Origin of the sequence: Microbacterium lacticum, from assembly GCF_006716815.1 — a bacterium.
Classification (GTDB): Bacteria; Actinomycetota; Actinomycetes; order Actinomycetales; family Microbacteriaceae; genus Microbacterium; species Microbacterium lacticum.
Genome location: NZ_VFPS01000002.1, coordinates 1 through 57,033, shown reverse-complemented (window position 1 = coordinate 57,033; position 57,033 = coordinate 1). Strand labels below are relative to the sequence as shown.

Below are 57,033 nucleotides of genomic sequence, written 5' to 3'. Positions count from 1 at the left end.
TCTACGGCGTCGCCTCCGTCGAGGAGACGGGCGACCCCGACGTCGTGAAGGTCACCGGCCTCGTAGAGAAGCCGAAGAAAGAGGACGCGCCCTCGAACTATGCGGTCATCGGCCGCTACGTGCTGGTGCCGGGCGTCTTCGACATCCTCGAGCGCACCGAGCCCGGCAAGGGCGGCGAGATCCAGCTGACCGACGCGCTCCAGGAGCTCGCGGTCACCGACGGCGTGCTCGGCGTCGTCTTCCGCGGTCGCCGCTACGACACCGGCGATAGGGTGGACTACATCAAGGCGATCGTTCAGCTGGCGTCCGACCGCGACGACCTCGGGCCGCAGCTGCGCCCGTGGCTCAAGGAGTTCGCCGCGCAGCTGTGACGCGTCACCGCGGCATCCGGCGAGGGCCCGGGGCCGGACGGGCCGGGGCCCGAGCATGAGGGAGAGTCGGTGGACCTGACGGTGCCGCGCCAGCACGGGCGCATCTCCATCCGCCTCGTCAAGCAGCGCGACGCCAAGACGCTGCAGAACGAGCTGCTGTCGAACCGGTCGTGGCTGCGTCCGTGGGAGGCGACGAGCCCCGACGGCGCCGTCTCGTTCGACATGCGCCTGGGCATCCGTCGCCTGCTGCAGCAGTACCGTGACGGCGACGGTGTGCCGCTCGTGATGGAGTACGACGGCGAGATCGCCGGGCAGCTGAACGTCTGGGGCATCGCGCGCGGGTCGCTCTCGTCGGCGACGATCGGCTACTGGGTGAGCGAACGGTTCGCCGGGCGCGGGATCACCCCCACGAGCGTCGCCCTCGCCACCGACCTGTGCTTCCGGGAGCTCGGCCTGCACCGGATGGAGATCTGCATCCGCCCGGAGAACACCGCGAGCCTCCGCGTCGTCCAGAAGCTCGGATTCCGCTACGAGGGGCTGCGTCGTCGGTTCATCCACATCGCGGGAGACTGGCGCGACCACCACGCCTTCGCGCTCGTCCGCGAAGAGGTGCCCGAGGGCGTGCTCCAGCGCTGGCTGAACGGCGACGTGCCGGAGGATGCCGCGGCGGTGCCGGGGCTCTGAGGATCGTCTCCCGGACGTCGCCGCAGCTTAAAGTTCGACTCGAAGGTCAGACACGCGGGACGGATGCCGGGTCTCGCGCCTCGGCGGCCCTACCGTGGAGCGCATGGGAGGCCAGGTTCTCGGCGGTGGTGTCATCGTCCTCGTCGCAGTCGTGCTGTGGCTCGTGTACCTGCTGCCCTCCTGGCAGGGGCGCCACCAGTTCTACGCCGCCGAGCGGAACGCCGTGCGGCTCAACCAGGCCCTCCGCATCCTCGCCGAGACGAGCGAGACGCCCCAGGAGGTGCGCCTCGAGCTCAACGCCCGCACCGCCCTCGCCCAGCAGCGCCTCGCGCGGCAGGCGCAGTCGGAGCGCGAAGGCGCCGAACTCGAGCGCGCTCGCGCCGAGCTCGCGCTGACGAAGCTGCAGGCCCGCGCCGACGCCGCTGCCGCCCGAGCGGACGCGGTCGCCGCCCGGGAGCTCGCTACGGCCCAGACGCGCGCCGCGATGGCCCGCCCCGAGCTGCGCCGCGCGCGGGCGCGGCGGCGCGCTCGGCTCTCGACGACGTTCGTCGGCGCGCTCGCGATCGGTCTCGGCGTGTGGGGCGGGATCGGCCTCGCCGCCGGCGGATCGGCCCTCCTCCTCTGGATCGCCGCGCCGGTCGCCCTCGCCTGCGTGCTCCTGCTCCGTCGGATGAGCGTCGTGACCCGCCGGGCCGTGGCACCGGAGGTCGCCGCACCGGTCGTGCGGACCGTGGCCGAGATGCAGGACGTCGCCCTGGCCTCCGACCGCGTCGCCTGGACGCCCCGCGAGCTTCCGCGGCCCCTCACCGCTTCGGCGGGATCGCGCGCCGCGACCGTGCTCGATGAGGCCGAGGCGCGGGCGGCGCTGCGCCGGGCCGCGACCGAGGAGCGCATGCGGGCGCGCGCCGAGCAGCTGCGCCCCGCGAGCCTCGACCGGGCGCGCGCCGCGCGCGACGAGGAGTTCGCCGGCGGCCCCGCCGCGGGCGACGAGGCCATCGAGGCGCACGTGCGATGGCTGCTCGAGCGTCGCGCCAGCGGGCAGTAAGTCGGCGCGGCTGGGCCGCCGTGGCTCAGCCGACGAGGAGCCTGCCGCCGGCGATCACCGCGTCGCGCGGGAGAGTGCGCACCAGGGCATCCATCGCGTTCTCCGCGTCGAGCAGCACGATGTCGGCCCGGGCGCCGACGACGAGGCGGCCCTCCGGCAGCCCGGCGAACGGCGTCGCGGCCCCCGTGGCGAGGTCGACGACGCGGCGCAGATCGTCGTCGCGCACGATGCCGGATGCGCGGGCGTACTGCCACGCGATGCCGAGCAGGTCACCGGTGCCGTACGGGCTCCACAGGTCGCGGATGCCGCCGGTGCCGAACCCGAGGCGCACGCCCGCGGCATCCAGCTCGGCGAGCGGCAGCTGCGGGAGGCGGAGCGGCGCCACCGTCGTCATCGTGACCCCGAGTTCGCCCATCTGCGCGAGCAGGTCGCGCCGCCGCGCCGGATCGAGCTGGCTGACAGCGAAGCCGTGCGCGATGCTCACGCGTCCGACGAGCCCCAGCGCCTCCGCGCGGTCGACGATCAGCTCGATCTGGAATGCGCCGAGCTCCGCCGGGTCGTGCAGGTGGATGTCGACGCCCACGCCGTGCTCGGCGGCGAGCGCGAGCACGGCGTCGATCTGCCCGACCGGGTCGCGATCGATCGTCGCCGGGTCGAGGCCGCCGAGGTGCGCGCCGGCGCGGGCCGCGTCGGCGAGCAGCTCGAGCACGCCGGGGCGGCGCAGCACGCCGTCCTGCGGGAACGCGACGACCTCGACGGTGAGCGCGTCGCCGTAGTCGGCGACCGCCTCGCGGACGACCTCCATGCCGCGCAGGCCGAGCCCCGGGTCGACGTCGACGTGCGTGCGGATCGCGGTCGTGCCGTGGCGCACGAGCTCGGCGAGCACGCGCTGCGTGATGCCGAGGGACGGAATGCCGAGCTCGTCGCGGCGGGCGCGCTCGTGGCGGATGCGACCCTCGGTGCCGCCCTCGCCGCCGTACGACTGCCAGGGGAGCCCCCACCACGACTTGTCGACGTGCGCGTGCGTGTTGACGAGCCCGGGGAGGGCGAGCAGGCACCGCCCGTCGACGGTGTCCTCCGCGCTGCCCGGCGCGCCGTCGCTCGCGCGTGCGGCAGGGTGGATGCCCGTGATCACGCCGTCGTCGAGGTGCAGATCGACCGCCGTCGCCTCGGCGTCGGCGGACGTGCCGAGGCGCACGTTGCGGACGATGCGGGGAGCCGGGAAGTGCGTTGTCATCCCTCCACCCGGGTGGTGCACGAGGGGCCGGAGAGGCGTGATAACCTAGTTCTCGGTTCACGGGCCTATGGCGCAGTTGGTAGCGCGCCTCGTTCGCATCGAGGAGGTCAGGAGTTCGAATCTCCTTAGGTCCACCAGTTCGAGAACAAAAGAAAACCCCCGCTCAGCGGGGGTTTTCTTTTGTCTCCGCCGGCGGGCCTCAGCCCGCCGCGGCGGCCGCCTCGCGGGCGCGCAGGTCTTTGCGGAGGATCTTTCCCGAGCTCGACTTCGGGATCGCCTCGATGAACTCCACGCGGCGCACCTTCTTGTACGGCGCGACGTTCTCGGCGACGAACGCCTTCACCTCGTCCTCGGTGAGACCGGAGTCGGGCGCCGCCACGATGAACGCCTTCGGGATCTCCTCCCGCTCGTCGTCGAGCACGCCGATCACCGCGGCATCCATCACCTTCGGGTGGCTGAGCAGCAGCGCCTCGAGCTCCGCGGGTGCGATCTGGTAGCCGTGGTACTTGATGAGCTCCTTGACCCGCTCGACGATCGAGAAGTACCCGCCCTCGTGGTAGACGGCGACGTCGCCGGTGTGCAGGTAGCCGTCGGCGTCGAGGGTCTCGGCCGTGGCATCCGGCTTGTTCAGGTAGCCGAGCATGACGTTCGGTCCCTTCACCCACAGCTCGCCCGCGCGCGTCTGACCGTCGTCGCCGATCTCGGTGATCTCCTCGCCCGTCTCGGTGTCGACGAGCTTGCAGGTGATGTTCGGCAGGATCGTGCCGACCGAGCTCACCGGGATGTCGTCGCGGCTGTACGGCATCGCGTGGGAGACCGGGCTCAGCTCGCTCATGCCGTAACCCTGCATCATGCGGGCGCCGAGGCGTCGGCCGGCGATCTCGGCCGTCTCGCCGTCGAGCGGGGCGGCGCCGGAGAAGATCGTGTGCACCGTCGAGATGTCGTACTGGTCGACGATCGGGTGCTTCGCGAGGGCGACCGCGATCGGCGGCGCGATGTAGAGGTACGTGCAGCCGAAGTTCTGGATGTTCTCCAGGAACTGCACCAGGTCGAAGCGCGGCATGGTCACGAGGGCGGCGCGCTGCTTGAGCGCCAGGTTCAGCAGCACCGTCATGCCGTAGATGTGGAAGAACGGCAGCACCGCGAGCACGCGGTCGGTGTTCTTCAGGTCGAGGTTGATGCGGCACTGCGCGACGTTCGCGACGAGGTTGCGGTGGCTCAGCATCACGCCCTTGGGGATGCCCGTGGTTCCCGACGAGTAGGGGAGCACGGCGACGTGCGTCGCCGGGTCGAAGCTCACGTCGGGGGCGGGCCGGCCCTCGGTCAGCAGACCGCGCAGGTTCGGGTGCTCCGGGGCCGTCTCGGCGGAGCCGTCGAGCACGATGAGGTGGTCGGCGGGGAGTCCGACCGCGTCGGCGGCGGCCTTCGCCTGGGGGAGCAGCGGGCTCACCGTGACGAGCCAGGTCGCCCCGGCGTCGCGCAGCTGCTTCTCGATCTCGCCCGGCGTATGGAGCGAGTTGATCGTCGTGACGGTCGCGCCGGCGCGCAGGATGCCGTGGAACACCGTCGCGAACGCGGGGACGTTCGGGCACAGCAGCCCGACGACCGTGTCGGTGCCGACCCCGCGCGCCGCGAGCGCGCCGGCGAACGCGTCGACCTGCGCCTTCAGCGCGCCGTAGGTGGTCTCGGCGCCGGTCGCGGGATCGATGAGCGCGATGCGGGCGGCGTCGTCGGCGGTGAGGTCGCCGAACAGATCGTCGTAGATGCTCGTCGCGGGGATCTCGACATCGGGGAAGGGGCTGGTGAACACGGGCGGTCTCCTTCGACGCGGGTTCCGGCGGCGGTGCCGGTGCCCCCATCCTGGCATCACCGGGGACGCGGTTCCACTGTCGGCGGAACCGCGTCCCCGGTGTGTTCGCTGTGCGTTGCGCGGTGCGGGCGGCTCAGGCGTGTGGGCGCGGTGGGGGCTCGGCGGCTCAGGCGCCGGCGGGCACGGCGGATGCCTCGCGCAGCCGCGCCGCGGCGCGCTGCTCGGCGGCGTCGAGCGGCGTGATGCCCTGCGCCGAGGCACCCTCGAACAGCGACCGCACGGCGTCGCCGATGCCGGCGACCCGGTCCATGATCTTGGCGCGGGAGCCGAGCCGCTTCGCCTCGAGGTCGAGGTAGACGACGCCGCCCGCGTTCACGACGAAGTCGGGCGCGTACAGGATGCCGCGGGCCGCGAGCCGGTCGGCGCCGGAACGGTCGGCGAGCGGGTTGTTGGCCGGGCCGCAGACCGCGCCGGCGGCGAGGGCGTCGATGACCTCGTCGTAGAGGACGCCGCCGATCCCCGCGGGCACGAAGAGGTCGGCCGGCACGAGGTGCTCGGTGCCGGGCTCGGTCCACTCGGCGCCCAGGTCGGCGGCGAGGGAGCGCTTCGCGGGGTTCACGTCGGTGACAGTCAGCACAGCGCCCTCGGCGGCGAGACGCACGGCGAGACGACCGCCGACCTGCCCGAGGCCCGAGATCGTGATGCGGCGCCCGGCGACGGCGGGGGACCCCGTGACCTGCTCGAGGGTCGCGCGCAGCGACTCGTAGACGCCGAGGCTCGTCGGGCCCGCCGGTTCGCCCGAGCCGCCCGCCGAATCGGGGAGGCCGACGACGTGCGCGGTGCGCTCGCTGACGGTGAGCATGTCGTCGGTCGTCGAGCCGACGTCTTCGGCGGTGCGGTAGAGGCCGTCGAAGCGCTCGACGGCGTCGCCGAGGTCGAGGAAGGCGGCGCGGCGCCGGTCGGCGTCGAACGTCACCCCGGGCGGCAGGCAGATGACGGACTTGCCGCCCCCCGCGTCGAGGCCTGCGGCGGCGTTCTTGAGGGTCATCGCGGCGGAGAGCCGCAGGGCGTCGCCGACGGCGTCGCTCCAGTGCGGATACGTCCACAGGCGGGCGCCGCCGAGGGCGGAGCCGAGAGCCGACGAGTGCAGCGCGACGGTGATGACGAGGCCGCTGCGCGGGCCCGTGGTCACCTCCACGCGTTCGTGGGTGAGATCGGGCAGGGGCAGGGTGTGCGTCATCGCGTCCTCTTTCGGCTGGCCTTGTGGGCTGTGCTCGGCGAGCGCCGCGGCTTTGCGGCGTCGGTCCCATTGTGCCACCGGCCTCGCCGGGTGTGGGGAGCGGCGCTGGCGGGCGGGTGGCCGGCGGGTGGCCGGCGGGTGGCCGGGGTTTGCGTGCCGGGCCGGTGCGCAATGCAGGAGATCTGTGCCCCGCGGGGCGCTGCGGGTCCGATTCGGCGGCTTCGCAGCCGGATCTCCTGCATTCGTCACGGCCGGCCTCCGCCATCGCCTCCTCCCCAGCCGGCGATTCCGGTGACCTGTCCACAATTCGGCCATCGGCCGCTCCCCGCGCCCCCGCACGGCGGGAGAGTCGGCCTGTGTTCGACATCAGCCACGCCCCGCTCGCCCGCTCCGCCGCACCGGTGCCCGTCAGCTGGCCGGTGTGGTCGCGCGCCGACCTCGTCGGCTCCGGATTGACGTGGCGGCACATCGGCGAAGCGGTGGCGGCGGGCGCCGTCCACCGGGCCCGCCGCAACGCCTACCTGCCCGGGGACGTGGACGCCGCGACGCTCGCCGCGTCCGAGATCGGTGGGCAGCTCGCGTGCGTCTCCGAGCTGGCGAGGCGAGGCGTGTTCGTCCTCGACTCAGCAGTGCTGCATGTGCGGGTCCCGGCCCGCGCCGGCCGCCTGCGCGGAGACCTCCGGAGGGTGCGGGTGCACTGGAACGGCGCGTGCCGGGCGCGGGTCGCGAACGTCGAGCTGCTCGACGCGCTGACCGACGCGGTGCAGTGTCAGGGAGCGACGGCGGCGATCGCCACGCTGGACTCCGCCTTGAATCGGGGGCTTCTCGACGAGAACGGCCTGGCGGAACTGGCGCGGCGCCTGCCGCAGCGGCAGCGCGTGCTGCTCCGCCTCGTGGATGCGGCGGCCGAGGCCGGCAGCGAGAGCATCCTGCGCCTCGTGCTCCGGAGACTCGGTTTCCACGTCGAGAGCCAGGTGTCGATCCCGGGCGTCGGGCGGGTCGACTTCCTCGTCGACGGGTGGCTGATCATCGAGTGCGACAGCGAGGCCCATCACGCGGACTGGGCGCAGCAGAAGCGGGACCGGCGGAGGGATCAGGCTGCGGCGGCGCTCGGCTATGCGACCTACCGGCCGATCGCCGAGGACATCTTCTGGCATCGGGAGGCGGTCGTCGCCGCGCTCGTCGGCCTGCGCGAGATGTGGGCGGCGACGGCGGCGCGGCGAGCCGTGACGACTGCAGGAGATCCTGCGCCGAGAACGCGGAAACGTCGCCCGACGCGGGTCGGCGCGCCGCTTCTCCTGCGTTAGTCACCGGGATCGGGCGGCGACGCGGATCGCGCTCGCCGGGCGGCCGCTAGGCTCGGGCCATGTCCGACACCCTGTCGCCCCGGAGCCTGCTCGTCCAAGACGCCCTGCGCCAGTCGGGGATATCGGGGGAGATCGTCGTGCTGCCGGATGCCGCGTCGACGGCCGCGCTCGCCGCGGCGGCGCTCGGGGTCGAGGTCGGCGCGATCGCGAACAGCCTCGTGTTCTGGTCGGACGGCGAGCCGCTCCTCGTGATGACGAGCGGCGCGCACCGCGTCGACACGACCGCCCTCGCGACGCGCCTCGGCCGGGAGAACATCGTCCGCGCGAGCGTCGACCAGGTGCGAGCGGCCACCGGCCAGGCCATCGGCGGCGTCGCGCCCACCGGTCACCCGGCTCCCGTCGTCACCGTCGTCGACGAGGCGCTCGCCGCCTACCCCGAGATCTGGGCGGCGGGCGGCACGCCGCACACCGTTTTCCCGCTGACCTTCGGCGAGCTCGTCCGCCTCACCGGCGGCACCGTCGTCGCCGTCGCCGGCGACTGACGGCGGAGCCCGCTACCGCCCGGCTCGGGCCGCGCGCCGAGCACGTCCCACGCGGTCACCGCGGCAGCCGCCGACCACGCCTGCGGGCGGCAGGCGGCGGGGTACGGCGCCGGGCGAGGCGTCTCGGATGCCGCGTCACCGGCGTGCAGCTCGGGCACGCGGTAGTCGAAAGCCTCCGCGGCGGCGAGCAGCCCCGCGACCACCTCACGGGCGGGACCGTCGAGACCTGCGCGGGCCATGCCGCGCGCGACGATCGCGGTGTCGCGCGTCCAGACGCTGCCGCCGTGATAGCTGAGCGGCCAGTAGCCGCCGGAGGTCGTGGCGAGCGTGCGCAGCCCGAAACCGGAGGAGACGTCGGGGCCGGTCAGCAGCGCGGCGACCTCGGCCTCTTCGTGCGGGTCGAGGATGCCCGTGCCGATCAGATGCCCGGCGTTGGTCGTCAGTGTGTCGACGGCGCGGCCGTCGCGGTCGAGCGCGATCGCGGGGTAGTGACCGTCGTGGGTTGTTGCGCACGAGGCGCACGTGCTCGTCGAACCCCGTCTCGTCGTGCGCTGAGTGCGCTGAGTCGGGGGCGTCGCCGCTGTGCGCGGATCAGCCGAGGCGCGCGTCAGCTGATGCGCCGTGCGAGCTCGGCCGCCGCGGGGGCGACGGCGGCTGCGAGACGCGCCGGGTCGACCTCGTCGCCCTGCCAGGTGACCGCGACCGCGGCGACGGGCCATCCGGCGTGGTCGCGCACGGCGACGCCGACGGAGCGGAACCCGAGCGTGACCTCGCCGTCCTCGGTCGCGTAGCCGGTGGTGCGCGCCTCGCGGAGGATCGCCCGGAGCGCCGACGGGTTCTGCGGACCCTGGCCGGTGCGATCGGCGAACACGGCCGCGTCGGGGTACAGCGCGCGCACCTGCTCGCGGGGGAGCGCGGCGAGCATCGCGCGCCCGGTCGCGGTGAGGTGGGCGGGAAGGCGCACGCCGACATCCGTCACGAGCGCCGGGCGGCGGGGTGCGCGCTCCTCGACGATGTAGACGACGTCGCGTCCGCTCATGACCGCGAGGTGGACGCTCTCGCCCGTGCGGTCGGCGAGGGATGCCACGAGGGGGCGGCCGAGCCGGGCGAGCGGCTGCTGGCGCGCGTAGCCGCCCGCGAGCTCGAACGCCGCGGTGCCGAGCCCCCAGCGGCGCTCCGCCTCGAGGTGCACGACGAACCCGTGGGCGGCCATCGCGTGCAGCAGATGGTAGACGGATGACCGCGGGATCCCGAGCTGGTCGGCGATCGTCCGCGCGGCGACCGGACCGCGCTGGCGCGAGAGGAACGCGAGGATCCGTAGCGTCTGATCGGCCGCGGGCACCTGCGGCGCCGGCTGGGTGTCTGGGATCACAGACACAGCATGCCAGGAAAGCCTGGTCCCCGCCCGCTTCCCGCGGTGGAATCGGTGCATGAGCTCTTCCACCCCGCCGGCGGCCGCCACGACCGACGCCGACACGATCACCGTGGGCGCACGTCCGCTCACCCCCGCCGAGGTCGTCGCCGTCGCCCGCAGCGGCGCGCGCGTCGAGATCGCCCCGGACGCCCGCGCCCGCGTCGCCGCCGCCCGAGACCTGATCGAGCGCCTCGCCGACGACCCCGAGCCGCACTACGGCATCTCGACCGGCTTCGGGGCGCTCGCGACCACGTTCATCGCGCCCGAGCGCCGTCGTCAGCTGCAGGCATCCCTCATCCGGTCGCACGCGGCGGGCACGGGCGCCGAGCTCGAACGCGAGGTCATCCGCGCCCTCATGCTGCTGCGCCTGCAGACCCTCGCGACCGGACACACGGGCGTGCGCCCCGTCGTCGTCGGCACCTACGCCGCGATGCTCGACGCGGGCATCACCCCGATCGTCCGCGAGTACGGGTCGCTCGGCTGCTCGGGCGATCTCGCGCCGCTGTCGCACGTCGCGCTCGCGGCGCTCGGCGAGGGGCGGGTGCGCACCGCGGACGGCGAAGAGACGGATGCCGCGAGCGCACTCTCCGCTGCCGGGATCGCTCCGCTCGTGCTCGAGGAGAAGGAGGGCCTCGCCCTCATCAACGGCACCGACGGCATGCTCGGCATGCTCCTCCTCGCCATCCACGACCTCGAGAACCTTCTCGATGTCGCCGACGTCGCCGCGGCCCTCTCGGTCGAGAGCCAGCTCGGCACCGACGCCGTGTTCGCCGCCGACCTCATGGCGCTCCGCCCGCAGGTGGGACAGGCCGACTCGGCGGCGCGGCTGCGCGCCCTCCTCGCCGGATCGGCGATCATGGCGAGCCACCGCGACCCCGCGGTGTGCACGCGGGTGCAGGACGCCTACTCGCTGCGCTGCTCGCCGCAGGTGCACGGCGCCGCGCGCGACACACTGACGCACGCGGCGCTGATCGCCGGCCGCGAGCTCGCCGCCGCGGTCGACAACCCGGTGGTGACCTCCGACGGGCGCGTCGAGTCGAACGGCAACTTCCACGGCGCACCCGTCGCGTATGTGCTCGACTTCCTCGCGATCGTGGCCGCCGACGTGGCATCCATCTCGGAACGCCGCATCGACCGGGCGCTCGACCGCACCCGCAGCAACGGGCTGCCGCCGTTCCTCGCCGACGAGGTCGGCGTGGACTCGGGCCTCATGATCGCGCAGTACGCCGCGGCCGGGATCGTCTCCGAGCTCAAGCGCCTCGCGGTGCCGGCCTCGGTCGACTCGATCCCGTCGTCTGCGATGCAGGAGGACCACGTCTCGATGGGCTGGGCCGCGGCGCGCAAGCTGCGCCGTGCGGTCGACGGCCTCGCGCGCGTGCTCGCCATCGAGATCGTGACCGGATGCCGCGCCCTGGACCTCCGCGCCCCGCTCGAACCGGCCCCCGCCACCGGCGCGGTGCGCGACCTCGTGCGCGGGGCCGGGGTCGCCGGGCCGGGTCCGGACGCCTTCGTCAGCCCCGACATCGAGGCCGTGACGCAGCTCGTGCTCTCGGGCGCGGTCGCGCGCGCCGCGGGTGACGCCGTGGCCGCGTTCACAACGTCGGATTTCTCGGCCTGAAAGGATCCGAACAGCCATGATCACGCCCGCTGACGACCGAAACTCCGACGTTGTGAACACGCCCGCCCGGCCACCCGTCCGCGCGCCGCGAGGCGCCGAGCGCACCGCGAAGAGCTGGGGCGCCGAGGCGGCCAAGCGGATGCTGATGAACAACCTCGACCCCGAGGTCGCCGAGCACCCCGAAGACCTCGTCGTCTACGGCGGCACCGGCCGTGCCGCGCGGTCGTGGGCGGCGTACGACGCGATCGTGCGCACCCTCGACGAGCTCGAGCCCGACGAGACCCTGCTCGTGCAGTCGGGAAAGCCCGTCGGCGTCTTCCGCACGCATGAGTGGGCGCCGCGGGTGCTCATCGCGAACTCGAACCTCGTCGGCGACTGGGCGACCTGGCCCGAGTTCCGTCGGCTCGAAGAGCTGGGACTCACGATGTACGGCCAGATGACGGCCGGATCGTGGATCTACATCGGCACGCAGGGCATCCTGCAGGGCACGTACGAGACCTTCGCCGCGGTCGCCCGCTCGCTCGGGCGCGAGAGCCTCGCCGGCACCCTGACCCTCACGGCGGGCGCCGGCGGCATGGGCGGCGCGCAGCCGCTGGCGGTGACGCTCAACGACGGTGCGGTGCTGATCGTCGACGTCGACGAGTCGCGCCTGCGCCGCCGCGTCGAGCACGGCTACCTCGACGAGTACACGACCGACCTGGAGACCGCGGTCGCGCGCGTGTCGGCGGCGAAGGCCGCCGGCGAGGCGCGCAGCGTCGGCGTCGTCGGCAACGCGGCCGAGGTCTTCCCCGAGCTGCTGGGCCGTCAGGTGGCGGGCGAGATCGCGATCGACATCGTCACCGACCAGACGAGCGCGCACGACCCGCTCGCCTACCTGCCGATCGGCATTCCGGTCGCGGAATGGAAGGATGCCGCCGCGTCCGACCCGGCGGCGTTCACCGACCGGGCACGCGCGTCGATGGCGGCGCACGTCGCCGCGATGGTCGGCTTCCAGGACGCGGGCGCGGCGGTCTTCGACTACGGCAACTCGATCCGCCGCGAGGCGGAGCTCGGCGGCTTCGAGCGCGCCTTCGCGTTCCCCGGCTTCGTGCCGGCGTACATCCGGCCGCAGTTCGAGGAGGGCCGCGGCCCGTTCCGCTGGGTCGCGCTGTCGGGCGATCCGGCCGACATCGCGAAGACCGATCGCGCCGTCATGGAGCTCTTCCCGGCCGACGCCGGGCTCCGCCGCTGGCTGACTCGGGCGGGGGAGACCGTGCACTTCGAGGGCCTGCCGGCGCGGATCTGCTGGCTCGGCTACAAGGAGCGCCACCTCGCCGGGCTGCGGTTCAACGAGATGGTCGCGTCGGGCGAGCTCGCCGGCCCCATCGTGATCGGCCGCGACCACCTCGACGCCGGATCGGTCGCGAGCCCCTACCGAGAGACCGAAGCGATGGCCGACGGCTCCGACGCGATCGCCGACTGGCCGCTGCTGAACGCGCTGCTGAACACGGCGTCCGGGGCATCCTGGGTGTCGATCCACCACGGCGGCGGCGTCGGCATCGGCCGCTCGATCCACGCCGGGCAGGTGACCGTCGCGGACGGCACGGACCTCGCCGCCGAGAAGATCGAGCGCGTGCTCACGAACGACCCCGGCACGGGCGTCATGCGGCACGTGGATGCCGGATACGAGCGTGCCCGCGAGGTCGCGCGCGAGCGCCGGCTCACGATCCCGATGCTGGACACGCCGTGACCGACCTGCTCATCACGAACATCGGCGAGCTGACGACGAACGTCGACGTGCCGGGTAACCCGTGCGGCACGATCACCGACGGGGCGCTGCTGATCCGCGACGGGCGCGTCGCCTGGGTCGGGCGCGCGGACGACGCCCCCGGCGTGGAGGATACAGCGACGGAGGTCGTGGATGCCGGGGGCCGGGCGGCCCTGCCGGGCTTCGTCGACAGCCACACGCACCTCGTGTTCGGCGGCGACCGCGCCGACGAGTTCGAGGCGCGGATGGCGGGGGTGCCGTATGCCGCCGGCGGCATCCGTCGGACGGTGGCGGCGACGCGCGCCGCGAGCGACGAGGAGCTCCGCGCGCGTCTTACCGGTCTCGTCGCCGAGCTGCACGCCCAGGGCACGACGACCTTCGAGGTGAAGACGGGCTACGACCTGACCGTCGACGGCGAGGCGCGGCTCGCGCGGCTCGCGGCGGAGGTCACGCCCGAGGTCACGTTCCTCGGCGCGCACGTCGTGCCCGCCGAGTTCGAGGACGACCGCGACGCCTACGTCGACCTCGTCGTAGGTCCGATGCTCGACGCGGTCCGCCCGCACGCCCGCTGGATCGACGCCTTCTGCGAGACCGGGGCCTTCACGCCCGCCGAGACCGCGCGGATCCTCCGCGCCGGTACGTCGGCGGGACTGACCCCGCGCGTGCACGGCAATCAGCTCGGCCCGGGCGAGGGCGTCCGCCTCGCCGTCGAGCTCGGTGCGGCATCCGTCGATCACTGCACGTACCTGTCGGCGGACGACATCGCCGCCCTCGCCGACAGCGACACGGTCGCGACGCTGCTGCCGGGGGTCGAGTTCTCGACGCGGCATCCGTACCCCGACGCGCGTCGCCTGATCGACGCGGGCGTGACGGTCGCGCTCGCGAGCGACTGCAATCCCGGAACGAGCTTCACGAGCTCGATGCCGCTCATGATCGCCCTCGCCGTGCGTGAGATGGGGATGACCGTCGCCGAAGCGGTGTGGGCGGCGACCGCCGGCGGCGCCCGGGCGCTCCGCCGCACCGACGTCGGACACCTCGGCGTCGGCGCGCGGGCCGACGCTCTGATCCTGAACGCCCCGACCCGCACGCACCTCGCGTACCGGCCCGGCGTTCCCCTCGTCCACGAGGTGTATCGCGGCGGCGTGCGGCAGAGCTGACGCCGCCGGTGCCGCTTGACCCTCTCACTGTGTCAAGGTCGAGCATGGACTCCACCATGTACACCATCGGAGAGTTCGCGGCCTTCGGGCACGTCAGCGCCCGCATGCTGCGCCACTACGACGCGATCGGCCTGCTGCGGCCGGCCGACGTCGACGAGCGGTCTGGATACCGCCGTTACGCGCCCGAGCAGATCGGCGATCTCGTGCGGATCGTCGAGCGGGCCCGACAACGTGACCCCCGTCATCGACCGCATCCTGCCGCCGCTCATCGACGCGCTGAAGGACTCGGGCGTCGAGTTCCGCGAGCCCGGCATCTTCTGGTACGAACCGGTGGAAGGCAGCGACGACCTGCGGGTGTGGGTCTCGTGGATCGCCGGCGACGACCCGGTGGAAGGCGACGCGTGGCAGATCGTCACGCTTCCCGCCGTCGAGCGCGCGGTCTCGCACACGTACCACGGCGACATGGCCGGCATCGGCCTCGCCTGGCACGAGGTCATGAAGACCGCCGCCGACGCGGGCGACGTGTTCACGGGCCCGTGCCGGGAGGTGTACCTCTACTCCGACGGCCCGCAGTCGGAGTGGATCACCGAGTTGCAGCAACCGGTGGTCTGAGCGGCACGCTCACCCGCGGCGTCAGCCGCCGTGTCCGGGAGCGTCGAAGCTCCAGGCATCCGGATCGACCGCCGTCGCCACGTCCCAGTCGGAGCTCTCCCACCGGAACGTGGCGACGGCGCACGTCGGCATGTGACCGATCGCGCCGCTTGAGAGGCGCTCGGCGAGCACTGTCATCCCGGGATCGTGTGCGACGACCATCACGGCGTCGACACCGCGCTCCGCGGCGGCGGCCAGCAGGCGCGACGCCGGTGCGCCGTACAGGTCGGGGTCGAGCTCGGGTTCGAGACCGAGCGCCGCGCCGAAGAACGCCGCGGTGGTGCGGGCGCGGAGCGCGGTCGACGACAGCAGCACGTCGAGGCGGACGTCGGATGCCTCGAGCGCCGCCGCCAGGCGCCGGGCCTGTGCCGGCGCGTCGCGCATCCCGCGGGCGTTCAGCGGCCGGTCGTGGTCGTCGAGCGACGGGCTGCCCCAATCGCTCTTCGCGTGGCGCACGAGCACGAGCGTCGTCATCGAGTGGCTCCCTTCCGGGCGTGCAGGCCCGCGAGAAGTTCCAAAACGCACAGGGCGGCGAGGCGCACGGTGCGTCCGTCCGGCGCATCCGCCGTCGCGTCGACCTCGACGAGGTCGGCGCTGCGCACCCGCGGGTCTGCGGCGATGCCGCGCACGAGAGCCCGCAGCTCCCACGCCTGCAGCCCGCCGGGAACCGAGGCGGGACAGCCCGGCGCGACCGAGCGATCGCAGACGTCGACGTCGATGTCGAGATGGATGCCCCCGCCGGCCGTCGCACCGGCCGCCCCGCCGCCGGCGATCTCGCGCGCCTCCGCGACGGCGTCATCGATGCCGCGGCGACGCAGCTCGTCGAGGGTGATCACCCGTATGCCCACGTCGGCGGCGCGCCGCGCGTAGGCGGCGGAGTTCGCGAAGTCGGCGATGCCGAGCTGCACGATGCGGCGCGGGTCGAGTCCGTCCTCGACGAGGCGGCGCACGGGGGAGCCGTTGGACACCCCGTCGCGGAGGTCGAAGTGCGCGTCGAGGGTGATGAGCCCGGCCGCCCCGGCGCCCTGCGCCGCCGCGTAGGTCACGGAGTTGTCGCCGCCGAGCACGGCGACGAGGTCGGATGCCTCGGCGAGCGCCTCCACTCGCGTACGCAGGCGGGCCTCGCCCTCGGGTCCATCGGGATCGCCGACGTCGCCGGCATCGGCGATCTGAAGCTCCTCGGCGAGGTCGATCGGCGGCGGACCGAGCAGCGTCGGGCTGAAGCGGCGGAGCGCCTCGCGGACGGCGCCGGGCGTGGCGTCGGCGCCGGTGGGCGACAGCGAGGTGCGGTGCGCGGGCGCGCCGAGCAGCACCGCGTCGACCCGGTCACCCGGCGCTGGGGCCGGCCACCCGCCCGCGCGCGGCCAGAGCGGATCGTACGAGGGTGGACCGGGCGAGGGCTCGCCGTGCGAGGGCGTGCCGTGCGGGGGCGCGCTCATCCGACGTACACCCAGGCATCTCGCCCGTTCGCGAGGCGCACCCGCGCGCGGCGGTACAGCGCCGCCTCGAACTCGTCGGCGGCGTCGAGCTCTTCGCTCGTGACGTGCACGACCGTGCCGACGACCTTGTCGAGGGCGTTGCCGGTGTGCCGGAGCACGGGATGCACCGACGGTCCCGCCACGTCGGAGAGGCGCGCGTCGTCGATCTCGATGTAGTCGATCGTGTACCCGGGCAGCGTCGCGGGCTGCGACACGACGAGGCGCCCGAACGTGTCGAGCTGCACCTCGGCATCCTGCAGGCTGCCGTAGGTGAACAGCAGCTGGTCCGGCTGTTCGCTCACGCCCCCACGGTACTCCCGGTGCTCCGGCGGGGCGAGGACGGCGCTCACGTGAGCACGGCCTGCGCGATCGCATAGATCGCGAGGCCCGCGAGCGCACCCACGATCGTGCCGTTCAGGCGGATGTACTGCAGGTCGCGGCCGACCATCAGCTCGATCTTCTCGGTGGTCTCGGCCGGGTCCCACTTCTCGACGGTGTCGGTGATGATCGAGGCGATGTCGTGGCGGTAGCGGTCGACGAGGAAGACGGCGGCGTCGGCGACCCGGTTGTCGACCCGCTCCTGCAGCGCCGTGTCGGAGGCGAGCCGGTCGCCGACCTCGACGAGGGCCGCGCTCATGCGGCGCCGCAACGCGCTCTCCGGGTCGGCGAGGCTCCGCAGGAGCCCCGCCTTCGCGGTGTTCCACGCCTCGGCGGCGAGCTCGCGCACGCGCGGGCTGTCGAACACCGCGCTCTTGGCGTCTTCGAGCCGGGCGATCGTCGCCGGATCGTGCTGCAGGTTCTCGGCCAGGCGCGTCAGGTAGCGGTCGATGGCGTGGCGGGCGGGATGCTCGGGATCGGCCTGCACGGCCGCCGCGAACTTCACCGCCTCGTGATAGACGGTGTCGTCGACGAGCCGCATCGCCACCGACGGCACCCACGACGGCAGGCGGCGCGAGACGAGCCCGGTGAACGAGTCGCGGTTGGCCTGCAGCCAGGTCGAGATGCTGTCGACGGCGAGGTCGACGGCGCCGTGGTGCGCCCCGGCATCCACCACCCGTTCGAGCCACCCGCCCATCGTCGGCGCCCACTCCGGCTGGAGCAGGTGCTCGCGGGCGAGATCGCCGATGAGGTCCTGCACCTCGTCGTCGCTGAGCGCATTGAGGATGCCGGTGGCCATCGCCGAGGCCTCGCGAGAGACCAGCTCGGCGTTCTCGGGCCGGCGCAGCCACGCGCCGGCGGTCGCGGCGATGTTCGTCGATTCGAGCTTCGCGCGCACGACGTCGCCCTCGAGGAAGTTCGTCTCGATGAACTCGCCCAGGCTCCGGCCGATCTCGTCCTTGCGCTTCGGGATGATCGCGGTGTGCGGGATCGGGATGCCGAGGGGGTGGCGGAAAAGCGCCGTGACGGCGAACCAGTCGGCCAGGGCACCGACCATGCCGCCCTCCGCCGCGGCGCGCACGTAGCCGAGCCACGGGTAGCGGTCCTGCAGCGTGAACGCGATGACGAAGACGACCGCCATGAACACCAGCGCGCCGAGGGCGACGCCCTTCATGAACCGCAGCGATCGGCGCCGCTCCTGATCGGCAGGGCTGAGGAGTTCGGTCGGGGTGCGGGCCATGCCGTCAGTTTCGCACGATGGTCAGGCCGCGGCGTATCCTTGCGGCGTGATCGACGACATCAAGAAGCGTGCCCTGCACCGCACGAGCATCCTCGAAGGTCAGGTGCGAGGCCTCGCCAAGATGATCGAGAACGAGGACTACTGCATGGACATCATCGCCCAGTCGCGTGCCGTGCAGAAGGCGCTCGCGTCGCTCGACAAGCTGCTCATCGAGAACCACCTGCGCACCCACGTGGCGCACATGTTCGCCGAGGGCGGCGCCGAGCGCGAGCAGGCCGTCGCCGAACTCCTGAAGGCCTACGACCTCGAGAGCCGCTGACCTGCGGCGGCGCTCGGGCGCCTGTCGCTCGGGCGCCTGGTCGCCGGACCCCGGCCGGCGTCGTGCACACGGGCATCCGCGTCGCCGCAACTGCAAGGGATCGTGCGCGACACGCCGGATGGATGCCCGTGACGGCGGCGTGTCGGGTCGAAACCCTTGCAGTTGGGGTTTGGGGTTTGGGGTTTGGGGTTTGGGGTTTGCGCCGGGTCAGCTGGAGACGGGCCCGAGCCAGGCGGCCGCGACGGTTGCGTGCGCCGACTCGGGGTCGGAGGGGTGGAACATGCCGGCCAGCACGTCGCGGTAGAGACGGCTGAGCTCGTTGCGGGTGAAGTAGCTCGATCCGCCCGCGACGAGCATCGCCTCGTCGACGATCTGCTTCGCGGCGACGACCGCACGGTGCTTGAGCCCCGACAGCTTCGCGAACCACAGCGCGCCGTGGTCGGCCCGCTGGTCGACGTCGGTCGCGAGCGAGGAGATCTGGGGGAGGAGCCCGTCGTACGCGAGGGCCATCTCCGCGATACGCCAGCGGATGTCGGGGTCATCCGCGTAGGCGAGGCCGGTCTTCTTCGAGGTGCGCTTCTTCGCGGTGAGCACCGCGAGGTCGAGCGCCCGTCGCGCGATGCCGGTGTACACGGATGCCAGGAGCACCTCGAACACGCTGAAGATGCCGAACACGATCGGGTCGGGGTTCGGCCCCGGGGCGACGCGGCGGACCACGCGGTCGGCGGGAGCCACGGCCCCGTGCAGCTCGGTCGTGCGCGACTGCGTGCCGCGCATGCCGACGGTGTCCCAGTCGTCGCGCGTCGTGACGGCATCGGTCCGCGGGACGAAGGCGTAGACCATCTGCGGGCCGTCCGGCGAGGTGATGTCGAGTCCGTGGAGGCCGAGCTGGGTCCACACCGGGCCGAGCGAAGTGAAGATCTTCGCACCGGTGAACGCGTAGGAGCCGTCGGGCTGGGGCTCGGCGACGGTGTCGCTGCCGAAGAGCACGAGGTCGTTGCCCGCCTCGCTGATGCCGAACGCGAACACCTCGCCGGCCGCCGCGCCCTCCTGCACGAACTCCAGCCCCGAAATGCCGCGGTCGCTGAACACCTTCGCGACCCCCGTCCAGACGAGGTGCATGTTGATCGCGAGCGCCGTCGCCGGCGCCGCCGTGGCGAGTCGCTGCTGCAGAATGGATGCCTCGGCGAGCCCGAGGCCCGCGCCGCCGAGCGCCTTCGGCACGAGGATCGCGAGATACCCGGCATCCGTCAACTCGGCGAGGTCCTCGTCGGGGAAGCGGTTCTCGGCGTCGACGGCAGCGGCGCGGGAGCGGATGCGCTCCAACAGCTCGTCGGACAGATACGCGGCGGGGTCGAAATCGGTCACCCCTCTATCCTGGCCCCGCCGCGCCGGCCCGGCGCGGCCGGCGCGGCCACCACGGTCGGCGCGGCCCTGGCACCGCCCGCGGGCGGGCAGGATGGACGCATGATCTCGACCGACCTCGCCGCGGCGCTGCGCGACGCCGGGCTCGCGTGGCATCCGGCCTCGGGGGACCGGTTCCAGCTCGACGAGCCCGAGTTCGACGCCGACGTGTTCACGGTGAGCGAGATGACGATCGAGCCGCGCCGCTACCCGACCGGCACGATCCTCGCGTTCAACGGCACGACGGAGTGGGCGCTCGATTCGGTCGCGCTCGACGACGCGCTGTGGCTGCCGCGCGAGGACCAGCTGCGCGAGCTGCTGCGCGGTGCGTTCCGCTCACTCGTGCGCCTCGCCGACACGTACCGCGTCGAGATCGTGTTCGCGGGGGAGGCGGCGGCGTTCGAGCATCCGCAGCCCGAGGATGCCTACGCGCTCGCGCTCCTCCACGTGCTCCGCCGCATCGCCTGAACCGCGCGTCGGCGCCACGCAGCGCGCTCAGCCGAGCGCGGCGGCGAGGTGACGCATCGTGTCGTCGGGCTTGTCGCGATGCGGCGAGTGGCCGGCGCCGGTGACGACCGACATCGTGACGACGGGGTTTCGCGACACCTCCTCCGCGAGGGCGCCCTTGAAGATGGAGTACACCTTCGGGTCGCTCGCGATGATGTGCGTCGGCACGGTCAGCCGCGCCGCGGCGGCGCGGACGTCCCACGGGGTGTTCTGGGCGCTCGTCTGCTCGACCGCCCAGCGGCTCGCCTGCGCGGCGGAGAGCGCCTTCAGCTCGATGTCGTTCGGATGCCACGTGGGGTGCTCCGCCCGCACCGCCGCCTCCGACGGATCGGCGAACGCGCGCTCCTGACTCGTGCGGACGACCTCGCGGTCGTGGTCGGCGAGGTGGATGGCCGGGTCGACGAGCACGAGGCGCCGCGTCCACGCGGGCGTCGCCGCGCTCGCGCTGGTGGCCGCCGCGCCGCCGAGCGAGTGGCCCACGACGAGATCCCACGGCTCGCCGTCGGGAGCCGCCGTGTGCACGAGGTCGGCGGCGTACGCGGCGATCGAGTAGTCGACCGCCCGCGGGGCCGTGCCGTGGCCGCGCAGGTCGACGGCGGTGGCGTGCCACCCGGCATCCGCCAGCGCGACGCCGTAGAGCCACATCAGCGCGCCGTTCGAGCCGAGGCCGTGGACGAGCAGCGCGTGTGTGGTGGCGTGCGGGTCGCCCCACGACAGACGGGGGAGGGTGAGAGGTGCCGGCATGCGGTCAGGATATCGACACGCTCAGGTGATGACCGGCACCGGCTCGGTGTCGGGGATCGGGCTCGCGTCGCGGCCGCGCAGGTCGGGGAAGCCGCGCACGAACGCCGTCGCGACGAGCGCGCCGAGGATCGCGAACGCGGCCGCCGCGGCGTAGGCCCCGGCGGGGCCGACGCCGTCGATGAGGAAGCCCGCGACGGCCGAGCCGAGGGCGGCGCCGATCAGCTGGCCGGTGCCGATCCAGCCGTACGCCTCGGCGGTCTCGCTGAACTTCACGGATGCCGAGGTCATCGCGAACATCACGGCGAGGGCGGGCGCGACACCGGCGCCCGCGACGAGCAGGCAGGCGCTCACCCACCACGGAGTGGCGGGCGTGATGTCGCTGACGAAGAACGAGGCGGCGACGAGCCCGACCGCGACGGCGGTGAGGCGGCGTGCCATCGCCCACGGACCCATCGGGATGTGGCCGAACGCGAGCCCGCCGATGAGGCTGCCGACGGAGAAGACCGCGAGCACGAGGCCCGCCTCGAGGCCGCCGTGGCCGAACGTCGCGACGACGGCCGCCTCGACGGCCGAGGCGCCGCCGATGAGGAGGAAGCCGATGACGGTCGCGAGCAGCACGACGGGCTTGCCGAGCACGCGGCCGAACCCGCGGCGGCTGCGCGGGATGCGCACGCGGCCGAGTTCGGGGGAGAGGATGAACCACGTGCCGCCGCCGACGAGGAACACGACGATGAGCAGGAGCGCCGGCACGGTGCCGACCTGCGTGGCGACGAGCGTGATGACGACGGGCGCGAGGATCCAGATGATCTCCTGCAGGCTCGCGTCGAGGGAGAACAGCGGCGTGAGCTGACGGGAGTTGACGATCTTCGGGTAGATCGTGCGGACCGCCGACTGCACCGGCGGGGTGGACAGGCCCGCGATGAGCCCGAAGATCATGTATCCGACGATGTTCAGGGGTGCGAGGGCGAGCACGACGATCGCTGCGGCGCACACGGCCGTGGTGATCGTGAGCACGCGGCGCATGCCCCAGATGCCCATCCAGCGGCTCGTGACGGGGCCGGCGGTGGCCTGGCCGATCGAGGCTGCAGCGAGCACGAGGCCCGCCGCGCCGTAGGAGCCGGTCTGCTGCTCGACGTGGAGGAGGATCGCGAGGCTCGTCATCCCGTTGGGAAAGCGCGCCGTCAGCTGTGCGGCGATGATGCGCGCGACCCCTCGGGTGCGCAGGAGTTCCCGATATCCCGCCACCCCACAACGGTATCAATCGCGGAGGTGCGCCCGGCACGGGCATCCATCGGGCACATGCGACACGCCCGCGACACGCCGAGGCGGTGTTTCCACAACCGATCCGATGTCGGAGGCCCTCCGTAGCGTCGGATCTGTGGACGGATGCCGGTGACGCGAGCGAAAGGCGCGTGATTCAGGCCTTTTCCGGGCGTCGAAGCGGCGGCCGATCTGTGGATGAAACGGTGGACAAGATGTGTTGTACCTGGGGAGAGCGGTGAAAAACTACACGGATGTAACTACTACCCCTTGTGGTGCTTCCGAGTGTCCGTACCCATATGTAGTATTGGACTCCCGGCGAAGGACCGCCGGAGTGCTGGGCGAGATGTGAGGGGAGATAAGGATCGATATGGCGATCACGGTTTACACGAAGCCGTCGTGCGTGCAGTGCAACGCGACGTACCGGGCACTGGACTCGAAGGGCATCGACTATGAGGTCCTCGACCTCTCGGAAGACCCCGCAGCGCTCGAGCACGTGAAGTCGCTCGGCTACCTGCAGGCGCCGGTCGTCGTCACCGACGAGGACCACTGGTCGGGCTTCCGTCCCGACAAGATCGACGAACTCGCTTCGCGACTGGCGTGATCTGAGATGAGCGCGGTCGCCACGAGCGCGCCGCTGCTCGTCTACTTCTCCAGCGTGTCGGGAAACACGGCACGCTTCATCGAGAAACTGGGGCTGCCCGCGCGGCGCATCCCCCTACTGCCGACCGACCCCGAGATCGAGGTGGACGAGCCGTTCGTGCTCGTCACCCCGACCTACGGGGGCGGTCAGGGCAGAGGCGTCGAGAAGGGCGCCGTTCCGAAACAGGTGATCCGTTTTCTCAACGACGAGAAGAACCGGTCGCTCATCCGCGGGGTGATCTCCGCGGGCAACACCAATTTCGGCGAGCACTACTGCGTCGCCGGCGACATCATCAGCCGCAAGTGCACCGTGCCGCACTTGTATCGGCTAGAACTTTTCGGCACGCCTGAGGACGTCGCCCGTGTGAGCGACGGATTGGAACGATGGTGGACACAGCAGTGACCGAGGCGACCTTCAAGACCGATGCGCGATTCGAGGGGCTCGACTACCACGCCCTGAACGCGATGCTCAACCTGTACGGTGCGGACGGCAAGATCCAGTTCGACGCCGATCAGCGTGCAGCGCGGGAGTACTTCCTGCAGCACGTCAACCAGAACACCGTCTTCTTCCACTCGCTCAAGGAGCGCCTGGACTACCTCGTCGAGAAGGAGTACTACGAGGGCGCGGTGCTGGAGAAGTACCCGTTCGAGTTCATCCAGCGCCTCAACGACCGCGCGTACGCGGCGAAGTTCCGTTTCGAGACGTTCCTCGGCGCGTTCAAGTACTACACGAGCTACACGCTGAAGACGTTCGACGGCAAGCGCTACCTCGAGCGCTTCGAAGACCGCGTCGTCATGACCGCGCTGGGTCTCGCCGACGGCGACCAGCGCCTCGCCGAGCAGCTCGTCGACGAGATCATCTCCGGCCGCTTCCAGCCCGCCACCCCGACCTTCCTCAACACGGGCAAGGCGCAGCGCGGCGAGCTCGTCAGCTGCTTCCTGCTGCGGATCGAAGACAACATGGAGTCGATCGCCCGCGGCATCAACTCCGCGCTGCAGCTCTCCAAGCGCGGCGGCGGCGTCGCTCTGCTGCTGTCGAACATCCGCGAGGCCGGCGCGCCGATCAAGCAGATCGAGAACCAGTCGTCGGGCATCATCCCCGTCATGAAGCTGCTCGAAGACAGCTTCAGCTACGCCAACCAGCTGGGCGCCCGGCAGGGTGCCGGCGCGGTGTACCTGTCGGCGCACCACCCCGACATCCTGCGCTTCCTCGACACGAAGCGGGAGAACGCCGACGAGAAGATCCGCATCAAGACGCTCTCGCTCGGTGTCGTCATCCCCGACATCACCTTCGAGCTCGCCAAGAACGGCGAGGACATGTACCTCTTCTCGCCGTACGACGTCGAGAAGGTCTACGGCGTGCCGTTCGGCGACATCTCGGTCACCGAGAAGTACCGCGAGATGGTCGACGACTCGCGCATCAAGAAGACCAAGATCGGGGCGCGCGAGTTCTTCCAGACCCTCGCCGAGATCCAGTTCGAGTCGGGCTACCCGTACATCATGTTCGAGGACACGGTGAACAAGGCCAACCCGATCAAGGGCCGCATCAACATGTCGAACCTCTGCAGCGAGATCCTGCAGGTGAACACGCCGACGACGTACAACGAAGACCTCTCGTACGCCGAGATCGGCAAGGACATCTCCTGCAACCTCGGGTCGATGAACATCGCGCTGGCGATGGACGGCAAAGACCTCGCCGGCACCGTCGAGACCTCGATCCGCGCGCTCACCGCGGTCAGCGACCAGAGCCACATCCGCTCCGTCCGCTCGATCGAAGACGGCAACGACCGTTCGCATGCGATCGGCCTGGGCCAGATGAACCTCCACGGCTACCTCGCGCGCGAGCACGTGTACTACGGGTCGGAAGAGGGCCTCGACTTCACGAACATCTACTTCTACACGGTGCTCTTCCACGCGCTGCGCGCGTCGAACCAGATCGCGATCGAGCGCGGCACCGCGTTCGACGGCTTCGCGGACTCGACGTACGCGTCGGGGGAGTTCTTCGACAAGTACACGGATGCCGCGTGGGAGCCCGAGACCGCGAAGGTGACCGAGCTGTTCACCGGCATCCACATCCCCACGCAGGATGACTGGCGCGAGCTCAAGGCATCCGTCCAGCAGCACGGCATCTACAACCAGAACCTGCAGGCGGTGCCGCCGACCGGCTCGATCTCGTACATCAACAACTCGACGTCGTCGATCCACCCGATCGCGTCGAAGATCGAGATCCGCAAGGAAGGCAAGATCGGTCGCGTCTACTACCCGGCGCCGTTCATGACGAACGACAACCTGGAGTACTACCAGGACGCGTACGAGATCGGTTACGAGAAGGTCATCGACACGTACGCCGCGGCGACGCAGCACGTCGACCAGGGCCTGTCGCTGACGCTGTTCTTCAAGGACACCGCCACCACGCGCGACATCAACAAGGCGCAGATCTACGCGTGGCGCAAGGGCATCAAGACGATCTACTACATCCGCCTGCGGCAGATGGCGCTCGAGGGCACCGACATGACCGAGTGTGTCTCGTGCATGCTGTGATCTGCCGGACCAGAACGACGAGGAACAACCCATGACCCCTCCCGAGCCGCTCAAGCTCATCGACCACGTGCAGGCCATCAACTGGAACCGCATCCAGGACGAGAAGGACCTCGAGGTGTGGAACCGCCTCGTGAACAACTTCTGGCTGCCCGAGAAAGTGCCGCTGTCCAACGACGTGCAGTCGTGGGCGACGCTCACCCCCGAGGAGCAGACGGCGACCATGCGCGTGTTCACGGGGCTCACGCTCCTCGACACGATCCAGGGCACCGTCGGCGCCGTGTCGTTGATCCCCGACGCGATCACGCCGCACGAGGAGGCGGTGTACACGAACATCGCGTTCATGGAGTCGGTGCACGCGAAGAGCTACTCGTCGATCTTCTCGACGCTGTGCTCGACGCCCGAGATCGACGACGCGTTCCGCTGGTCGGTGGAGAACGAGAACCTTCAGACGAAGGCGCGGATCGTCATGGACTATTACCGCGGCGACGAGCCCCTGAAGCGCAAGGTCGCCTCGACGCTGCTCGAGTCGTTCCTCTTCTACTCGGGGTTCTATCTGCCGCTGTACTGGTCGTCGAAGGCGAAGCTGACGAACACGGCCGACATCATCCGCCTCATCATCCGCGACGAGGCCGTGCACGGCTACTACATAGGCTACAAGTTCCAGAAGGGGCTCGAGAAGCTGACGCAGGCCGAGCGCGATGAGCTGAAGGACTACACGTTCTCGCTGCTCTACGAGCTCTACGACAACGAGGTGCAGTACACGCAGGACCTCTACGACGGCATCGGCCTCACCGAGGACGTCAAGAAGTTCCTGCACTACAACGCGAACAAGGCGCTGATGAACCTCGGCTACGAGGCGATGTTCCCCGCGCAGGTGACGAACGTGAACCCGGCGATCCTGTCGGCGCTTTCACCGAACGCAGACGAGAACCACGACTTCTTCTCGGGATCGGGTTCGAGCTACGTCATCGGCAAGGCCGTCGCCACCGAAGACGACGACTGGGATTTCTAGAACCTGCGGAATCACGCGGAAATCTCCACCGAAAGAGGCCCCCGGCGAGCAGCTCACACGAGCGCTCGCCGGGGGCCTCCTTGTCGTCGTGACTACATTCTGACCACATGTGCTACGCGATCGCCGCGACGGACGCGTGGCCAACCCCCGCAGGTGTGCACCTCGACGCCGACCAGCACCGGACGCTGGGGCTCGCGCTCGCTCCGGTCGTCGCCGCGCTGCTCTGAGGCGCCGCCGGCGGGTGTCCGCCCGGCCGCCCGGTGTGCCGGTCGGATAGTCTGCCCGTCGGAAGGGGTGAGTGGATGCCGGAGCGAACGAACGAGGTGACGCCCGAGCGCGTCTTGGCCGGCGTGCAGGCGCAGCTCAAGCGGTCGAGCTCGTTCGCTGACACGATCGATCCTGTCGCGGCGCTGAAGACCTATGGGCGCCTGCTCGATCTGGTGCGACCGCGCCTCGCATCGTTCCGCGTCGCGGCGGGACTGCCCGCCCGGCCGCGCGCCTTCGCGAGCACCCACGCGGAGATCGCCACGCGCACCTATCGTCACCGGACCGCGCCGTCGGACCGCGTCTTCACGTACTGGGACAAGCCGCTCGAGACCGCGCCGCCGCTCGTCCAGGCGTGCATCGCGCAGATGCGCACAGTGTACCCGGCGCTCCGCGTGCTCGACCGTACGTCGGTGCGGGACGTCGTCGAGATCCCGGTGCGCATCGCCGAGCTTCTCGAAGTCGACCGGCCCGCGCACTTCTCCGACTACATCCGCACGAAGATCCTCGAGGAGCGCGGCGGCATCTGGGCCGACGCGACGGCCTGGATCGGTCGCAATCTCGACGACGACCTCGAGCGGGAGTACCTGCGCGCCGGGACGATCTTCCCGCGGTGGACGCGGCGCTCGATCGCCAACTGGTTCATCGCGTCGTACCCGCACACGCCGCTGCTGTCCCTGCAGCGCATGACCCTCGACGCGTGGTGGGAGGAGAACGACGACCTTCCCCACTACTTCCTCTACCACCGCATCTTCGAGGTGCTCCAGCGACTCGTGCCCGAGGTGCGCGGTCAGTGGGATGCCGCCCCGACGCTCTCGGCGGCCGGAGCGCACCGGCTGCAGCTCGAGATGATGCAGCCGTGGCGGCCCGACACGCTCACCACGATCGCGCAGAGCGCGCCGCTGCAGAAGCTCAGCTACAAGTACGACGAGGTGCCCGCGGGATCCGTGCTCGAGCACCTCACGCGCGACTACGCGACGGATGCCGCGGAGCCGGCCTGAGCCAGCGAACGCGAGAGACCGATGCTTCAGATAGACTGAAGGTGTGTTCCGAACCCCGCAGTCCCTCTTCCGCACGCTCGCGATCGCCGAGGCCGTCTCCTGGACCCTGCTGATCGCCGGGCTCATCATCCGCGCCGTGACCGGCTGGGCGCCGGCGGTGACGATCGGCGGTGGCATCCACGGCTTCGTCTTCCTCTCCTACGGCGCGACTGTGGTGCTCGTCGCCCTCAACAATCGCTGGGGCGCCGGGCCGACGATCCTCGCCCTGGTGAGTGCCATCGTGCCGTACGCCACCGTTCCCGCCGAGATCGTGCTGCAGCGGCGCGGACTGCTGGCCGGGTCATGGCGGCTCGCCGCCGATCGCACCTCGACCGACGCGCGCTGGTACGACCGTCCGCTCGCCTGGCTGCTCGCCCGACCCTCCCTGCTGTTCGGCGGCATCGCCGTCGCCGTCGTGGCGCTCTACACGGTGCTGCTGATCGTCGGGCCTCCCGGCGGGTCCCCGGCGCAGGCCTGATCCACCGCAGCTCTGATCTAGCCTTCGTCTCCGCGGCCCGCGCACCGCGGTCAGTCGTACGGGACGAGCTCCTGCAGCGCCCAGCGGTTGCCGTCGGGGTCGCGGAACGACACGAACCGGCCCCAGTCGAGCTCCTCGACGCCCTCCGCGTCGACCCCGACCGCGCGCAGCTGCGCGAGCGCCGCATCCGCGTCGGCGACGACCACCTGGATCACGTCGAGCGTGCCCGGCGGCACGTCGGAGCCGAGACCCTCGCCGATGGCGATCGAGCATGCCGAGCCAGGCGGCGTCAGCTGCACGAAACGCACGTCCTGCGATGGGGACGCGTCGATGTCCGCGTGAAAGCCGATCCGCGTGTAGAACTCCTTCGCCCGGTCGACGTCGGTCACCGGCACGAAGATGAGCTCGATCTTCCAGTCCATGGCATCCGCCCTTCCCTCGTGTGGACTGCGTACGTGACTCACGGTACGGCGGGCCTCCGACACCGGCGCGCCCTCGATAGCATGTGCCTATGAGTCAGGACGCTCCGCGCTTCAGCCCCGTCATCGCGCTGCTCGCGGTCTCGGCGATGTGGGAGGGCCAGCTCGCGGCGATCCTGAAGGACCTCGGCATCACGACACGCAAGTTCGGGCTGCTCGGACACATCTACGCCGAGCCGGGCATCTCGTTCTCCGAGCTCGCCCGTCGCTCGCACATCACCGTGCAGTCGGCGCACACCGCGGTGCGCACGCTCGTCGACGAGGGGCTGGTCGAGGATGCCACGGCGCACGCCGGCGCGGCGAGCGACCTGCACGTCACACCGAAGGGCGCCGAGGTGCTGCAGACCGCCCGCAACCGGCTGTTCGAGCTCGACGGCGCGCTCGCCCAGCGCCTGCCGAACGTCGCCGCCTCGCTCGACGGCATCCGCGCCGGGATCGTCTGACCCGGTGTCGACTCTCCGCACCGTCTCCCGCTGGGCGCTCGCCGCGCTGCTGATCGCCGCGGGCGTCGGCCACCTCACCACGCTCCGCCGAGGTTTCCGGATCGTCGTCCCCGACTGGGCGACGCGGCTGCTGCGCACCGACAAGGACACGATCGTCGTCGTCTCGGGGGTCGTCGAGATCGCCCTCGGCGCGGCGCTCGTCGCTCTGCCGAAGGAACGTTCGCGCGTCGGAGCGGCGGTGGCGGCGTTCTTCGTGGCCGTCTTCCCCGGCAACGTCCACCAGTGGCAGACGGGCCGGTCGGCGCCCGGCCTCGACACCGACGGACGGCGGCTCGCGCGGCTGTTCCTGCAGCCCGTCCTCGTCGCGTGGGCGCTGTGGGCGACGCGCGGCGGAGGTCAGCGCCGCGTCGACACCGTGACGGTGAAGCGCGGGTCGCGGGCCACCTGACGGGTCGGTCCGACGAGGCGCTCGAGCGCGCCGCGGTAGGCGAGCGGCGAGTTCCACACGCACCACAGCTCGCCGCCCGGGCGCAGCACGCGCGCGGCATCGGCGAACAGGAGCGGCGCGATGCGGTCGGTGACCGCCGCGCCGGAGTGGAACGGCGGGTTGAGCGTGATGACGGATGCCGAGGCATCCGCTCGCTCACGGAGCGCGTCGTCCCGCACCACCTCCGCGCGCCCCTCGACCCCGTTCGCCGCCATCGTCGCGCGGGCGGAGGCGACCGCGACCGCCGACTGGTCGGACGAGCGCACCCGGGCGTCGAGGTTCTGCGTCGCGAGCCACGCGCCGATGACGCCGTTGCCGCACGCGAGATCGAGCCAGGGGTCGCTTTCGCCGCCGCCCGGTAGGTCGGTGGGGAGGTGCGCGAGCAGCAGCCGCGTGCCGGCATCGAGCCGCACGCCGCCGAACGTGCCCCCGTACCCGCGCAGCTCGAGCCCGTGCACGTGGGCCGAGGCGGGCATCGGATCGGCTCCGTCGTGCGGATCTCGGGCGATCAGCACGCGCGACTTCTGTCGCGCATGCGTCACGTCGACGCGGGCGAAGAACTCGCCGAGCACGGCGTTCATCGCGACGCTCATGTGCTTGATGCGCCCACCGGCATACACGACGACGTCGGGCGCCGCGTGTGCGGCGATTAGCCCCGCCACGTCGCGCAGCGCCTCGAGGGACCGCGGCAGGCGCAGCAGCACGACGCGCGCCCCGCGCACCGCGTCGGGATCGAGATCGGGGTGCACCGTGAGCCGGTCGTCGAGACCGAGACGCGCCGCGTTCGCGACGATCGCCCGCTCGCCGGCGAGTGCGTCCTGATGCACGCGGAGGCCCCGAGCGCCGTCCCACGCCGCGCCGAGCGCGAGGGCACCGTACGCGTCGCCGATGACCGTGATCGCCCCGTCGCCCGCGGGCTCGCGCGCCTCTCGTGATTCGTCGAGGATCAGCCGATCGGCGGCATCGGATGCCACGAGCCCCGGCCCCTCGACGTCGGGGGCGCGGCGGAGCGAGTCGAACGGAAAGCTCACCGGCGAGCGACCAGGTCCTCGTCGGTCCAGGCCGACTCGGCATAGCGCAGCCGCGCATCGGCCGGCACGCACTCGTCGCCGATGCGGATGCCGGCGGCGATCCTGCCCTCCGCCCGCAGCTCGTGGAGCGAGGCGACCGCGCGGCGGCGCAGCTCCCACGGGTCGATCGTGTTGAGGTGGATCTTCGTGCCGCCCTCGAAACCGGCGGGGTTCGAGATGCGCCACTTCAGCACGACGCGCCACGGCATGGGCCACGGCGCCCCCGGCGGACGGTAGTGCCACTCCTCGTTCGTCGGCACGAGCGGACCCGTCGCGGCGTGCAGAGCGTGCAGCAGGTCGGAGACGGCGCGCACCCCGGCATCCGAGTGCTCCTGCGGCAGGTTCGCCTCCGACGTCGAGTAGACCTCGAACGCGGGGTAGCGGTGTCCGACGCCCGCGAAGGCGACCGCGCCGTCGGTCGCGGCGACGAGGAGGCGCTCGGCGACGGCGAGGTCGGCGATCTCGCGCTGGTAGAGGTCACGGTCGTGGGAGAGGAGGCGCAGCTCGTGATCGACCTGCGGACCGTGCTCGTCGATCGCGACGAGCTGCTTGTGCAGGTGCTCGAACGATGCGCCGGCGGGCCGCAGCCAGTTCTGGAACACGGCGACGTAGGCGGCGTTCGGCTGCGCAGCCTGGATCTCCGCGAGCGAGCGCACGGTATAAGCGGTGTACGCGGCGTGCTCGTCGGGGGTCAGGGTTCCCGCCGAGGCGAGGTCGTCGTCGGTCGCCGCGCCGTCGACGAGGTGACGGCGGGCGACGATGACGTCGTGCGAGCCGCCGAGGAGGTCGAGCGCGGCCTCTTCGACGGAGACTTCGACGCCCGCCGCCGCCGCACGGATCGCGGCGAGCGACTCGATATGCGCGCGGCCTGCCGGGCTCGACAGGTAGTCCTGCGCCCACTGCACGACCGCGGACGGCTGGCGGAACCCGTGGTTCTCGCGCCAGTACTCGGCCGACACGATCTCGAAGAGATTTCCGAAGCGACGGAACTCGGCGACGGTGTCGAACAGCTCGGCGGCGGGGGTGTGACGGTGCTCCGCGAAGTCGGGGCCGACGAGGCGGGTCTTCTCCGGCGTGGTCTCGAGGTAACGCGTCGCGCAGAAGGCGCACAGGCCGTCGGCCTCGCCCGCGGCAACGGGGCGCGGCTCGCCGCGCGGGGCGGAGATCGGCCGGTTCGCGCGGCCGGGCACGGTCCACACGCGCGTGCCGGTGAGGGGTCCGATCTGTTTGACCGTGCCATCGGGGAGTCGCCGGATGGGGGATGCTGCCGCGCCGCTCACCTGACCAGCCTATCGCCGAACCGCTCTGACCGCAGGATGAAGTAGCAATAATGTTCTAGATGAGGGGGATTCGGCGGCACAAGAGGAGAAGATGAGTTCCCCATCGATGCGCGGGCCTGGGCCTCTGCACGCGTCGGGCGCATACTTGCTCTCATGAAGACGTTCGCGCGCTGGCTGCTCGCCGGCGGGATGGTGTTCGCGGGGCTCAGTCATCTGTTCTGGGCGCGACGGGAGTTCCAGGCGCAGGTGCCCGACCTCGTCACCGATGCGCTCCCGATCGATAAGGACGCGGTCGTGGTGGCGTCGGGCGCCGTCGAGATCATGCTCGGGGCGGCGCTCGTCGTGCTGCCGAAGGAGCGCCGCCGGATCGGGGCGATCCTCGCCGCGTTCTTCGTCGCGGTCTTCCCCGGCAACATCGCGCAGGCGACGCAGAAGCGCGCCGCCTTCGGACTCGACAGCGACGGCGCGCGCATCGCGCGGCTCTTCTTCCAGCCGCTGCTGGTGTGCTGGGCGCTCTGGTCGACGCGCGACTGACCGCACCCCCGCTTCGTTGTGTGTCGGGGGTCAGCGCTTCGTCGGCACCTTGATCGAGGCGGTCTCGGCGGCGACGCGCTCACGGTCGACGCGGTCGATCTCGCGCAGCGAGATGCCCTTCGTCTCGCGCATCGACACGACGGCGACGAGGGTGATCGCCGCGGCGGCCGCGAGGTAGACGGCGACGCCGACCCACGATCCGGTCTGCGAGAGGATCGCCGTCGCGATGATCGGCGCGAGCGAGCCGGCGACGATCGAGGTCACCTGGTAGCCGAACGAGACGCCCGAGTAGCGCATGCGCGTCGGGAACATCTCCGACATGATCGCCGGCTGCGGCGCGTACATGAACGAGTGGATGACCAGACCCAGGCAGATCGCCAGGATGATGATCACGGGCTCCTTCGTGTTGAACATCGGGAAGGCGATGAAGCCCCACGCCGCCGCGGTGACCGCGCCGAAGCCGTACACCGGCTTGCGGCCGATGCGGTCGCTCAGGCGGCCGACGAGCGGGATCACGATCATGTGCACGATGTGGGCGATCGCGATCATCGCGAGCACCTCGGCGGTGTCCATCTCGAGGAACTTCTGCAGGTACACGATCGAGAAGGTGACCACCAGGTAGTACATGATGTTCTCCGCGAAGCGCAGACCCATCGCGGTGAGGATGCCGCGCGGGTAGCGCTTGAGCACCTCGAAGACGCCGTAGCTGATCTCGTCCTTGGCCTCGACCTCCTTCTGCACCTCGAGGAAGATCGGGGCGTCGGTGATCTTGGTGCGGATGTAGTAGCCGATCGCGACGATCACGACCGAGAGCCAGAACGCGACGCGCCAGCCCCATGCGAGGAAGTCGTCGTTCGACAGCGTGCGGCTGAGCACCAGCAGCACGACGGTGGCGATGAGGTTTCCGATCGGCACGGCGGCCTGCGGGAACGACGACCAGAACCCGCGGCTCTTGTCGGGGGAGTGCTCGGCGACCAGCAGCACGCCGCCGCCCCACTCGCCGCCCACGGCGAAGCCCTGCGCGAAGCGCAGGACCACGAGCAGCACCGGCGCGAGGTAGCCGACCTGCTGGAACGTCGGCAGGCAGCCCATCAGGAACGTCGCGACGCCCACGAGGATGATCGCGACCTGCAGGAGCTTCTTACGGCCGTACTTGTCGCCGAAGTGGCCGAACACGATCCCACCCAGCGGCCGTGCGATGAAGCCCACCGCATAGGTCACGAACGCCGCGATGATGCCCGCGTACGGGTCGTCGGAGGGCGGGAACATGAGCGTGCCGAACACGAGGGTCGCGGCGGTGGCGTAGAGGAAGAACTCGTACCACTCGACGATGGTCCCGGCCATCGATGCGGTGACGACCCGACGGAGACCGGACTGCGGGGGCGTGCCGTGCGATGCGGTCGCTGAAACCATGCGCTGATACCTCCTTGTAGAGCGCGATGCGGCGAGGGATGCCGCGCCGTGGACGCTACCTGAAAAGTGATTCAGGTACAAGGTTCAGTGCCGCACAGTGCCTGTGCGCTCGCGCACCGGATCGGGCGTGCAGCCGCGGCTACGAGCGTCGCCGCGCGTAACGATGCTCCGGGCGCCCGGTGGTGCCGTAGCGCAACCGCACGTCTACGATGCCGCGCGCGGCCAACGCTGCGAGGTGGCGCTGGGCGGTGGCGCGGGAGACGCCCGCCCGGTCGGCGATCTCCGCCGCCGAGGACTCGTCGTCGCCGAGGGCGCCCAGGATCACCTGCTCGGTCGCCGATCGCGATACGGACGACGAATCGCCGCCCGCGCGGAGGATGCCGAGCGCCCGATCGATCTCGTCCTGCGACACGGTGCGCCGCTCGTCGAGCACGTTGCGGAAGCGGACATAGCGATCGAGCACGTCGCCGAGCGCGCGCCGCTCGAACGGCTTCACGAGGTATCCGAGCGCGCCGGCGCGCAGGGCGCGGCGCACCGTCGCCGCGTCGCTCGCGGCCGAGAGCACGAAGGCGTCGATCGGGGTCTCGCGCACGAACGCGATCCCGTCGCCGTCCGGCAGATACGCGTCGACGAGCAGGAGGTCCGGACGCTCGGTGCGGACGGCGGCCGTCGCGTCGGCGAGCGTGCGCACCGGCTCGAGCGCCCGGTAGGCGGACCGCTCGGCCACGATCTCACGATGCAGACCGGCGACGCGGAAGTCGTCGTCGACGACGAGCACGCGCAGAGGAGTCGTCATGGGGTGGGGTCCCTTCGGTCGGCGATGCCGCGCGGTGCAGAGCCGGGGTCGGGGGAGTCGTCGACGCGGGCATCGCCGAGAACGCCGCGCAACCGCGCGCCGAACACCGCCCCGGTGTGCGCGGAGGTGCCGCCGGGCGAGATGAGCCACACGTCGCCCCCGCCGCGGCGCGCCAGCTCGCGCGACAGCGGCAGGCCCACGCCCAGCCCGTGCACCCGATCGATATCGACGGCGGTCCGCCCGCTCCGCACGAACAGGTCGATGTCGGCTCGCACACCGGCGCCGGAATCGGCGACGGTGAGCACCAGGTCGTGCCCATCGCTGAAGCATCCGATCTGCACATGGCGTGGCTCGTGGCCCTCGACGGCGGCCTGCACCGCGTTGTCGACGAGGTTGCCGAGCACCGCGGCCACGTCCTCCACATCGATCAGCGGTGCCAGCAGTAGCGAGTCCGGGTCGACCGAGATCCGTACGCCCCGTTCTCCCGCCTCGAGGGCGTGCGCGCCGATGAGGGCATGCAAGAGGCTGTCGCCGATGCGGTCGATGCTCTCGACGGGGTAGTCGACGGGTCCACGATGCAGCTGCTCGCCCAGGAACTCGCGAGCCTCCGCGGGGCGGTCGGCGTCGAGCATCGCGACGGCGACGTGGAGGCGGTTGGCGAACTCGTGCCGCTGCACACGCAACGCACCCGTCATGGCCCGCACCGTGTCGAGTCGCTCGCTGAGCGCCGCGACGTCGGTGCGGTCTCGGATGATCAGCACGGTGCCCAGGTCGCGTCCGCCGTGGCGTACGGGCTGCGCGTCGGCGTAGAGCACCCGGTCGCCCACGACCACGCCCGCACTCGCGGTGCCCTCACGGGCCGCGGCGAGGATGGCGGGCGCGATACCCAGCCGCTCCAGGCTCATCCCGGTGGGGTCACCGAGTTGCAGCATCCGTCGTGCTGCGTCGTTGCAGAGCCGGACGACACCGCGGTGGTCCAGGGCCACGACCCCGTCGCCGACTCCGTCGAGGACGGCGGCCTGATTCTGGACGAGGGCGACGAGCTCTTCCGGCTGCAGACCCAGCGTGAGCCGCTCCCACCGTCGCCGCAGCACGATTCCGGCGATGGCGGCGAGCAGGACTCCCGCGCCCGCGGCCGCAGCGACCCCGCCGAGCAGCGCCGGCAGATCGTCGAACACGCTCGAGGGTTCGAAGCCGACGCTCACCTCGCCGACCGGAGAGGCACCCGGCGGGCGCGCGCCGTCGGCGCCGGGGGGCCAGATCGGCACCTTCGCGCGAGCCGAGACGCCGAGCGTCCCCTGCTGCCAGGTAATCACCTCGTTGCCGGCGAGCACGTCGCGAAAGTCGGTGCTGACCGGCTGGCCGAGGAGGGCGGGGTCGGGATGGGCCAGGCGGATGCCGTGGTCGTCGGTGATCACGACGAACAGGGTGCCGGTGCGCGCGGTCACGTCGGTGGCCAGCTCCTGCAGCGGGCCGCCGGTCAGATCCGCGCGGCGCGGCGTGCCGGGATCGGCGCTGATCTCGGCCACCGCGGCGCGCACCTGTGGGTCGACGGCGATGGTGCGGGCGATGTTCAGGGCGGAGGTCTCGGCCTCCGCACGCAGCTGCTGGACACCGAGCAGCACGAAGACGAGGACGCACACCGCGACCACGGCGGCGGCCGTCGCCAGCTGCACGAGCATCACTCGCGTCGCGAACCTCATCTGGTGAGCATAATGTGCTGAACTCGCGTTGCGCGCAGAAGTCCGAGCAATGAGAGATACCTCGCGCGGGCGCGGCGGCCTCCCTAGAGTCGCGGAATCCGGTCGACGAGGCGCGTCGGCCGCAGACGAAGGAGTCGAGATGCCCCCTGTTCTCACGTCACTCGCGGCCGCGGCCGACGAGGGTTACGACCTGGCGTTCACGCCGTCGGACGGCGTGCTGGTCGTCCTCGGGTTCACGATGGTGCTGACGTTCATGGCGCTGATCATGACGCGACGGCTGACCCCCATGGTCGCCTTGATCGTGGTGCCCACGATCTTCGGTCTCTTCGCCGGAGCGGGTTTCGGCCTGGGGGACATGATCATCGACGCGATCAAGTCCATGGCGCCCACCGCGGCGCTGCTCATGTTCGCGATCATGTACTTCGGGATCATGATCGACGTCGGTCTGTTCGACCCGCTCATCCGCCTGATCACGCGTGTGCTCGGCGACGATCCCGCCAAGGTGGTGCTGGGCACCGCACTGCTCGCCGGAGCGGTGTCGCTGGACGGCGACGGCTCGACGACGTTCATCATCACGACCTCGGCGATGCTGCCCATCTATCTGCGCCTCGGCATGAGCCCGGTCGTGCTCACCTGCGTCGCGGGACTCATGAACGGCACGCTCAACATCGTGCCGTGGGGCGGTCCGACGGTGCGGGCGGCATCCGCCCTGTCGCTGCAGCCGACGGACATCTTCGTTCCCATGCTGCCCTCGCTCGCGACCGGCCTCGTGATCTCGCTGGCCTTCGCCTGGTTCCTCGGGCTCGGTGAGCGCCGCCGCCTCGCTGGCTCGATCGACACCACCCGCATCGAGGCGACTCGCGGAGACGGCATCTTCGGCGCTCCCCGCCTCTTCCGCGGGGCCGAACCGAAGCCCGGTGCCGCCGCGACGCTGCGCACCGGCAACATCGTCACCGTCCGGGGTGCGCGCGACGCCGTCGCCGCCGCCGCGCTGGTGGATGCCGCCGACACCGCCATGGCCGACACGATGCTCGACCCGAACCGGCCCACGCTGCGCCCGCGTCTGATCTGGTTCAACCTCGTGCTGACCGTCGCTGTCATGGTGCTGCTGGTGCTCGACCTCTTCCCGCTCGCGTTCGTGTTCATGGTCGGTGCGGCGATCGCGCTGATCGTCAACTTCCCGAAACTCAAGAGCCAGGCGGACGAGATCGTCGCCCATGCCCCCTCCATCGTCGGCGTCGTGTCGATGGTCCTCGCCGCCGGCGTGCTGGTCGGTGTGCTCAACGGCACCGGGATGGTGACGGCGATGGCCTCGTGGATCACCTCGGTGATCCCTGCCGAGATGGGACCCTTCCTCGCGGTCATCACGGGTGTGCTGTCGATCCCGTTCACGTTCTTCATGTCCAACGACGCCTTCTACTTCGGCATCCTGCCGGTGCTGGCCGAGAGCGCCTCGCACTTCGGCATCGCACCCGTCGAGATGGCGCGCGCCTCGATCACCGGCCAGCCCGTCCACCTGCAGAGCCCGCTCGTTCCGGCGATCCTGCTGCTGGTCTCGCTGGCGAACGTCAACCTCGGCGACCACCACAAGAAGGTGCTGTGGCGGGCTGTCGTCGTCTCGCTGGCAATGCTGGTCGTCGGCGTGATCGTCGGGGTGATCCCGCTCGCCGCCTGAGGGTGCTCAGGCACGGCCGACGGCATCAGCTCCCGTCGGCCGTGCCGTCGTCGGCGGCGTGGGGGCGCACACGCACGATGTTCGTCGTCTCGTCGATGTCGGCGACGCCGGGATAGGCCTTCACGAAATCGGAGAAGGACCGGTGCCCCAGTGCCTTCTCACTGAAGGACGGGTCCATGCGCTTGAGCAGGTTCTTCACTGCCGACAGGTGCACCCACTCGTCGTCGGTGCGCTCCTGCTCCAGACGCAGAGCGCGCCCGAGAAGCTCCGCCGTGGGGTCTTCGGTCTTCGTGCGTCGGCGCGACGAGGACGAGACCGCCGTCGCTGCGGCATCCGTCTTCTTCTGGGTCGCGGCCGATGCGGGCAGCACCACTCCGGGCAGCGAGTCGTACGAGTCGAACTGGTCGCACGCCGCGGCGAGCGACTTCGCGGTCGATCCGGCGACGCCGACGCCCACCACGACGCGGCCGAGCCGCTTGCAGCGCTGCGCGAGCGGCACGTAGTCGCTGTCGCCCGCGACGATCACGACGTGGGTGAGGTCGGGCAGGCGGAACATGTCCTCGACGGTGTCGACGGCCAGGCGGATGTCGGCCCCGTTCTTGGCGTAGGCCGCGGCCGGGAACAGCTGCACCAGGTCGACCGCCCGCGCGACCAGCTGCGAGCGGTAGAACGCGTTGACCGGTGACGACCAGTCGGCGTACGCCCGCGTGAGCACGAGCGTGCCGAAGGATGCCGCGTAGTCGATGATCGCGCCCACGTCGATCATCGCGTCCTTGAGCTTCTGCGCGATCTCGGGCGCGGCGGGGTCGGCGATGATCTTCTGCCGGTCGCCGGCGTACGAGTTGCGCCCGTGCACGCGGTCGTACCAGCTCATCACGATGTTGTCGAAGTCGAGGTAGACCGCGACGCGGGGGTTGTGGAGGTCGGGCATGTCAGCGCTCTTTCGGGTAGACGACGCCGAGCTGGGCGCGGATGTCGTCGAGGGTGGCCATGATCGCGATCGACTCGTCGAAGGGTAGCAGGTCGCTGTCGGTGCGGCCTTCGCGGAGGAGATGCTCCGCGTAGAGCGCCTCGAACTGCGTGCCGCGGCCGGCGAACGCGCTCGTGTAGTCCTCGATCACCGTGCCGTCGGTCGCGGTCACCCGGAACGAGGTGGGCGTGTACCAGACGCGGTCGATGTCGATGCGGGCGTCGGTGCCGATCACGTGCGCCGTGTTGGGCCCGGCCGCACGCGAGCTCATCGCGATCGACGACAGGCCGCCGCCGGCGTGCACTGCGGCGATCGCGACGTCGGAGTCGGCGCCCGTCTCGGCGAGGCGGCCGACGGCGCGCGCCGATTCGATGGGGCCGAGGATGTCGACGGCGAACGAGACCGGGTAGATGCCGAGGTCGAGCAGGGCGCCGCCGCCGAGCTCGAGCGCGTTCAGCCGGTGCGCGGGATCGTCGGAGATCCGCTGCGTGTGGTCGGCGATGACGGTGCGCACCTCGCCCAGGGTGCCGGCCGCGACGATCTCGCGGACGCGCACCATGTGCGGCAGGTACCGCGTCCACATCGCCTCCATGACGAGCCGTCCGCGCGCGGCGGCGAGGTCGCGCAGCGCGATCGCCTCGTCGGCGTCGAGGGTCACCGCCTTCTCGATGAGCACGTGCTTGCCGGCTTCGAGGGCGAGGGTCGCGTGGGCGAGGTGGTGGCTGTGCGGGGATGCCACGTAGACGATGTCGACCTCGGGGTCGGCCACGAGCGCCTCGTACGAGCCGTGTGCGTGGGCGATGCCGTACTGCTCGGCGAAGGCGCGCGCCGACTCGGCGCTGCGCGATCCGACGGCGACGACGTCGAGGCCCGCGGTGCGGAGGTCGGCGGTGAAGGCGTGCGCGATGCCGCCCGTTGCGAGGATGCCCCAGCGGATGTCGGTCATGCGTCGAGCCTAGCCGCGTCGCCGCCTTAGTCTCGGAGCGTGACCCCGACGAACGAGCCCGCGATCGCGCGCTTCCGCGAACTCCTGCAGATCCCGACCGTCTCCCGCACCGACGAGAGCGAGATCCAGTGGCAGCCGTTCGACGATTTCCTCGCCGCGCTCGTGCGACTGTACCCGCGCGCCCATGAGACCCTCTCCCGCGAGGTCGTCGACGGGCATTCGCTGCTCTACCGGTGGCCGGGTGCGCGCGGCGGCGAGGATCCGCTCGTGCTCATGGCGCACCTCGACGTCGTGCCGGTCGTCGACGAGGAATGGGAGCACCCGCCGTTCGCCGCCGAGATCGTCGGCATGTAGTCGATGTCGCGGCCCACGGACTGGCATGTCGTTGACCTCGGAGGTGACCCCACCCCCGGGGAGTCTTGGGGTGTGCGGGCGCTTTCGGGCGCCTACGGGAGCATCGCGACCACCGCCAGTGAGGTGTCCACGATCGTCGAGGCGATCAACACGACCTCCCGATCCGGGATCTGGATCGGGCAGGCCGGTGACGCGTTTCGCACGAAGATCGACTCCCTTCCTGACGACGCCCGAAAGTGCACCGACAGTTACGGGATCGCCCGCGACGCGATGACCCGGTGGGCATCGACGATCGATGACACCCAGGCCCGCGCCGATACCGGCCTGAACCAAGCCCGCACCGCGCAGGCAGACCTGGAAGCTGCCCAGCACGCTCTCGCCGCAGCCCTCGCCGCCCAATCCAGCGCATCGAGCACCCTCAGACGAACCGAGAACCTCTACGACCTCTACCGCGACGCGACACCCCCGGCCGGCGTGAACGTCCCCACCGACTGGCAGGTTCGGCAAGCCCGCAATCGGGCTCTTCGGACTTTAGGTGGGGGTGGTGGGGTCGAGGCCGCCGGCGATGAGGAGCATGCGGAGTCGGTAGTTGTCGTAGTTGCGGAAGCCGCGGGCGACGCGGCGGGCGAGTTCGATGAGGCCGTTCACGGCCTCGGTGCCGCCGTTGGATGACCGGTCGGTATCCCAGTAGGACAGGAACGCGGCCCGCCACTGACGCAGGGTGCGGCCGAGTCGGGCGATCTCGGGGATCGGGCAGGTCGGGAGCGATTCGAGCACGTGCTCGGCGATCTTGCGCCCGGTGGCGAGGTCGGCATGCCGGTAGGCGTCGCGGAGTTGCTGCGCGGCCTGCCAGGCGACGTCGACCTCGACGTGCTCCTCGCGCTGCGTGAACGCGGCATCGAGCCGGGCCTTCTGCCGGTCGGTGAGTCGTTCCTGCCCGGCGCGGAGGATGTTGCGGATCCCGTAGAGCGCATCACCTCTGCGTCCGCGGTGCCCGAGGGTGTCTTGCTGGACGCGGCGGCGGACCTCATCGACCGCGGTGGTGCCGAGCTTGACGACGTGGAACGCGTCGAGCACCGCGACGGTATCGTCGAGCTCGTCGTCGAGGGCCTTCTTGTAGCCGGCGAACGGGTCCAGCGTCGCGACCTGCACCCCGTCGCGGAACTCCTGCCCGCGCTCTTGCAGCCAGTCGGCGTAGGCCTTCGCGCTGCGCCCGGGCACGAGGTCCAGCAGGCGGGCCCTCACCCGCCCGGACGCATCGCGCGACAGGTCGACCATCCCGGTCAGTTCCTTCGGACCCCGCCCGCCATCGGCGACGGGTCTGGTGGACACGTGGTGCCAGAGGTGCTCGTCGACGCCGAGCGTGGTGACCCCGTCGAAGCGGGACCCGTCCGCGGCGCGCGTCTCGAGCACCGGCCTGACGTGTCGCCAGACCGTGCGCCACGACACCCCGAGCTGGCGGGCGACGCCCTGCACCGACGCGTTCTCCCTCCGCATCTGCCCCACCGCCCAGATCACCGCTCGGGCCGTGAGCTTGGCGCGAGGCGCGGCGACCAGAGCGTTCTGCTCGGTGAACGACTCCCTCGGGCACGCCTCATCAGCGCACCGGAACCTGCGCTTGCGCCACCGGACCCGCACCGCAGCGGCGCTCATCGGCGCATCGACCAGCACGAGCGCCTTCCGGCCCCGCGACTCGGCGACCTGCCCGCACCCCGGGCACCCGACCGGCCCCGGCGGGGACTCGACGTCGATCAGGAGCACGCCGTCGCGGCAGCGCTCGACAGCCACCACGTGCAGCCCGCCGAGGCCGACGAGCACATCGCAGCGATCACAGTAGACAGCAGAAGACGGGCACGCAGCGGCGCACCCCGTAGCATCGGGCACGGGTCGAGGTCTCCGAACGGAAAGGAAGCTTGATCGCTACCGATCCTCGGGGCCTCGACCCGCCCCACCCCGTCACCACGCGGCCCCGCACATCACCCACCCCCACCTAAAGTCCGAAGAGCCCGCAATCGGGCCGCATCGGCAGCAACCTCCGTTAGCCAGGCATCCGGAGACCAAGCCGACGCTCAAGCTCGGCTTGACGCCGCGAAGCGCCTCGTCCAGGAAGCTAAGACAGACTACGAAGACGGCGCCCGGGTCATCGTCGCGCAGATCGAACAAGCCAAAGACGCAGGGGTCCGCGCCGACAACTGGTGGGAATCGATCTACCACTCCGACGCCTGGGAAGTCATCGTCGCCGTCGTCACCGTCGTGGTCATCGTCGCCGCGATCGTCCTCTCCGGAGGAGCCGCGCTCGCAATCCTCGCCATCGGCGGGGCGCTCCTGCTCGCCGACAGCCTCATGGCCTGGTAAGAGGGTGACATTGGCGGTGGGGAGTTCGCCCTCGCCGCCATGCTCGCGATCGTCCCCGGCGGCAAACTAATCGGCGCAGCGGGTAAAGGGGCTCTTCGGACTTCCGGTGGGGGTCATGGGGTGAGGCCGCCGGCGGCGAGGAGCATGCGGAGTCGGTAGTTGTCGTAGTTGCGGAAGCCGCGGGCGACGCGGCGGGCGAGTTCGATGAGGCCGTTCACGGCCTCGGTGCCGCCGTTGGATGACCGGTCGGTATCCCAGTAGGACAGGAACGCGGCCCGCCACTGACGCAGGGTGCGGCCGAGTCGGGCGATCTCGGGGATCGGGCAGGTCGGGAGCGATTCGAGCACGTGCTCGGCGATCTTGCGCCCGGTGGCGAGGTCGGCATGCCGGTAGGCGTCGCGGAGTTGCTGCGCGGCCTGCCAGGCGACGTCGACCTCGACGTGCTCCTCGCGCTGCGTGAACGCGGCATCGAGCCGGGCCTTCTGCCGGTCGGTGAGTCGTTCCTGCCCGGCGCGGAGGATGTTGCGGATCCCGTAGAGCGCATCACCTCTGCGTCCGCGGTGCCCGAGGGTGTCTTGCTGGACGCGGCGGCGGACCTCATCGACCGCGGTGGTGCCGAGCTTGACGACGTGGAACGCGTCGAGCACCGCGACGGTATCGTCGAGCTCGTCGTCGAGGGCCTTCTTGTAGCCGGCGAACGGGTCCAGCGTCGCGACCTGCACCCCGTCGCGGAACTCCTGCCCGCGCTCTTGCAGCCAGTCGGCGTAGGCCTTCGCGCTGCGCCCGGGCACGAGGTCCAGCAGGCGGGCCCTCACCCGCCCGGACGCATCGCGCGACAGGTCGACCATCCCGGTCAGTTCCTTCGGACCCCGCCCGCCATCGGCGACGGGTCTGGTGGACACGTGGTGCCAGAGGTGCTCGTCGACGCCGAGCGTGGTGACCCCGTCGAAGCGGGACTCGTCCGCGGCGCGCGTCTCGAGCACCGGCCTGACGTGTCGCCAGACCGTGCGCCACGACACCCCGAGCTGGCGGGCGACGCCCTGCACCGACGCGTTCTCCCTCCGCATCTGCCCCACCGCCCAGATCACCGCTCGGGCCGTGACCTTGGCGCGAGGCGCGGCGACCAGAGCGTTCTGCTCGGTGAACGACTCCCTCGGGCACGCCTCATCAGCGCACCGGAACCTGCGCTTGCGCCACCGGACCCGCACCGCAGCGGCGCTCATCGGCGCATCGACCAGCACGAGCGCCTTCCGGCCCCGCGACTCGGCGACCTGCCCGCACCCCGGGCACCCGACCGGCCCCGGCGGGGACTCGACGTCGATCAGGAGCACGCCGTCGCGGCAGCGCTCGACAGCCACCACGTGCAGCCCGCCGAGGCCGACGAGCACATCGCAGCGATCACAGTAGACAGCAGAAGACGGGCACGCAGCGGCGCACCCCGTAGCATCGGGCACGGGTCGAGGTCTCCGAACGGAAAGGAAGCTTGGTCGCTACCGATCCTCGGGGCCTCGACCCGCCCCACCCCGTCACCACGCGGCCCCGCACATCACCCACCCCCACCTAAAGTCCGAAGAGCCGGTAAAGGGATGAAGGCGGGACTCGAGGTTGCTGGTGCAGCAGGGCGGAGCTCAGCTAGTGCTGTCCGTGCCACGACAGGGGCCGTGAAGTCCGGGAGAGCTGTCCCGCGCCGAACCGTATCGGATCCATACGCGCGACCATCCCGGCTACGTAAGTCCGTTCGAGAGGACATCTGGAATAATGCCAAGGACCCGGCCGACGGCGTTGTCTGGGACCCCCTGACACAGAGGCGAATTCCCGAGGGCTCCGCGTGGGATGCGGGGCACAAGCCGGGGCACGAGTTCTGGAAGCATCAGATCTCGGCGCGGGAGCGAGGCATAAGCCGCCGAGAATTCCTGGACGAATACAATAATCCGTCGCATTTCCGTCCTGAACTCCCGCCTAGCAATAGGAGTCATCGCCTCGAGAACAAGACTGATGAGTTCTTTCGTCCGTGAATCGGGCCAATAGGAAAAGCGAATAGAATCGGGTAAAATTGAACCATGGCTAGTCCCCAGGGTATTGCGGTAGCGAAGTACTTGGCCGAACGGTTCGGTGGCCGTGGCGAGGTTTTCGAGTACGGCCAAGATGAGGGTGACTTGCGGGTTCATGTTCTTGAGCGTGCCAATACCCCGTCACAGGGGCTGACCTCTTATGGCACCGTTGGCATGAGCGAGTTTGATAACCAGCTGGTCACAGCTGAGGGTAGTCCGCTACGGGTTGAGTTGGTTTCGGCGGGTGGCGAGGGTTGGGGCTTCGTAGCACAGGCTTTGGCTACGTGCGCTTTCAACGTGGGCGGTGGTGAATATCGATGCAAGCCTGGAACCGTATTTCCGTCCGTATTCGAAGGCTATGATACCCCAGTGACTACTCCGCACGCATTCATGTGGTATCCCTTTTTCTGGGAGGCGGAATTCTCTGGCCTGGTATTCGAAAACGTACAGATCGAGTGGCTCCAGGTTGTCCCCATTACGGATGCGGAGATGGAGTACGTGCGCGACTTTGGAGCAGAGGCTCTGGTTGATCGTCTGGAAGCGGTCTCTGATCGCGAGCTCTCGAGTCTCGACCGGAGTTCCGTCGCCTAAAGCGGCTCTTCACGAACGAGGGTGTAGTCGGTTGAGCGCGTCGGTGGCCGGGTAGGGGTCGAGGTCTCCCGGATGATGGAAGTTCTTCACGCTCACCATCGCCGAAAGACCTCGACGTGCTCCACCCTACGTTCGCGACCCCTGACCTGACGACGTTCTGCCGCCTCGATGAGCTCGGGCTCGTCGCCGTGGGCCAGTTGATCGAGCCGGATCGGGCGACGATCGAGTGCCGGCCAGTCGAGACGGACCCGTGGTGCCGGAGGTGCGGGTCGGAGGGCGTGCCGAGAGACACAGTGACGCGTCGGCTCGCGCATGAGCCGTTCGGGCATCGGCCGACGACGCTGCTGGTGCGGGTGCGCCGGTACCGGTGCGCGCACTGCCGACGGGCGTGGCGGCAGGACATGACGAACGCGGCGGCGCCGCGGGCGAAGATCTCCCGCCTCGGCGTGGAGTGGGCGTTGCGGGGCGTCGTCATCGACCACCTCACCGTGACCCGTGTCGCCGCGGGCCTCGGGGTGTCCTGGAGCGCCGCGAACACCGCGGTGCTCGCCGAGGGCAAGCGCCGACTCATCGAGGACCCTGCCCGGTTCGATGGGGTGACCACGATCGGCGTTGACGAGCACGTCTGGCGTCACACCAGGGTCGGCGACAAGTACGTGACCGTGATCATCGACCTCACCCCAGCCCGTGAGAAGACGGGTCCCGCACGACTGCTGGACATGATCGAGGGACGCTCGAAGGCGGTGTTCAAGCAGTGGCTCGCGGCGCGGCCGACCGAGTGGAGCAAGCAGATCGAAGTCGTCGCGATGGACGGGTTCGCAGGCTTCAAGACCGCCGCCGCCGAAGAACTCCCCGACGCCGTCCCGGTCATGGATCCCTTCCACGTCGTCCGCCTCGCCGGCGACGCGTTGGACCAGTGCCGCAGGCGCGTCCAGCAAGACCTGTTCGGGCGCCGCGGGATGAAGAACGACCCGCTCTACAAGGCCCGCCGCACCCTGCACACCGGCGCGGACCTGCTCACCGACCGGCAGCGCGTTCGACTGGACGCGGTGTTCGCGAGTGAGGAGCACGTCGAGGTCGAAGCGACTTGGGGCATCTACCAGCGCATCGTCGCCGCCTACCGGGAGCCCGACAAGAAGAAGGCCAAGGAGATGATGCAGTCCGTGATCGATGCGATCACCACAGGGGTCCCCGCGGCGCTGGTCGAGATCCGCAAACTCGGTCGCACCATGACACAGCGTGCCGTCGACATCCTCGCGTTCTTCGACCGCCCCGGCACGTCCAACGGGCCGACGGAGGCGATCAACGGGCGGCTCGAACACCTCCGCGGCTCAGCGCTCGGCTTCCGCAACCTCACCCACTACATCGCCCGGTCGCTGCTCGAAGCCGGAGGATTCAGACCCGCGCTACACCCTCAATCGTGAAGAGCCAGTAATCGGCCCCGGGCGTGGGCAACAGGATCGTGCTGGCGCGGACCTGTGCCGGACGCAGCGATCGGAGTGGCATGACAAACGACTGGATGTTCGACAAGCGGACCTCCTGCTGGTCCTTCATGACGACAATGACAGTTCGCGACTATCTGGATCTCGCGAGCGAAGCCCACGCAGCTCAAGGCGGATTGTCTGGTCAGCGTGGCGTGATGGCGACCACGACTGCAAAGCGGATTCGTGACCGAATGGTCGAGGACCTGAAGAAGGGTGCCATGCTTCCGCCAGTCGTCATCGGAGCTGTGCTGCCCGTATCGGACTTCGAGGCCCTGCCGCCAGGAGAAGATGCCGGCGACCCCCTTGAGTTCTTGCCGGAGGATCGTTCAAACCTCTCGATTATTGACGGCATGCAGCGCACCGCGGCTCTCCAAGAGGCCTTCGCCGATCGACCGGAGTTGGGCGCTGGAACCGTGAGAGTCGAGTTCTGGCTGACCAACAATGTGCGAGCAATGATCTACCGCATGCTCATCTTGAACACGGGCCAGGTGCCCTGGACGATAAGTCGACAGCTATCCGTCGTCTACGCTCCCCTCCTCTCTGAGATCAAGGAGAAAGTGCCGGAGATCGACAAGATCTCGACCCCAGACCAGCCCGGGCGTCGAGTCGGACCCGCTCAGTACTCGAGCGACGCACTCGTCGAGCTGTACATTGCGTTCTCGTTGCGGAAATCCGCCGTTGACACAAAGGAGGCATTGTCAGACGAGTTCTCACGCCTGGACTTCGTCGATAACCTCGCGAACGAGGGGTTCCAGGACCAGTTCTACGGAGTCCTCTCGATGCTCAGCCAATTAGACAAGGCCTTCTCGCGCTTCGAGGGTGACACGGAAATCCCAAGCGGACGTGTCATCTTCGATCGCCAGCCCGCACGTGTTGGCTTCATCGTGGCACTTGGGATCGCTGTTCTCGGTCGCCCGGGGGCCGACCGGCCGCAGGAAGAGCGGGTGGCTCGACTGGCGGAGCTGGACCGATCGGCGAGTGGCCTGATTTCTCGCTTGGACAATATGAGTCCTGACGACCTCGGTGCGTTCTTGAAGACCGATGTTCTGCAGGAACTTCTCGATCGGCGGGTTGGTCAGGTGGGCCGATATGAGCGTGGAGTATTCACCGAAGCATTCAAGGTTCTGATCGAGGAGGATTTCGCGGTCGCGAACTTGGAGCAGTGCTGGCGAGCGAGCTGACGTGGTCCGGAACATGATCGCCGCGAACACGACATTGTTCGGGCGGCTCACCGAGTTCGCCCGCCAACGGGAGTTCCCAGTCCCTGATCCGTCAGCCCCACGATGGGTGCATGCGAACCCGGAGGCGGACGAGGTACTCAAAACTGCGGTACTGCGTAGCCACATGAGCTTTGGGCGATTCCGTCATCTTGCGTGGCTTGAGGTCAACGAGCAGCACTATGTCGCGACCATCGGTTTCGACTACGAGGTGGATGACCCGGGGTTCGATCTGCTCGAGGACATCCAAGGCTACGACGTCTGTTTGCTGACCGAACTGCCAGTCTCGCCAAGCGCCTCGGCCGCCGAGGTGTACAACGTCGTAGCCGCGGACAGCCGCAGCTCAAACCCCAAGTATCACGGGCACGACAACACGCAGATCGTGGCCTTGTTCCCGCCGGTTCGGGTATTCGCCAGTGCCGAGCCGATTGATGACGAACTCATCTGGCCGATCTTCCTCAGCATCAGCTCGGAAGAGTCGCGGAATGGAGGATCTTGGATCGAGAGCGAGCTTGCGGATCGCCTATGCGCTCTTGCAGACGCGAACGTCGATCTTCTCCCGTACAAGGAGCTTTGCCGTTCGACTTTGGATCTGGATCCGCGAAGCCTCTTCATGAGCCTCTACCGGTGCGTCGAAGCTACCTACGCGCACGACAAAGCCACGAAGCTCAAACAAGGTCTTTCGATCGAGCACGAGTGGCAGGAGATCGCTGAGATCCTGGAGAAGGAGATGTCTTGGCGTCCGTTAGAAGCGTCCAGCCTGAATGTCGTGCTCGCATTCGCTCAAGTTGACGACCTGCGAGAGGTCTGCGAATGCCTGAACGTCCCGCTGTACAAAGACACGAATCTGGCGTCGGCGGCCGGCAAAGCCGTATATGACCTGCGTAATCGAATCGTGCACTATCGGCCGGCGCTAGCTCCTGTGGAGTCTGAGGAGATCGATTGGAATCGCCTCTGCAATGCGCTCGTTTCAGTCGCAGGCGATGTGTTCCACAGCGCGTACGGTCAGGAGCGTGCTGCCTAGACTCTGTGTCTCGGCAGTGCGCCCAACTCGGCGCAGGCTCGCGGAGACTTAGATCCCGTATAGCTTGAGCGCCACGTGGTTCACAATGAGTCGCCGACCATCCTTGTCGAAACTGAAATGAATGCGACCAACCTCATTAGGTTTGACGGCTCTGCGCATTCTAGGTGGGGGTGAGGGGGTCAAGTCCGCCGGCGATCAGGAGCATGCGGAGTCGGTAGTTGTCGTAGTTGGTGAAGCCGCGGGCGATCCGGCGGGCGAGTTCGACCTGGATCGTGTCAGATTAGTGCCCCACGCCCGGCCGGAGTGCGGCGATGATGTCGGCGGCTTCCCCCGTTGGCGGGGTGGTCGCGGTGAGTTCGTGTCCGTCGATGGTGATCGTGACGTCACGCAGCGGGCGCAGCGCGCGGACGATACGGCGGACCGTCACGCCGGTGGTCTTGTAGAGGTGCCGGCTGATCGCGAGAGCGCAGAACACGACGGTGAGGTGCGCGTGGATCGAGTCCGCGGTCGACGCGAACATCGGCCTCGCCCGCAGGTCGGTCTTTGCCATCCGGAACGTCGCCTCGACCTGGAACAGGTCATGGTAGGCCGCCACGATCTCTGCAGCGGAAGCCGTCGCGGTGCTGAGGTTGGTGACGTACCCCTTGAGGCCGATGTATTCGCGGGCCTTCTCGACTCTTGCCCAGTTCACGCCGGGCCCCGTGCCGAGGGTGACGAACCGGTCCTTCTTCGCCGGGCGGGTGCCGGCAGCGATCTGCTCGGCGCGTTCGATCTGCTTGTTCAACGTGATGTTGTCGCGGATCTTCCGCTTGTGGGAGTACTGCCACACCACTCGCCGCTCCCGCGCGTTCACACCCGCACCCATGGTTCGGGTGGTCTCGACCGTCTCCCCATCGGTGACGATGTTCCCGACGGTCGCGTAGTGCTCGGCGAGATCGTATGGCGCGGAGGAGGTGCGGGAGCCGACGATGAAACCGAACCCGGCGTCCTCCAGCCGGTTCAGGTTCGCTGCGGACAGCATGCCGGCGTCCGCGACGACCACGACCTCGGTCGCGGAGTGACGTTCGCGGAACTGGTCGAGGACGGGCAGCAGGGTGAGGGTCTCGCCCCTGTTGCCCGCGAACTCGTGGACTTCGAGGGGGAACCCGCCCTGGTCCACGAGGAGGCCGACGAGGATCTGCGGGTCGACGCGGCGCTCTTTGCTCATCCCGACCTTGCGGAGCTTGTCTTCACGCTCCGCCTCGAAGTAGAGGGTGGTGACGTCGTAGAGCACGACGGTGAGCGGGCCAGATCGGGTCGCATGCGCGTAGGCTGCGGCGGCGATCTTCGACCGCCAGTCCTGCTCAACGCTGCGGGCGAGGGTCCGCCACACGGTCGACAGCGACGGCGCACCCGGGACACCGAGCTCGTCCCACACCCGCAGCGTGTCCGCCTTGCTGGTCGGCTCGACGACGCGGGCCAGGACCAGCTTCTTGAATGTGTCGTTGCCGACCGCGTCGAACCCGAGACGGGCGTAGGCGTCCTCGAGGACATCCCACAACAACCTGGACCTCGACCCGGTCACCGTCGGCGCGGTCGTGGCCGGCGGCGTCGCGCCCAGCCCGTCCAGATCGAACGGGACATGCCCGGCCAGCTCCGCGATCCGCTCCCGCGCGATCGCGACCAGCACCGCGAGCTGCTCATCGTCGTGCGCGGAGCCGAGGTGCTCCACGATCGTCCGCACACCACGGGTCTTCGACGCGATCTGCACCGCCGTCGCACCCGACGCGGTGCGCACCTTCCGCACGAACCACCCCACCGAGCGAGTCTAGATGTACTGACCCAGATCGTTGTTGACGTAGGAGAGACCTCCGGGGTCGAGTTGGAGCTGTCTAAGTTCTTCAGCTCAAACGCACGGAGGTCTCTCTTGTCTCACGCTAATGCCCGGCTGACTCCGGCCGGCCGGTTGATCATGGTTCAGCGCATCCAGTCGGGGCGTGCGGTCGCGCATGTTGCCGCGGAAATGGGGATCTCCCGCACGACCGCGTGGCGGTGGTGGCGCAGGTTCCGGGAGTGCGGCCCGGCGGGCCTGATCGATCGTTCCAGCGTCGCCCGCTCCCACCCTCGCCAGACCAAAGCGTGCGTGGAGGCGAGGGTGCGGATCATGCGGCACCTCACTCGGCGTGGGCCGGTGTTCATCGCTGACAAGCTCGGCTTGCAGGCCTCAACGGTCGGTAGGGTGTTGCGCCGCCACCACGTGCCGTTGCTGCGGGAGCTGGACCCGGTCACGGGGTCCGTGATCCGCGCGACCCGCCGATCCGCGCAGCGTTACGAGCATGATCATCCCGGGTCCCTGATCCACGTTGATGTGAAGAAACTCGGCCGTATCCCCGACGGCGGCGGATGGCGTCTGCATGGCCGCGGGCAACGTCCTGCGCGCAAGCGGGGCCTGGGTTACGACTACGTGCACACCGTCATCGACGACCATTCCCGAGTTGCTTACGCGGAGATCCACGACGACGAGAAAGGCACCACCGCGGCGGGCGTCCTCGACCGCGCGATCGCGTTCTACGCGCGCCTCGGCGTCACAGTCGAACGCGTCATCAGCGACAACGCGTTCGCTTACCGCCACTCGGCCGCGTTCAAGGCCGTGGTCGACGCGCACGGCATCCGACAGCGGTTCATCAAACCGCACTGCCCCTGGACCAACGGGAAAGTCGAACGCCTCAACCGCACCCTCGCCACCGAGTGGGCCTACGCCCGCCCCTGGAGCTCGAACGACGACCGAAAAGCAGGGTTGACGACCTGGCTCGACTACTACAACCTAGACAGGCACCACCTCGGCATCGGAGGCAAAACCCCCATCGACCGAATCAACAACGGTCGAGGTCAGTACATCTAGATCGACGCCATTAGTGCCCCGCACGAGGCACCAGCACCCCCGGAAAATCAAGCCTCAACGATCCTCAACCCGCGAAATCACCCGACGGTGACACGATCCAGGTTCGATGAGCCCGTTCACGGCCTCGGTGCCTCCGTTGGATGAGCGTCCTGTCGCCCAGTAGGCCAGGAACGCGGCTCGCCACTGGGTGAGGGTGCGGCCGAGGCGGGCGATTTCGGGGATCGGGCAGGACGGGAACGATTCGAGAACCTTCTCGGCGATCTTGTGCCCTTCGACCAGGTTGGGGTGCCGGTAGGCGTCGCGGAGCTGCTGGGCGGCGTGCCAGGCGACTTCAACTTCAACGTGCTCCTCTCTCGTCGCGAACGCCGCGTCGAGCCGGGACCGCTGCCTGTCGGTGAGGCGCTCCCGTCCGGCGCGGAGGATGTTGCGGATCCCGTAGAGCGGATCTCCCTTGCGGCCGCGATGGCTGAGGGTGTCTTGCTGGACGCGGCGACGGACGTCATCAACCGCGGCGGTGCCGAGCTTGACGACGTGGAACGCGTCCAGCACCGCGGTCGCGTCGTCGAGTTCGTCGTCGAGGGCCTTCTTGTAGCCGGCGAACGGGTCAAGAGCTGCGATCTTCACCCCGGCACGGAACTGCTCGTCCCGCTCCTTGATCCAGTCTGCGTACGCCTTCGAGGATCGACCTGGCACCAGGTCCAGCAGTCGCGCCCGCACGCGTCCCGTGGCGTCTCGGGTCAGGTCGACCATCCCGGTCAGCTCCTTCGGACCGCGCCCGCCGTCGGCGACGGGCTTCGTGGACACGTGATGCCACAGGTGCTCGTCCACGCCGAGCACCTCGACGCCATCGAACCGGCCAGGGTCCTGCTCGCGGCGCTGTAACTCGGCCTCCACGTGCGTCCAGACCGTGCGGCCACGCGACGCGCAGCTGCCGAGCGACACCGCGCACTGACGCGTTCTCGCGGCGCATCTGCACCACCGCCCACGCCACCGCGCGAGCCGTCAGCGCTTTGTTCGCCGCCGCGACGGCCGGGTTCTGCTCCGTGAATGAGCGCACCCCGCACCCGTCCTGGCGACACCGCCAGCGGCGCTTGCGCCACCGGACCCGAACCGGAGTACCGCCCATCGGGGCGTCCGTCAGAACGAGCACCTTCCGTCCCGCCGACTCCGCGACCACTCCGCACTCAGGGCAGCCGACCGGACCCGGCGGCGACTCGGCATCGATCACGAGCACGCCATCGCCGCGACGCTCGACCCCGGCCACCCGGAGCCCGTCGAGTCCGACGAGCAGGTCGCAGCGATCACAGTAGACAGCAGAACATGGGCGCGCGGCGGCGCAGCGCGTAGCATCAGGCACGGGTCGAGGTCTCCGGACGAACAGGTTGCTTGGTCGCTACCGATCCTCCGGGCCTCGACCCACCTCACCCCGTCACGCCACGCCCGAGCGCCTCACCCCACCCAGAATGCGCAGAGCCCCTAAAGTCCGAAGAGCCGGTATCCGCACGGACCATCGAGTTCGCGGAGAGCGGTCGCATACGGAATCGTTGATAGACCGTGAGGCAGGATGATTGCATGTCCGAACCCGTAGTGATCGCAGCTGACACGGCAGAGGCGCGCAAGGCCCGAGGCGCGTTCTTTACCCCGGACGCGATCACCCGCTACATCACGGACTGGGCCATTCGAACCGCGGAAGACTCCGTGTTGGAGCCGTCTGCGGGCGATGCAGCGTTCTTGGTTCAGGCCGTGCGACGACTTCGCGAGCGCGGGCACGAAGCGCCACGCGTCGATGGGGTCGAGATCCACCCGCATAGCGCTCGCGTCGCAGGTGAGCGGGTGGCGGCGGCCGGCGGAAGGCCCCACCTGACTGTCAACGACTTCTTCCTCGTCGAGCCGGAAGCGCGCTATTCCGTCGTGATCGGCAACCCGCCCTATATCCGTCGGCGCGCCGGTCGCTCGTCGTGCCGAGCACGGTGGCGCCGTACAGCCGCGCGAACTGCACCACGGCCTGACCGACCGAACCGGATGCCGCGTGCACGAGCACCGTGTCGTCCGGGCCGATCGCGAGCGAGCGCACCGTCTGGTAGGCCGTGCCGACGGGGATGCCGAGGGCTGCGCCCTGGGCGGCGCTCACCCCTTCGGGGCGGCGGACGACGTGCGCGGCGGGCACGACGAGATCGGTGGCGTAGGCGCCCTGCGCGCCCGTGACGATGACCGCATCGCCCGGCCGGTAGCCTTCGACGCCGTCGCCGACGGCGGTGACCACGCCCGCGGCATCCGACCCGACCCGGCGCGGCTCGGTGATCGGCGGGGAGGGGCGCAGGCCCGCCCGCAGCTTCAGGTCGAGCGGGTTCACGCCGACCGCTTCGACGCGGACGGCGACCTCGCCCGGCCCGGGCGCGGGGACGTCGATGTCGATGACGGTGAGGACCTCCGGCCCTCCGAGCTCGGTGTATGCGATTGCAGTGCCCATGATTGACCCACCCTACGACGCGATCAGGTCGTCGCGGCGAGGGCCTTCGTGATCCGCTGCAGTGAGACCGGTTCGGCCGTGCCGAGCTGCTGGGCGAACAGGCTCACCCGGTACTCCTCGAGCAGCCAGCGTGCGTGCGCGAGCGTTGCGGCGGCGTCGGCGTCGAGCGGAAGCGCGCCACCCGCATCGGCGTAGGCCGCGGCGGCGCGTTCGAACTCGGTCATCCGCTGGCGGTCGCGCACCGGACTGTCGGCGAGGGCCTCGACCCGCGAGAGGGCACCCTGCAGGTACCGGGGCAGGTGGGCGAGGCGCGCAAGGCCGGTGCGGGCGACGAACCCGGGGAAGACGAGACCGGCCAGCTGCGCCTTGACGTCGCCGAGGGCGGCGAGGAGCGTCATCGAGTTCTGCCCCTTCACGGCGCGCTCGACGTCGCGGTGCAGTGTGAGGATGCGGGCGGTGAGCGACACCGCCTGGAACAGCTCGTCGACGACGGCCGCGGACAGGGCGTCGCGGACGGCCGCGAACTGCTCCGGCGTGCGGACCCCCTCCGGAGCGACCCGCGCCATCACCGCGTCGGCGACCGCGACCCGGGCGTCTTCGATGAGCGCCTTCGCCGACGAGTAGGGCGACGCGGCGAGCGAGAGCTTCTCGGCGGCGGTCAGGTGATCGAGGACGTAGGCGCTCGGCGACGGGACGGCGAGCAGCAGCAGGCGCCGCACGCCCGCGTGGGCGAGGCGCGCGGCGCGCTCGGGGGTCGACTCGATGCGCAGCGCCACGGCATCCTTCTCGTCGACCAGCGCCGGGTAGCCGCGCACCACGCCGCCCGCGACGCGGGTGTCGACGACAGCGGGGAGAGTGCCCACGTCCCATGTGGTGATGCCGGAACGCTCGGCGACGCCGCCGCTGCCGCCGATCGCGGATGATGCGGCCGGTGGCGCTCCGCCGGGGCGCGCCGTCCCGGCCTCCGCGACGGGTCCGGGCGCGGGCCGCGCGAGCGAGCGGGCGACCTGCTCGCGCGCCCGACCGGCGAGCCGCTGCTGCAGCTCGACGAGGTCGCGCGAGGTGCCGACGGTGCGGCCCCGGTGGTCGACGGCGCGGAAGGTCATCACGAGATGGCCGGGCACCCGGTCCATCTCGAAGTCGTCCGGGGTCACAGGCTGGTTCGCGACGCGCTGGATGCGCCGGGCGAGCGCCGCCCGGAGCGGCAGCGCGGGGAGCCCGCGATGGTGCTCGGGCCCTTCGCCGGCGAGCTCGTCGCCGAGTGTCGCGGCCCAGTCCGCCGCCGGCACCACGTGGCGCCGGATCGCCTTCGGCAGCGCGCGCAGGAGCGCCGTGATGAGCTCTGCCCGCATGCCCGGCACCTGCCAGTCGAAACCCTCCGGCGAGAGCCCGCGAGAAGCGGCAGCGGCACGACGACGCTGACGCCGTCCTCGGGATCGCCCGGCTCGAACCGATAGGCCAGCGAGAGCACCTGGTCGCCCTGCTCCCACCGGCCCGGGAATGCGCGGTCATCGGAGCCCGCGGCGTCGCCCTTCAGGTCGACCTCCGTCATGTCGAGCAGGCGCGGCGTGCGGGCGGATGCCTCCCGCCACCACCGCTCGAACGAGCGCGCGTCGTACACGTCGGCGGGCACGCGCTGGTCGTAGAAGGCGAACACCGCTTCGTCGCCGACGAGGATGTCCCGGCGCCGCTCGCGCTCCTCGACCTTCTCGAGGCGGCGGCGGAGCTCGAGGTTCCGCCGCTCGAACCCGGTGAGCTTCTTGTCGAGGTGGCTGGAGTTCCACTCGCCGTCGGTGAGTGCGTGGCGCAGGAACAGCTCTCGCGCGAGCGGCTGGTCGATGCGGGCGAGCTGCACCCGGCGCCGCGGGATGATCTCGACCCCGAAGAGGGTGACCTTCTCGGCGGCGACGGCGGCCCCGGCATCCTTCGACCAGTGCGGGTCGCTCAGCTGGCGGTGCGCGAGGTCGCCGGCGAGCTCTTCGGCCCACGCGGGATCGATCGCGGCGACGGTGCGGGCATAGAGGCGCGAGGTCTCGACGAGCTCGGCGGCCATGACGGCGTCGGGGGAGGCCTTGCGCAGCGCCGACCCGGGGAAGATCGCGAACGCCGCTCCGCGCGCGCCGCGGTAGGTCGCGAGGGCCTTCCGCTTGTCGCCGGGCTTCGTCTTCGCGAGCGAGCGGGTGTCGAGCACGCCGATGTGCGAGAGGAGCCCCGCCAGCATCGCGCGGTGGACGAGTGCGGGGTCGGCGGCCGCGCCGTCTCCGGTCTCCGCGGCCGCGCCGCGACCCTTCACGCCGAGCAGCTGACGCAGCTGCCGGTGCACGTCGAACCACTCCCGCACGCGCACGTAGTTCAGGAACTCCGTCCGGCAGAGGCGCCGGAAGGCACTCGACCCGAGCTCGCGCTGGCCGGTCTGCAGGTGGTTCCAGAGGTTCAGGAGGGGCAGGAAGTCGCTCGTCGGATCGGCGAACCGCGCGTGCATGCGGTCGGCCTGCTCGCGCGCCGCGCCGTCTTCGGCGGACGGGCGCTCGCGCACGTCTTGGATCGAGAGGCCCGCCACGATCGCCAGCACGGGGTCGAGCACGTCGAGCCGGCGCGCCTCGATGAGCATGCGCGCGAACCGGGGGTCGATCGGGAGGCGTGCGATCTCGCGACCGATCTTCGTCAGCCGGCGGGCGGG

51 protein-coding genes, 1 tRNA gene and 6 pseudogenes (1 of these 58 only partly in view) are annotated in these 57,033 nt (G+C 70.3%); 32 read left to right on the top strand and 26 right to left on the bottom strand.

Going from position 1 to position 57,033, the window contains the following annotated elements:
- The 3 genes from galU to FHX68_RS05895 all read left to right on the top strand — a co-directional run.
- Positions 1-371, top strand: the 3' end of a protein-coding gene (gene galU / locus FHX68_RS05905; protein ID WP_141380315.1) for a UTP--glucose-1-phosphate uridylyltransferase GalU. Its footprint begins 508 nt before the window's first position; the window shows 371 of its 879 coding nt (coding positions 509-879); its start codon lies beyond the left edge, outside the window; the stop codon is at positions 369-371.
- Between the two features lie 69 nt (positions 372-440).
- Positions 441-1,055: a GNAT family N-acetyltransferase gene (locus FHX68_RS05900; protein ID WP_141920104.1), complete on the top strand. Its 615-nt coding sequence runs from the start codon at positions 441-443 to the stop codon at positions 1,053-1,055.
- A gap of 103 nt (positions 1,056-1,158) precedes the next feature.
- Complete coding sequence (locus tag FHX68_RS05895) at positions 1,159-2,100, top strand: coiled-coil domain-containing protein (RefSeq protein ID WP_141380313.1); 942 nt, start codon at positions 1,159-1,161, stop codon at positions 2,098-2,100.
- A 25-nt stretch (positions 2,101-2,125) separates the two neighbouring features.
- Here FHX68_RS05895 and FHX68_RS05890 read toward each other — a convergent pair whose 3' ends face one another.
- Positions 2,126-3,337, bottom strand: a complete 1,212-nt coding sequence (locus tag FHX68_RS05890; protein ID WP_141380312.1) for an amidohydrolase family protein — start codon at positions 3,335-3,337, stop codon at positions 2,126-2,128.
- Between the two features lie 61 nt (positions 3,338-3,398).
- Here FHX68_RS05890 and FHX68_RS05885 point away from each other — a divergent pair.
- Positions 3,399-3,474 (top strand) — tRNA-Ala (locus FHX68_RS05885).
- Between the two features lie 62 nt (positions 3,475-3,536).
- Here the strand turns inward: FHX68_RS05885 and FHX68_RS05880 are convergent.
- Together FHX68_RS05880 and FHX68_RS05875 are read right to left on the bottom strand one after the other, a co-directional pair.
- Positions 3,537-5,147 (bottom strand): AMP-binding protein, encoded by a 1,611-nt coding sequence (locus FHX68_RS05880; protein WP_141380311.1) that lies wholly within the window; start codon positions 5,145-5,147, stop codon positions 3,537-3,539.
- 166 nt (positions 5,148-5,313) lie between these two features.
- Positions 5,314-6,387: a Glu/Leu/Phe/Val dehydrogenase family protein gene (locus FHX68_RS05875; protein ID WP_141380310.1), complete on the bottom strand. Its 1,074-nt coding sequence runs from the start codon at positions 6,385-6,387 to the stop codon at positions 5,314-5,316.
- 356 nt (positions 6,388-6,743) lie between these two features.
- Here FHX68_RS05875 and FHX68_RS05870 point away from each other — a divergent pair, with 356 nt between their 5' ends.
- Complete coding sequence (locus FHX68_RS05870) at positions 6,744-7,694, top strand: endonuclease domain-containing protein (protein ID WP_141380309.1); 951 nt, start codon at positions 6,744-6,746, stop codon at positions 7,692-7,694.
- Between the two features lie 59 nt (positions 7,695-7,753).
- Positions 7,754-8,236, top strand: coding sequence for a YbaK/EbsC family protein (locus tag FHX68_RS05865; protein WP_141380308.1), 483 nt, complete (start codon positions 7,754-7,756; stop codon positions 8,234-8,236).
- A 38-nt stretch (positions 8,237-8,274) separates the two neighbouring features.
- On the opposite strand, the pseudogene FHX68_RS05860 reads toward FHX68_RS05865, so the two are convergent.
- A pseudogene (locus FHX68_RS05860) lies at positions 8,275-8,739 on the bottom strand (glucosidase family protein); the annotation flags it as partial.
- Between the two features lie 104 nt (positions 8,740-8,843).
- Positions 8,844-9,614 carry an IclR family transcriptional regulator gene (locus FHX68_RS05855; protein WP_373288703.1) on the bottom strand — a complete coding sequence of 257 codons (771 nt, stop codon included), beginning with the start codon at positions 9,612-9,614 and terminating at the stop codon, positions 8,844-8,846.
- Positions 9,615-9,666: 52 nt separating this feature from the next.
- On the opposite strand from FHX68_RS05855, the gene hutH reads away from it, so the two are divergent.
- From hutH to FHX68_RS05835, 5 genes and pseudogenes are all read left to right on the top strand, one after another.
- The gene (gene hutH, locus FHX68_RS05850) at positions 9,667-11,268 is read left to right on the top strand and encodes a histidine ammonia-lyase (protein ID WP_141380306.1); all 1,602 of its coding nucleotides are present in this window, start codon (positions 9,667-9,669) and stop codon (positions 11,266-11,268) included.
- A 16-nt stretch (positions 11,269-11,284) separates the two neighbouring features.
- Entirely contained in the window at positions 11,285-12,997 is a 1,713-nt protein-coding gene (gene hutU, locus FHX68_RS05845; RefSeq protein ID WP_141380305.1) for a urocanate hydratase, read from the top strand.
- A complete protein-coding gene (gene hutI, locus FHX68_RS05840; protein ID WP_141380304.1) occupies positions 12,994-14,172 on the top strand; it encodes an imidazolonepropionase in 1,179 nt (392 codons plus the stop codon). The genes hutU and hutI overlap by 4 nt, the downstream gene beginning before the upstream one ends.
- A 44-nt stretch (positions 14,173-14,216) precedes the next feature.
- A pseudogene (locus FHX68_RS16260) lies at positions 14,217-14,324 on the top strand (MerR family DNA-binding transcriptional regulator); the annotation flags it as partial.
- 79 nt (positions 14,325-14,403) lie between these two features.
- Positions 14,404-14,784, top strand: coding sequence for a GyrI-like domain-containing protein (locus FHX68_RS05835; protein ID WP_229661521.1), 381 nt, complete (start codon positions 14,404-14,406; stop codon positions 14,782-14,784).
- A 21-nt stretch (positions 14,785-14,805) separates the two neighbouring features.
- On the opposite strand, the gene FHX68_RS05830 is transcribed toward FHX68_RS05835, so the two are convergent.
- Genes FHX68_RS05830 through FHX68_RS05815 form a run of 4 tightly spaced genes read right to left on the bottom strand, consistent with a single transcriptional unit; the run spans position 14,806 to position 17,919 of the window.
- Entirely contained in the window at positions 14,806-15,297 is a 492-nt protein-coding gene (locus tag FHX68_RS05830) for a SixA phosphatase family protein (protein ID WP_141380303.1), read from the bottom strand.
- Positions 15,294-16,262, bottom strand: a complete 969-nt coding sequence (locus FHX68_RS05825) for an arginase family protein (protein WP_141380302.1) — start codon at positions 16,260-16,262, stop codon at positions 15,294-15,296. The genes FHX68_RS05830 and FHX68_RS05825 overlap by 4 nt, the downstream gene beginning before the upstream one ends.
- The gene (locus FHX68_RS05820; RefSeq protein WP_141380301.1) at positions 16,259-16,603 is read right to left on the bottom strand and encodes a gamma-glutamylcyclotransferase family protein; all 345 of its coding nucleotides are present in this window, start codon (positions 16,601-16,603) and stop codon (positions 16,259-16,261) included. The genes FHX68_RS05825 and FHX68_RS05820 overlap by 4 nt, the downstream gene beginning before the upstream one ends.
- 44 nt (positions 16,604-16,647) lie before the next feature.
- Positions 16,648-17,919: a DUF445 domain-containing protein gene (locus FHX68_RS05815; protein ID WP_141380300.1), complete on the bottom strand. Its 1,272-nt coding sequence runs from the start codon at positions 17,917-17,919 to the stop codon at positions 16,648-16,650.
- Between the two features lie 46 nt (positions 17,920-17,965).
- Between FHX68_RS05815 and FHX68_RS05810 the strand changes: the two genes are divergently transcribed.
- On the top strand, positions 17,966-18,238 hold the full coding sequence (locus FHX68_RS05810) for a metal-sensitive transcriptional regulator (RefSeq protein ID WP_141380299.1): 273 nt from the start codon (positions 17,966-17,968) through the stop codon (positions 18,236-18,238).
- Between the two features lie 207 nt (positions 18,239-18,445).
- On the opposite strand, the gene FHX68_RS05805 is transcribed toward FHX68_RS05810, so the two are convergent.
- A complete protein-coding gene (locus tag FHX68_RS05805; protein ID WP_229661522.1) occupies positions 18,446-19,606 on the bottom strand; it encodes an acyl-CoA dehydrogenase family protein in 1,161 nt (386 codons plus the stop codon).
- 99 nt (positions 19,607-19,705) lie between these two features.
- Between FHX68_RS05805 and FHX68_RS05800 the strand changes: the two genes are divergently transcribed.
- A complete protein-coding gene (locus tag FHX68_RS05800; protein ID WP_141380297.1) occupies positions 19,706-20,110 on the top strand; it encodes a pilus assembly protein CpaE in 405 nt (134 codons plus the stop codon).
- Between the two features lie 27 nt (positions 20,111-20,137).
- On the opposite strand, the gene FHX68_RS05795 is transcribed toward FHX68_RS05800, so the two are convergent.
- Together FHX68_RS05795 and FHX68_RS05790 are read right to left on the bottom strand one after the other, a co-directional pair.
- Positions 20,138-20,893 carry an alpha/beta fold hydrolase gene (locus FHX68_RS05795; protein ID WP_141380296.1) on the bottom strand — a complete coding sequence of 252 codons (756 nt, stop codon included), beginning with the start codon at positions 20,891-20,893 and terminating at the stop codon, positions 20,138-20,140.
- A gap of 21 nt (positions 20,894-20,914) precedes the next feature.
- Entirely contained in the window at positions 20,915-22,138 is a 1,224-nt protein-coding gene (locus tag FHX68_RS05790) for an MFS transporter (protein ID WP_141380295.1), read from the bottom strand.
- Between the two features lie 385 nt (positions 22,139-22,523).
- On the opposite strand from FHX68_RS05790, the gene nrdH reads away from it, so the two are divergent.
- From nrdH to FHX68_RS05760, 6 genes are all read left to right on the top strand, one after another.
- Complete coding sequence (gene nrdH, locus FHX68_RS05785) at positions 22,524-22,757, top strand: glutaredoxin-like protein NrdH (RefSeq protein WP_005052310.1); 234 nt, start codon at positions 22,524-22,526, stop codon at positions 22,755-22,757.
- Between the two features lie 6 nt (positions 22,758-22,763).
- Complete coding sequence (nrdI, locus tag FHX68_RS05780; protein WP_141380294.1) at positions 22,764-23,198, top strand: class Ib ribonucleoside-diphosphate reductase assembly flavoprotein NrdI; 435 nt, start codon at positions 22,764-22,766, stop codon at positions 23,196-23,198.
- Positions 23,180-25,336, top strand: a complete 2,157-nt coding sequence (nrdE, locus tag FHX68_RS05775) for a class 1b ribonucleoside-diphosphate reductase subunit alpha (protein ID WP_141380293.1) — start codon at positions 23,180-23,182, stop codon at positions 25,334-25,336. Before nrdI ends, nrdE begins: the two co-directional genes overlap by 19 nt.
- 31 nt (positions 25,337-25,367) lie before the next feature.
- Positions 25,368-26,348, top strand: a complete 981-nt coding sequence (gene nrdF / locus FHX68_RS05770; protein ID WP_141380292.1) for a class 1b ribonucleoside-diphosphate reductase subunit beta — start codon at positions 25,368-25,370, stop codon at positions 26,346-26,348.
- 302 nt (positions 26,349-26,650) lie between these two features.
- The gene (locus tag FHX68_RS05765) at positions 26,651-27,613 is read left to right on the top strand and encodes a capsular polysaccharide synthesis protein (protein WP_141380291.1); all 963 of its coding nucleotides are present in this window, start codon (positions 26,651-26,653) and stop codon (positions 27,611-27,613) included.
- A gap of 43 nt (positions 27,614-27,656) precedes the next feature.
- Entirely contained in the window at positions 27,657-28,130 is a 474-nt protein-coding gene (locus FHX68_RS05760) for a DUF3817 domain-containing protein (RefSeq protein WP_141380290.1), read from the top strand.
- A 50-nt stretch (positions 28,131-28,180) separates the two neighbouring features.
- Here FHX68_RS05760 and FHX68_RS05755 read toward each other — a convergent pair whose 3' ends face one another.
- Positions 28,181-28,552, bottom strand: coding sequence for a VOC family protein (locus FHX68_RS05755; protein ID WP_141380289.1), 372 nt, complete (start codon positions 28,550-28,552; stop codon positions 28,181-28,183).
- An 89-nt stretch (positions 28,553-28,641) separates the two neighbouring features.
- On the opposite strand from FHX68_RS05755, the gene FHX68_RS05750 reads away from it, so the two are divergent.
- Together FHX68_RS05750 and FHX68_RS05745 are read left to right on the top strand one after the other, a co-directional pair.
- Positions 28,642-29,052 (top strand): MarR family winged helix-turn-helix transcriptional regulator, encoded by a 411-nt coding sequence (locus tag FHX68_RS05750; protein ID WP_141380288.1) that lies wholly within the window; start codon positions 28,642-28,644, stop codon positions 29,050-29,052.
- Positions 29,053-29,056: 4 nt separating this feature from the next.
- Entirely contained in the window at positions 29,057-29,500 is a 444-nt protein-coding gene (locus FHX68_RS05745; RefSeq protein ID WP_141380287.1) for a DoxX family protein, read from the top strand.
- Here the strand turns inward: FHX68_RS05745 and FHX68_RS05740 are convergent.
- Both FHX68_RS05740 and FHX68_RS05735 read right to left on the bottom strand, forming a co-directional pair.
- Complete coding sequence (locus FHX68_RS05740) at positions 29,449-30,570, bottom strand: class I SAM-dependent methyltransferase (protein WP_141380286.1); 1,122 nt, start codon at positions 30,568-30,570, stop codon at positions 29,449-29,451. The two genes, FHX68_RS05745 and FHX68_RS05740, sit on opposite strands and share 52 nt — an antisense overlap.
- Positions 30,567-31,889 carry a DUF4921 family protein gene (locus FHX68_RS05735; protein WP_141380285.1) on the bottom strand — a complete coding sequence of 441 codons (1,323 nt, stop codon included), beginning with the start codon at positions 31,887-31,889 and terminating at the stop codon, positions 30,567-30,569. Before FHX68_RS05735 ends, FHX68_RS05740 begins: the two co-directional genes overlap by 4 nt.
- Positions 31,890-32,042: 153 nt before the next feature.
- Here FHX68_RS05735 and FHX68_RS05730 point away from each other — a divergent pair, with 153 nt between their 5' ends.
- A complete protein-coding gene (locus tag FHX68_RS05730; RefSeq protein WP_141380284.1) occupies positions 32,043-32,423 on the top strand; it encodes a DoxX family protein in 381 nt (126 codons plus the stop codon).
- A gap of 30 nt (positions 32,424-32,453) precedes the next feature.
- Here the strand turns inward: FHX68_RS05730 and FHX68_RS05725 are convergent, their stop codons facing one another.
- The 3 genes from FHX68_RS05725 to FHX68_RS05715 all read right to left on the bottom strand — a co-directional run bounded on the left by FHX68_RS05725 (position 32,454) and on the right by FHX68_RS05715 (position 36,314).
- Positions 32,454-33,836 (bottom strand): MFS transporter, encoded by a 1,383-nt coding sequence (locus tag FHX68_RS05725; protein ID WP_141380283.1) that lies wholly within the window; start codon positions 33,834-33,836, stop codon positions 32,454-32,456.
- Positions 33,837-33,975: 139 nt separating this feature from the next.
- Complete coding sequence (locus tag FHX68_RS05720; protein ID WP_141380282.1) at positions 33,976-34,632, bottom strand: response regulator; 657 nt, start codon at positions 34,630-34,632, stop codon at positions 33,976-33,978.
- Positions 34,629-36,314 (bottom strand): sensor histidine kinase, encoded by a 1,686-nt coding sequence (locus tag FHX68_RS05715; protein ID WP_141380321.1) that lies wholly within the window; start codon positions 36,312-36,314, stop codon positions 34,629-34,631. The genes FHX68_RS05720 and FHX68_RS05715 overlap by 4 nt, the downstream gene beginning before the upstream one ends.
- Positions 36,315-36,474: 160 nt before the next feature.
- Between FHX68_RS05715 and FHX68_RS05710 the strand changes: the two genes are divergently transcribed.
- Positions 36,475-38,010, top strand: a complete 1,536-nt coding sequence (locus tag FHX68_RS05710) for a CitMHS family transporter (RefSeq protein WP_141380281.1) — start codon at positions 36,475-36,477, stop codon at positions 38,008-38,010.
- 25 nt (positions 38,011-38,035) lie between these two features.
- Here the strand turns inward: FHX68_RS05710 and FHX68_RS05705 are convergent, their stop codons facing one another.
- Both FHX68_RS05705 and FHX68_RS05700 read right to left on the bottom strand, forming a co-directional pair.
- Positions 38,036-38,941, bottom strand: coding sequence for an NYN domain-containing protein (locus FHX68_RS05705; protein WP_141380280.1), 906 nt, complete (start codon positions 38,939-38,941; stop codon positions 38,036-38,038).
- A gap of 1 nt (position 38,942) precedes the next feature.
- On the bottom strand, positions 38,943-39,926 hold the full coding sequence (locus FHX68_RS05700; protein ID WP_141380279.1) for a Gfo/Idh/MocA family protein: 984 nt from the start codon (positions 39,924-39,926) through the stop codon (positions 38,943-38,945).
- 39 nt (positions 39,927-39,965) lie between these two features.
- On the opposite strand from FHX68_RS05700, the gene FHX68_RS05695 reads away from it, so the two are divergent.
- Both FHX68_RS05695 and FHX68_RS16255 read left to right on the top strand, forming a co-directional pair.
- Positions 39,966-40,280: a hypothetical protein gene (locus tag FHX68_RS05695; protein WP_141380278.1), complete on the top strand. Its 315-nt coding sequence runs from the start codon at positions 39,966-39,968 to the stop codon at positions 40,278-40,280.
- Positions 40,281-40,283: 3 nt separating this feature from the next.
- Positions 40,284-40,685 (top strand): annotated as a pseudogene (locus FHX68_RS16255) (putative T7SS-secreted protein); the annotation flags it as partial.
- A gap of 126 nt (positions 40,686-40,811) precedes the next feature.
- Here the strand turns inward: FHX68_RS16255 and FHX68_RS05690 are convergent.
- Both FHX68_RS05690 and FHX68_RS05685 read right to left on the bottom strand, forming a co-directional pair.
- A complete protein-coding gene (locus FHX68_RS05690) occupies positions 40,812-42,164 on the bottom strand; it encodes an ISL3 family transposase (RefSeq protein ID WP_425325858.1) in 1,353 nt (450 codons plus the stop codon).
- 584 nt (positions 42,165-42,748) lie between these two features.
- A complete protein-coding gene (locus tag FHX68_RS05685) occupies positions 42,749-44,089 on the bottom strand; it encodes an ISL3 family transposase (protein ID WP_425325857.1) in 1,341 nt (446 codons plus the stop codon).
- A gap of 132 nt (positions 44,090-44,221) precedes the next feature.
- Between FHX68_RS05685 and FHX68_RS16320 the strand changes: the two genes are divergently transcribed.
- From FHX68_RS16320 to FHX68_RS05660, 5 genes are all read left to right on the top strand, one after another.
- The gene (locus FHX68_RS16320; RefSeq protein WP_141381649.1) at positions 44,222-44,650 is read left to right on the top strand and encodes an HNH/ENDO VII family nuclease; all 429 of its coding nucleotides are present in this window, start codon (positions 44,222-44,224) and stop codon (positions 44,648-44,650) included.
- Positions 44,651-44,695: 45 nt separating this feature from the next.
- Positions 44,696-45,277, top strand: coding sequence for a suppressor of fused domain protein (locus FHX68_RS05675; protein WP_141381650.1), 582 nt, complete (start codon positions 44,696-44,698; stop codon positions 45,275-45,277).
- 116 nt (positions 45,278-45,393) lie between these two features.
- Positions 45,394-46,701 carry an ISL3 family transposase gene (locus tag FHX68_RS05670; RefSeq protein WP_141920021.1) on the top strand — a complete coding sequence of 436 codons (1,308 nt, stop codon included), beginning with the start codon at positions 45,394-45,396 and terminating at the stop codon, positions 46,699-46,701.
- 80 nt (positions 46,702-46,781) lie between these two features.
- On the top strand, positions 46,782-47,942 hold the full coding sequence (locus FHX68_RS15525) for a ParB N-terminal domain-containing protein (protein WP_211345063.1): 1,161 nt from the start codon (positions 46,782-46,784) through the stop codon (positions 47,940-47,942).
- Between the two features lie 13 nt (positions 47,943-47,955).
- Entirely contained in the window at positions 47,956-49,002 is a 1,047-nt protein-coding gene (locus FHX68_RS05660) for a hypothetical protein (protein ID WP_141920100.1), read from the top strand.
- Between the two features lie 280 nt (positions 49,003-49,282).
- Here the strand turns inward: FHX68_RS05660 and FHX68_RS05655 are convergent, their stop codons facing one another.
- Positions 49,283-50,800 carry an IS1634 family transposase gene (locus FHX68_RS05655; RefSeq protein WP_141920091.1) on the bottom strand — a complete coding sequence of 506 codons (1,518 nt, stop codon included), beginning with the start codon at positions 50,798-50,800 and terminating at the stop codon, positions 49,283-49,285.
- Between the two features lie 108 nt (positions 50,801-50,908).
- On the opposite strand from FHX68_RS05655, the gene FHX68_RS05650 reads away from it, so the two are divergent.
- Positions 50,909-51,883: an IS481 family transposase gene (locus FHX68_RS05650; protein WP_141920012.1), complete on the top strand. Its 975-nt coding sequence runs from the start codon at positions 50,909-50,911 to the stop codon at positions 51,881-51,883.
- Between the two features lie 54 nt (positions 51,884-51,937).
- On the opposite strand, the pseudogene FHX68_RS16315 reads toward FHX68_RS05650, so the two are convergent.
- Positions 51,938-53,240 (bottom strand): annotated as a pseudogene (locus tag FHX68_RS16315) (ISL3 family transposase).
- A 215-nt stretch (positions 53,241-53,455) separates the two neighbouring features.
- Here FHX68_RS16315 and FHX68_RS15510 point away from each other — a divergent pair.
- Positions 53,456-53,803, top strand: a pseudogene (locus FHX68_RS15510) (N-6 DNA methylase); the annotation flags it as partial.
- Here FHX68_RS15510 and FHX68_RS15505 read toward each other — a convergent pair.
- Positions 53,751-54,353: a quinone oxidoreductase family protein gene (locus tag FHX68_RS15505; protein ID WP_141381171.1), complete on the bottom strand. Its 603-nt coding sequence runs from the start codon at positions 54,351-54,353 to the stop codon at positions 53,751-53,753. The pseudogene FHX68_RS15510 and the gene FHX68_RS15505 sit on opposite strands and share 53 nt — an antisense overlap.
- Positions 54,354-54,376: 23 nt before the next feature.
- Positions 54,377-57,033: pseudogene (locus FHX68_RS05630) on the bottom strand (DUF3418 domain-containing protein); the annotation flags it as partial.

Bases quoted from the DNA above. Each gene is read 5' to 3' on its own strand.
- FHX68_RS05895 (WP_141380313.1), top strand. From the start codon at position 1,159: ATGGGAGGCCAGGTTCTCGGCGGTGGTGTCATCGTCCTCGTCGCAGTC.
- FHX68_RS05890 (WP_141380312.1), bottom strand. From the start codon at position 3,337: ATGACAACGCACTTCCCGGCTCCCCGCATCGTCCGCAACGTGCGCCTC.
- FHX68_RS05875 (WP_141380310.1), bottom strand. From the start codon at position 6,387: ATGACGCACACCCTGCCCCTGCCCGATCTCACCCACGAACGCGTGGAG.
- FHX68_RS05865 (WP_141380308.1), top strand. From the start codon at position 7,754: ATGTCCGACACCCTGTCGCCCCGGAGCCTGCTCGTCCAAGACGCCCTG.
- hutH (WP_141380306.1), top strand. From the start codon at position 9,667: ATGAGCTCTTCCACCCCGCCGGCGGCCGCCACGACCGACGCCGACACG.
- hutU (WP_141380305.1), top strand. From the start codon at position 11,285: ATGATCACGCCCGCTGACGACCGAAACTCCGACGTTGTGAACACGCCC.
- FHX68_RS05830 (WP_141380303.1), bottom strand. From the start codon at position 15,297: ATGACGACGCTCGTGCTCGTGCGCCACGCGAAGAGCGATTGGGGCAGC.
- FHX68_RS05825 (WP_141380302.1), bottom strand. From the start codon at position 16,262: ATGAGCGCGCCCCCGCACGGCACGCCCTCGCACGGCGAGCCCTCGCCC.
- FHX68_RS05815 (WP_141380300.1), bottom strand. From the start codon at position 17,919: ATGGCCCGCACCCCGACCGAACTCCTCAGCCCTGCCGATCAGGAGCGG.
- FHX68_RS05800 (WP_141380297.1), top strand. From the start codon at position 19,706: ATGATCTCGACCGACCTCGCCGCGGCGCTGCGCGACGCCGGGCTCGCG.
- FHX68_RS05795 (WP_141380296.1), bottom strand. From the start codon at position 20,893: ATGCCGGCACCTCTCACCCTCCCCCGTCTGTCGTGGGGCGACCCGCAC.
- nrdH (WP_005052310.1), top strand. From the start codon at position 22,524: ATGGCGATCACGGTTTACACGAAGCCGTCGTGCGTGCAGTGCAACGCG.
- nrdI (WP_141380294.1), top strand. From the start codon at position 22,764: ATGAGCGCGGTCGCCACGAGCGCGCCGCTGCTCGTCTACTTCTCCAGC.
- nrdE (WP_141380293.1), top strand. From the start codon at position 23,180: ATGGTGGACACAGCAGTGACCGAGGCGACCTTCAAGACCGATGCGCGA.
- nrdF (WP_141380292.1), top strand. From the start codon at position 25,368: ATGACCCCTCCCGAGCCGCTCAAGCTCATCGACCACGTGCAGGCCATC.
- FHX68_RS05765 (WP_141380291.1), top strand. From the start codon at position 26,651: ATGCCGGAGCGAACGAACGAGGTGACGCCCGAGCGCGTCTTGGCCGGC.
- FHX68_RS05755 (WP_141380289.1), bottom strand. From the start codon at position 28,552: ATGGACTGGAAGATCGAGCTCATCTTCGTGCCGGTGACCGACGTCGAC.
- FHX68_RS05750 (WP_141380288.1), top strand. From the start codon at position 28,642: ATGAGTCAGGACGCTCCGCGCTTCAGCCCCGTCATCGCGCTGCTCGCG.
- FHX68_RS05730 (WP_141380284.1), top strand. From the start codon at position 32,043: ATGAAGACGTTCGCGCGCTGGCTGCTCGCCGGCGGGATGGTGTTCGCG.
- FHX68_RS05725 (WP_141380283.1), bottom strand. From the start codon at position 33,836: ATGGTTTCAGCGACCGCATCGCACGGCACGCCCCCGCAGTCCGGTCTC.
- FHX68_RS05720 (WP_141380282.1), bottom strand. From the start codon at position 34,632: ATGACGACTCCTCTGCGCGTGCTCGTCGTCGACGACGACTTCCGCGTC.
- FHX68_RS05715 (WP_141380321.1), bottom strand. From the start codon at position 36,314: ATGCTCGTGCAGCTGGCGACGGCCGCCGCCGTGGTCGCGGTGTGCGTC.
- FHX68_RS05710 (WP_141380281.1), top strand. From the start codon at position 36,475: ATGCCCCCTGTTCTCACGTCACTCGCGGCCGCGGCCGACGAGGGTTAC.
- FHX68_RS05705 (WP_141380280.1), bottom strand. From the start codon at position 38,941: ATGCCCGACCTCCACAACCCCCGCGTCGCGGTCTACCTCGACTTCGAC.
- FHX68_RS05700 (WP_141380279.1), bottom strand. From the start codon at position 39,926: ATGACCGACATCCGCTGGGGCATCCTCGCAACGGGCGGCATCGCGCAC.
- FHX68_RS16320 (WP_141381649.1), top strand. From the start codon at position 44,222: ATGAAGGCGGGACTCGAGGTTGCTGGTGCAGCAGGGCGGAGCTCAGCT.
- FHX68_RS05675 (WP_141381650.1), top strand. From the start codon at position 44,696: ATGGCTAGTCCCCAGGGTATTGCGGTAGCGAAGTACTTGGCCGAACGG.
- FHX68_RS15525 (WP_211345063.1), top strand. From the start codon at position 46,782: ATGACAAACGACTGGATGTTCGACAAGCGGACCTCCTGCTGGTCCTTC.
- FHX68_RS05660 (WP_141920100.1), top strand. From the start codon at position 47,956: ATGATCGCCGCGAACACGACATTGTTCGGGCGGCTCACCGAGTTCGCC.
- FHX68_RS15505 (WP_141381171.1), bottom strand. From the start codon at position 54,353: ATGGGCACTGCAATCGCATACACCGAGCTCGGAGGGCCGGAGGTCCTC.